Origin of the sequence: Methylotetracoccus oryzae, from assembly GCF_006175985.1 — a bacterium.
Classification (GTDB): domain Bacteria; phylum Pseudomonadota; class Gammaproteobacteria; order Methylococcales; family Methylococcaceae; genus Methylotetracoccus; species Methylotetracoccus oryzae.
The window spans coordinates 173,015-229,335 of record NZ_SRSH01000004.1 but is presented as its reverse complement, the minus strand read 5'-3'; the positions used below and the strand labels follow the sequence as shown (position 1 = coordinate 229,335).

Here is a 56,321-nt window from a genome sequence, read left to right as displayed (position 1 = left end):
CGGTTACCGACCACGATCAGTTCTTCGCCGCGGCGCGGATCGCGGAAGGCCCGCCAGTCCATCCAGATCGCGGCCAGCCTTTCCGTCAGCAATGGCGGGGTCCCGGTCCGATGGGCTGTCCCGGTGCGGATGCGGTTGCTGGCGTCCAGGAACCACGCGCTGACCGGACCGATCGGCTTCAAGGATAGGTTGCGGAATCCGGCTTCGGTGCAGGCCCGTAGCAGCGCATCGGCCGTGAACAGCACCAGATGTCGGGGGGGTTCCAGACCGCGCCAGTGCGGTCCGAAGCGGGCATGACCTTGTGCGTCCATGTTTGGCGTTGCCACCCACAGCGTTCCGCCAGGTTTCAGCAGGCGCAAACACTCCGCCAGGGCGTGCCGGGGATCGTGCACATGCTCGATCACCTGGCTAAGCGTGACCGCATCGTAAGTGCCGCCGGGCAATCCGGTATCGGGGAGACCACCTTGATGAACCGTCAGGCCCTGAGCGCAGGCCGCGGCGGTGGCTTGCGGGTCGAACTCGAGCCCCTCGGCACGATACCCGATCGCCTCGGCAATGCGGAGAAAGTTGCCGTCACCGCAGCCGATGTCCAGCAGACGCGCTTCTGCCCCGGGGGGCGGGAGATGGCGTACATCACGCTCGGCGAAGTCGCGCGCGTAGGGGAACAACGGCGCCAGCCGCCCCCCGAGTGCGGATGAGGGTTGCCGGCGTAAGTGTCGAAATCGCCGGTTCAGGTAACCATTGCGCCAACTCGGCAGACGGCGACCGAGAAAGCTGGCGTCAGACAGCCAGCGCGGCTCGGGGGTTGTCGAATGTGTGTAGTAGCTGGCGTAGGCCAGGCCAATGGTTGCCGGCGTGGGGCGGGGATCCAGATAACCACAGCCGCATCCCTGACAGCGGAACATCTGCCAACGTCCCGGCGCGCAAAAGAAGATGCCGTCGACCAGTGCCGGGTGGGCCAACTGCCGGTCTGCGGTCGCGCAGACAGGGCAGGCTGGCTGAGCCTCCAGTCCGTCCGATGGCCAGTCCGAAGCCGGTGCGCGCGGTGGCGATGTGTTCGAGTCGGGCACGTTGAGCCTCCTTGACGGATCTGCGGATGCATCCGACTGACACGTTGCACTCCGCGCTTTTTCTTTGAGGGCGCAGGCGCCATGTCCGCCCGTGCGATGGTTACTCTACCGCGTAACGCTTTAGTGGAGTAATCTTTCACCCGGTTTAGGCATCGGCGAATCTCGGATGGCCCCGCGGCTGTTCCGGGTTCGCGGACGAGAATAACAAAAATAGGGACGTCGGCAGTTATGCGGGCTCTGATACCCTGGCGGTGGACGGCTGAGCGCTGGTTGACCGATCGGCTGGGCTACCAGCGTCGTTTCAGTTCTTCGCCGCTGCATCGGGTGTTGCTGATCAGCGCGCCCAATGAACTGTGCCACACGCAGCTTTATCCATTTCTTTTTCATCGCAAGGCGCTGCGCCAGGCCCCCGGCATCGAACTCCGGGAGCTGCCACTGGCTGCTTTCCGCGCCGGAGGGCACGTGTTCGCCCGGCAACGCGTCGACGTGGTCTGCGTGCAGACCTGGTTCGACCTGTCAGACGACGAGCTGCGGCAATTGCTTGAACAGGTCCGGACGGCCTTTCCCGAGGCCAGGATCGCCTACTTCGACTGGTTCGCGCCGACCGATTTGCGGTATGCACAGGCCGTCGACGACTCCGTTGCCGTTTATCTGAAGAAGCAGGTTTTTCGGGATCGCGGTGCCTACTCACAGTCGACTCGCGGGGACACCAACCTGACCGATTACTTCTCCTGCCGCTACGGCCTCGATCTGCCGGAGACGCGTTTCAGCATTCCGGCGGGCTTCTTTCGAAAATTGGTGCTGGGCCCCAATTTCTGTTTTTCCGCGCATATGCTTCCCTATTTCCTCGGCGACTTTCCCGAGTCGCCGAAGGCGTTTGACGTGCACGCGCGCATCGCGGTCAAGGGCACGGAGTGGTATACCCGAATGCGTCAGGAAGCGCTGGATGTCGTCGAGGGCATCTCCGGCGTCCGCCTGGTCAGCCGCGGGCGCGTTCCACGCAGCGAGTACTTCAAGGAGTTGTTCGCCAGCAAGATCTGCTTCAGCCCGTTCGGTTATGGTGAGGTGTGTTGGCGCGACTATGAAGCGGCGTTCGCCGGCGCGCTGTTGATCAAGCCGAACATGGATCACATCGAGAGTCGGCCGGACATTTTTCAGGCGCACCGGACCTACGTGCCGGTGCAATGGGATCTCAGCGATCTCGAGGAGACGGTCCGGTACTACCTGGATCACGCGGACGAACGCATCGAAATTGCCCGGTGCGCATTTGATACGGTGAAGGCCTACCTCGAGCAGAATGCTTTCCTGGATGACATGAAGCCGTTCTGGGAGCGACTGCTGCCCGGCGACACGGATGCCGGCGGACAGAGCCTCCCCCGGTCATGAACAGGGGGGGCAGCTATTGCGCTCGAAAGGATGCATATCGCGTGGAAGCGCATCTGAGCTTCGCTTTTGGGGGTTGAAATGGCAACGCAATCGACACCACGCGTGTTGCTGTCGGCGTATCAATGCGGACCGGGGATGGGGTCGGTCTCGCAGCTAGGCTGGCAGTGGTATTCGCGGCTTGCCCGGCTGGTTCCGGTCACACTGCTGACTCACGTCAGGAACCGGACGGCGCTGGCCGAAGCCGGTGCCCCGCTGCCGGATAGCGAGGTGCTCTACGTCGACACCGAATGGCTCGCCGGACCCCTGTACAAAGTGATGAGCCGGCTGTTTCCGCATAGTCAGCACACGGTGTTCCTGTTTTCCTCGGTCGATTACTTCGTCTACGACCGGGCCGCGCTGCGCGCCGTCGCCGCGCGGACGGCCGCTGGCGCTTGGGACATCGTGCACGTGCCCACGCCGGTTTCGCCGATGGCGGCGACGCTGCTGTATCGGACCGGGCTGCCCCTGGTCCTGGGACCGTGGAATGGGGGTTTGACCAATCCCGAAAACTTTCCCGAGATACTCCGGGCGGAGGCCGCATGGACCTATCCGCTGCGCAACCTGGGCAAGCTGATCAATGCCGTGCGCCGGTCGACCCGGAATGCCTCCGCGATTCTGGTCGCCAACCGCAGCACGCGCGATGCGGTGCCCGCCGGCGACCGTGACCGTTGCCGCTTGATGATCGAGAATGCCGTCGACACCGATGTCTTCCGGGCTGTCGGCTATCCGGCTCCCCCGTCGCAGCGGCAACCGCTCCGTCTGGTTTTCGTAGGCCGATTGATTCCGGTCAAGGGAGTCACGATGTTGCTCGAGGCCGTGCAACGCTTCCGATCCCGCCAGAGGGTCGAACTGATGTTGGTCGGCGATGGGCCGTTGGCCAGCGAACTTCAGCGTGAGGTGGCAGAGCGGGGGCTGGACGATTGCGTGACCTTCGCCGGAGAACGGTCGCCCAAGGAGGTTGCCGAGTTGATCGGTGCTGCGCATTTGTTCGTGCTGCCTTCCGTGCGAGAGTCGGGGGGAGCGGTGTTGCTGGAGGCGATGGCGTGCGCGCGCCCCGTGGCAGCCATCGCGTATGGCGGACCGGCCGAGATCGTCGATGAGGGCGTCGGGCGCGCGATTCCGCCGGAGGGACGGACCCCGGTGGTTGATGAACTGGTCAAGGTCTTCGAGGAGGTGACGGCGAACCCGGCACAGTGGGCTGCCAAGGGACGGGTTGGCCTGGAACGCGTTAGGGCTCATTACACCTGGGATGCAAAGATCAAGCAGGCGTTGGCGCTATACGGGGAGTTGTTGCACCGATGAATGCCGCTGAATCATTGATGCATAAGCCCGAGGGTCCGACTGTCGCTTATCTGGTCAGTCAATACCCGTCTTTTTCCCACACCTTCATACTGCGTGAGATCGCCATGCTGCGCCGGCAGGGCTTCATTATCCGCGTTGCCTCGGTGAACCCACCCGACCGTCCGCTCGACAAGCTGACGAACATCGAGCGCGCCGAGGCACAGGCCACGCACTATCTGAAGCAACAGAGCGCAAAGTCGATTGCAACGGCCTTGATCTGGGCCTTCCGGACGCACCCGGCGGGTACGCTGCAGTCCTTGCTGTTTGCCTGGAAGCTGGCCCGGTGGGATTGGTACCGACTTGTCTTCAATCACTTCTACTGGCTGGAAGCCTTGCTGGTCGGCCACTGGATGCACGAGCAGGACTGCCGGCACCTCCACGTGCATTTCGCGACTCCGGCGGCCACGGTTGGCCTCCTGGCGCGGAAGGCCTTTCCGATTCGCTTTTCGATGACGGTGCATGGGCCGGACGAGTTTTACGATGTGCCCGGATACGCGCTGCGCGAAAAGGTTGCGGGTGCCGATTTCATACTCTGCATCAGTCACTTTGCGCGCAGCCAACTGATGAAGCTCTCATTGCCGTCCGACTGGGACAAGCTGCATGTCTGTCGCCTGGGGGTGGATCCGACCGAGTTCAGACCGGTTGCCAAAAATGAGCCGGACCAGCCCTTCACCATCGTTTCCGTTGGGCGACTGTCGGAAGCGAAAGGCCCGGTGATCCTGTTGCGTGCCATTCACCGGTTGAAGCAGGATGGCCGGTCGCTGCGGCTCATCTTGGTCGGCGGGGGACCGCTCGAGAACCTGCTCAAGGACTGGGTGGCGCGCCACCATCTGACTGATACGGTGCGGCTGACCGGGCCGGTCGATCAGGACCACATTCGTGACCATTACGCGTCGGCCGATTGTTTCGCGCTCGCCAGCTTTGCCGAGGGTATCCCGGTAGTCCTGATGGAGGCGATGGCCATGGCGATTCCCTGCGTCACCACGCATATCACCGGGATCCCGGAACTCATCCAGAATGAACAGGACGGGTTGCTGGTCGCTCCCGGCGATGACGTCGGACTCGCTGCGGCGATCGGGCTGCTGATGGATGATCCGGCATTGCGCGAACGGCTCGGGCGGGCCGGGCGTCAACGCATCCTGCGGGAGTATGACCTGGAGCGCAACGTCGGGACCTTGGGCGAGACCCTCCGCCGACTGCTACGGTTGTCGCTAACCCCTCCTGGCGCTTGACCGAGGTTACCGGTGTTTTTCGAAACGCTCGCCCTGCTGCTGCTCGCCGTCACGCTGCCCGGCACCGTAGAACTGGCGTTTCTGACCGCGAGCGCATGGTTCTATCGCCCGCCGGAAGGCGTGATGGCATCGCGGTCGCTTCCACGCATTGCCGTTGTGATTCCTGCCCATGACGAGAGCACGGCCATCCTTCCCTGCCTGGCCTCGCTTCGCGCCTGCGAGCAGCCAGGTGCCGACTGGGCCATGATCGTGATCGCCGACAACTGCACGGACGACACGGCCGAGGTGGCGGCCCGGGCGGGCGCGCGCGTTATCACGCGGCATGATCCCGAGCGTCGCGGCAAGGGGCATGCGCTGGACTTTGCTTTCCGACAGTTGCTCGCCGAGGGTTTCGGCGCGTTTATCGTGGTGGACGCGGACAGTCTGGTCGAGCCGAATTTCCTGAGAGCGTTCGCGGCCCGCTTCGCCGCCGGAGCGGAGGCTTTGCAGTGCGTCTATCGGGCTCCGGAAACCGAAGCGGACGCCAGGACTCGGCTTCGCGGTCTGCTCTGGTTCGCTTTCAACGTCGTCAGGCCAAGAGGCCGGGAGCACTGGGGGCTCTCCGTCGGAATCCTCGGTAATGGCTTCGGCGTGACGCGGGACGTGCTGATGCAGGTGCCCTACGAAGTCAGTTCGATCACCGAGGATCTCGATTATCACCTGCGACTGCTGAGCGCAGGGTGCCGGGTCGAGTTTCTCCCGGACACCTCGGTCTACTCTGCGTTGCCGGCCGGGGAGTCCGCCGCCGGCACCCAGCGTGCGCGTTGGGAGGGCGGGAGGATCGCCGCGATTCGCGAGTGGACGCCGTGCCTGATCCGGGCGCTCGGCCAGGGGCGCGCCTGGGCGCTGGAGCCTTTGCTCGAACTGTGGTTGCTGCCGCTGTCGTATCACGTCATGCTGCTCGTTCCGCTGCTGTTGATTCCGAGCGCTTGGGCGCAGCTCTATGGCCTCATCGCGCTCCTGATCGTCGTGGTGCATACGGTCACGGCCGTGGGGCTGGGCGGCCGGTGGCGAGACCTGCTACTCCTCGCCCAGATCCCCGTGTATCTATTGTGGAAGCTGCGGATGCTGCCGGAAGTGATCGCAAAGGCGGGAAGGAACGCCGTGTGGGTTCGTACCGAGCGGTCGTCATAGGGCAACAGCATGAACACGTGTCCCGATGTGTCTTTGGTGATCGTCTCCTTCAACACCCGCGACCTGACACGCGAGTGCCTGACAGCCGTGTTCGCCGAGTTGGACCGGGGCAGCATTGCCGGCGAAGTGATCGTCGTCGACAACGCATCCCGGGATGGCTCGGCCGACATGATCGAACGCGAATTCGCCCGGGTCAGACTGATGCGCAGCGAAGTCAATCTTGGCTTCGGCAATGCCAACAATCTCGGTTTCGGTAGCTGTTCCGGTCGCTTCGTGGTCCTGCTCAACACCGATGCGTTTCTGGCTACCGGGGCGTTGGCGCAGGCTCTGACTCACATGCACGAGACACCCCGGGCCGGCCTGGGAGGCGGGCTGCTGAAGAGTCGGGACGGCAGTGATCAACCCTCGGCTCGCTCCTTTCCGACGCCGTGGCTGGAACTGCTGTCCTTTACCGGTCTGGCGGCGCGCTACCCGCACAGCCGGGTGTTCGGTCGCCTGGACCGGACCTGGGCGGATCCCGCGGAAGCGAGTCAGGTCGACTGGGTGCCCGGCGCGTTTTCCATTATCCGGCGCGAGGTGCTCGATCAGGTCGGGCCGTTCGATCCGCGATTTTTCCTCTATTACGAAGAAGTGGACCTGTGTCGGCGCATCCGGCAAGCGGGCTGGGAGATCTGGTACTGGCCCGACATCGTCGTCACCCACATCGGCGGCGAATCGTCCAAGACCGTGACTCACCTGACGATGGCGTCCGGCGGGGCGCAACTGACGCTTTGGCGCATGCGCAGCCAGTTGCTCTACTATCGTCGGTGGCACGGCGCCTGGGTTGCCTGGTGGGCCAGCCGACAGGAAATGGTCTGGCATGGGTTGCGGGCCTGGCGCAACCGAGCGCGCAACGCCGCCAAGTGCGAGGAGTCCGAAACCACGCTGCGCCTCTGGCGGCAGGCCTGGGAGGACACGGCCGCAGGCGCTGTCTCGCCTCCCCAGCCCTGGTAATCGTTTTTGGGGCGCACGCCATGTTCGAGAATTTGCGTGAAGACTGGGATACGTATCAGCGGGACTGGACCCGGCAAGGCTTCTGGGTCATGGTTGTCTATCGTTTCGGACGCTGGCGTTATGGCATCCGCCAGCGTTGGCTCCGGCTTCCGTTCTCCTTCGTTTACAAATTATTGAAGGTCGGGTCGCAGATCCTCACCGGTATCGAACTCCCGTGCGAGGTGACCTTGGGACGGCGCTTCCTGATCGAGCATTTCGGCGACATCATCATCAGCGGAGACACGGTGATCGGCGATGACGTGATCGTGCGGAACGGGGTCACCATCGGTCTGCGCCGGACTGGCGAACGCGGAGCGCCGGTGATCGGCCATCGCGTCGACATCGGCGCCGGCGCCAAGATCCTGGGGTCCATCCGCATCGGCGACGACGTTGCAATCGGGGCAAATGCGGTCGTTATCGTCGATGTGCCTGCGAACTCGCTGGCCGTTGGCGTGCCGGCCCGGATCATTCCGCGTCGCTCGGTGAGCCGTGGTGAGGGATCCGATGTCTGACGCCGATCAGATCCCCGGGCCGCTCGGAAAAGCGCGGCACTCGGCCTGGCGTCGCAACGTCGCGCCTGTCCTTCGGGTCATTTACGCCGGTCTTCCTCGCTTTATCGATGTGTCGCTGAGCGCGGCCCTCATCCTGTTGCTGTCCCCGGTCTTTGCGGCAAGAGCTGTGCAGGCCAAGCTCAGTTGCGGGTACCTGTTCGAGCGCGAAGCGATGTTGGGACGTCACCGTGAGTCGTTTGATCGACTGCGCTTCGCCGGCCCCGCCTTTGGTCGCGAACTCCCGGTGCTGATGAATATATTCCGGGGCGACATGAGCTGGGTTGGACCGAGACCGCGGGCCGTTGACGAAGGCGAACGTGCCGCGGATGCGGAAGGCATCGTGTTTCTGCAGCGTCCGGGCCTGATCTCGGTGTTCCATCTCAGGAAGAATGTCGGCATCGCCTACGAGCCGGAGGAGGTGGTGGAACGCGACCAGTTTTTCGGAGATGGCATCCGCAGGAATCTGGGTGTCATGGCACGGTTTGCGGTCAGCTCTGCGCTCGGCGGCGACAGCGCGCTGCCTGTCCCTCCCACCATCGATTTTTTCGGGGTGCCGGTCGTCAACACGACGATGGACGAAGCGCTCGACTGGCTGTTGGCCCGGGCTGCAACGCCATCCCGCACGCTCGCCGCCTTCGTCAACCCCGATTGCCTCAACATCGCATACCGCAATGACGACTATCGCGCGGTCCTGCAGCAGGCGGAACGGGTGCTCCCGGATGGTATCGGGCTGCGCATCGGCTGCAATCTGCTCGGTGTCGCAATGCAGGCCAATGTCAACGGGACGGACCTGTTTCCGCGTATCTGCGGCCACGCAGCCGAGGCGGGCGTGCCCATCTACTTTCTGGGCGCCAAGCCCGGGATTGCCGAACTGGCCGCACAGAAGATGCAGGAGCGGTTTCCGACGCTGCGCGTGGTCGGCACGCACCACGGGTATTTCACACCCGATGAGGAAGCGGATGTCATCCGCAGGATCAACGCTTCCGGTGCCCGTATCGTGTTCGTGGCGTTCGGCGCACCGCGCCAGGAACTGTGGTTGGCCAGGCATCACTCGTCCCTGGCACCATCCGTCCGCCTTGGGGTGGGGGCCGCCTTCGACTTCTATTCCGGACAGATCCGCCGCGCGCCGCAATGGATGCGCGAAGCGGGTATCGAGTGGGCCTATCGCCTCTACCTGGAGCCGGGGCGGATGTGGCGTCGCTACGTGGTAGGTAACCCCCTGTTTCTCTACCGGGTCTGGCTGCAGTCGAGGGAATCGCGATGATCGAGTTTGCCGAGACGGAACAGGACCGCTTGAGGGCACGCGTGCTCGAACGTTATGCCGATCCTCGTCTGCGCAGCTCATTGCAGCACGGGCGGCTGGTCTTCAAGCGGATGCTGTGGCTCGGTGTGCTAAGGGGAACCTACGTCCTCAAGCGCGCCTTGGACATCGTCGTCTCGGGTGCGGGCTTGGTATTGCTCACGCCGGTTTTCATCGGCGTTGCCGCCGCGATCCGGCTGGAGTCGCCCGGGTCGGTCCTCTTTCGACAGACGCGGGTCGGACGTTGGGGACAGTTGTTTTCGATGTACAAGTTCCGGTCGATGTACATCGATGCCGAGGCACGCAAGCAGACGCTGCTCGCGGCCAATGAAATGCGCGGTGGCGTGATCTTCAAGATGAAGGAAGATCCGCGGATTACCCGCGTCGGGCGCCTGATCCGGCGCGCCTCGCTGGACGAACTGCCGCAGCTGTGGAATGTTTTCATCGGCGACATGTCCCTGGTCGGGCCGCGCCCCCCGGTACCGGCGGAAGTGGATCAATACTCGTTGGCAGATCGCCGGCGCCTCGAAGTCATCCCCGGCATCACCTGCATCTGGCAGATCTCCGGCCGTTCCGACATTCCGTTCGAGGAGCAGGTGCAGCTCGACGTGCACTATATCGAGTCGCAGTCGCTGTTCGCCGACCTGCGGATACTACTCTGGACCATCCCGGCCGTGCTGCTCGGGAAGGGAGCCTATTGATGACCCATGTAATCGTACTGGCCGATCGCTGCGGACGGGAGTTGCGTCCACTGACAGAGCGCTGTCCCGTCGCCTTGCTTCCGGTCGCGGCCAAGGCGTTGCTGGTGCATTGCATCGAAGATATCGGAATGGCCGGCCTGCGGGACCTGACGCTGGTCGTCTCCGAGCATGCCGACCTCGTCCGGGCCGAAATCGGCACCGGTGCCCGCTGGGGCTTGCGCATTGACTACCTGCCGAGTCGTGGGGAAGAGCGCCCCGATGAATTACTGGGTCGGCTGACCCTGGCGTCCGACCGCCCTCGGCTGGTGCTCCGGGGCGATGTGCTGAGGGCGCCTTGCCTCCGCAACTTCCTGGAAGCACTCCCGTCCGCCGCAAGCGAGCCCTCTCATCTGGTATTCGCCGATCGCCGCGTCGGTGCGATCTACTTGCCGGCGGGCGTAGCCGGGACGCCCGGTGTCCAGACACTGGCCTGGAATGAGATTGCCGCCGACGCCGCCCACGACATGGGTCGGCAGTGCGCATCGGATGGGTACCACTCCGCGCTCGAGGACGTTGCTGCCTATCACCGGGTGAATCTCGATGCCGCTTGCGGTCGGGTGCCCGGGCTGCTGTTGCCCGGGCGGCAAGTGGCGGTGGGCTTGACGGTCGGACGGCACAGCCGGGTGTCGCCGCGTTCGCTGCGGCAGGGTGTTGCACTGATCGGATCGAACGTCCGCATCGATAGCCGCGCGAAGCTGCACGGAGAAGTGGTCATCGCGGACGATGTCTTGGTCGATCAGGAGGCGGATATCCAGGACAGCGTCATTTTGCCGAACACCTACATCGGTCAGTTGGTCGACATCCGTAACGCAATCGTGTTCGGTGCCGAGATTCTTCGGGTCGACACGGGCGCGCACCTGCATGTGAACGACACCTTTCTGGTGGCTGATCTGGGTCGCCACGGGAATCTGGATTATCTGATGCGGCCGTTGAACCGTCTGGCCGGCTTGGTGCTGCTGGCGTTGTCGTTGCCGCTGTGGCCCGTGGCTGCCGCTCTGGTGTTGCTTCGGAATCCGACCCAGCCAATGAAATGGTTGTGCCTGCGCGGTAATCGCATCGAACTGAACGAATTCGGGATTCGTCAACGCCGAGCCTTCAGGGCCGTGGAGTGGAATTGTCGCCCTCCGGTCTTGCGTTACCTGCCGCGCCTGTTCGCGGTCGTGAGCGGCGATTTGCGTCTGGTTGGAACCTTGCCAATCACCGAGGCGCAGGCTGTTGAGCGGATCGAACCCTGGCAACGGGAAGCGGATCGGGCGCCGGCCGGACTGATCGGTCCCAGCCAATTGCTACTACCGGGTGATGCCTTGGAAGAGGAGATCGTGCTGAGCGATGCCGTCTACACCGGACGCCGCAGCTTTAGACAGAATTTGTCCTATCTGGCTCTGGCCTTGCGCACGCTCTTCACCCGCCGCGCGTGGTTAGGCTGAGGGATAAGCACCGCGGCGTTCGCCGGGTTGACAGTCTGAATCAGCGCTGTCTAGGATAGCTCAGATGCCCACTACGCCGATCGAGCCGGCTGCGAGCTCCATTCTGCGTGAGTCAGATTCCGTCCGGCGCCCGTCAGTGTCGACCCGTCATGCTCGCACCGTGGTCGGCACCGGTCAGCGAGCCAACATGCGCCGTCAGCGCCTCCCGGATGCCGGGCGAGGTGCTTCCGAAAAAAGAGGAGTATTCCGATGCGAAGAGCTGCAGCACTATTCGCGGCCTTGATGGTCGTTTCGCTTTCCGGGTGGGGAGCATCCATGAAGAGCATCGGGAAGGATGCGGTTAACGTCCGAAAGGCGCCGAAGCTCGACAGCGAGGTTTTGTACGAAACCCACATTGGTTACCCGATTGAGATCGACAAGACTCAAGGAGACTGGGTGCGTTTCAAGGATTGGCAGGGGACGGTGGGCTGGGTCCACAAGCCGCTCGTCAGTGACGTCAGGACAGCCGTGGTCGTGGGCGATGACGTAAACGTCCGCAAAGGGCCGGGTTCCGAACACGCGGTCGTGAAAAAAGTGGCCAAGGGCGAGGTCTACAAGGTCACCGGGCACAAGGGCGAATGGGTCAAGATAGCGTATTACATTGAAGGCGAAGAAATCGGGTGGGTCCGCAAGGACATGTTGTGGGGCTCACAGTAGGCGAGTGGCCAAACTTTTCAGGGCGCCGGTCGAACCGTTGAGATGGGTTGCAATCCGGGAGCTTCGGCCAGTCTCCCGGGGAAGCGTCGATCACGCGTCAGGGCGCCTCGCGCAACTGGATACGGCCATCGCGCACCCGCACGCTGAAGCAATCCAGATCCTCATAGGCCGGCGGTTTCATGACCTTTCCGGTCTTGAGGCAGAAGCGGGCGCCATGCCGGGGGCAGATGATCTGGTGCCCCTCGATCCGGCCGCTGGCGATTTCGGCATCGTCGTGCGTGCACCGGTCCTCGATCGCGTAGTAGTCGCCGTCGATCTGGAAAATCGCGACGGCAATGCCGTCGAAATCGACCACGCAGGGTAACCCCGGTTCCACGTCGCCAACGCTGGCGACATCGATCCAATCCTCCATCTCGGCAGTCCTTATTCGGTGCTGACGGTTGTTGCCTCGTCGGCCAGCGCAGCCTCCAGCGAATGCCAGGCCAGGGTCGCGCATTTGACTCGCGCCGGGTAGGCGCGCACCCCGGCCAACACGGCGAGCTTGCCAAGATCTTCCAGCTTTACGTCGTCATCCTGGCCCGTCGTTATGCGATGGAAGGTTGCGAACAACTCATGTGCCTGCTGTTCGGTCAGCCCGCGCACGACCTCCGTCATGATGGAGGCGGAGGCCGTCGATATGGCACAGCCCTGTCCCTGGAAGCTGACATCTTCAATGACCCCGTCACGGAGCTTCAGGTAGAGCGTGATGCGATCGCCGCACAAGGGGTTGAATCCGTCGATCTTCCGGGTGGCATCGTCGATGACCCGGAAGTTGCGCGGGTTGCGATTGTGATCGAACACCACTTCCTGGTAGAGATCACGGATCTGATCGAGCATTAAGCGAAAACCTCGATAACTTGTTGGATACCGTCCATCAGCGCGTCGACTTCCTGCGCGGTGTTGTAAAGCGCGAACGAAGCCCTCACCGTGGCCGGCACGCCGAAGAAATCCATGACGGGCATCGCGCAATGGTGGCCGGCACGAATGGCGATTCCGAGCTGGTCGAGCAGGGTCCCGACGTCATGCGGATGCACCCTCTCCAGCGTAAACGACAGAATCGCGCCCTTGTCGTGTGCGGTACCGATCACCGTCAGCCCCGGAATATGCATCGCCCGTTCCGTCGCATAGCTCAGCAACCGATGCTCGTGCTCGGCGACGGCTGTCATGCCGATTTCCTGCAGATAGTCGATCGCCGTGCCTAGCGCGATGGCGTCGGCAATGGCTGGCGTGCCGGCCTCGAACTTATAGGGCAGTTCGTTGTACTCGGTCTTGTCGAACGTGACCTGCCGGATCATGTCGCCGCCGCCCTGATAAGGCGGCATCGCCTTCAGCAGGGCCTCCTTGCCGTACAGGACGCCGATGCCGGACGGACCGTAGAGCTTGTGGCCGGAGAACGCAAAGAAATCGCAATCGAGCGCATGGACGTCGATGGGCATATGCGGAGCGGATTGCGCGCCGTCAACCATAACCGGGATGCCGCGGCGATGGGCTCTGTCGATGATCGTCTCGATCGGATTCACCGTGCCCAGGGCGTTTGACATATGGACCACCGACACCAGACGTGTCCGGTCGTTCAGCAAGCGCTCGAAAGCCTCCATGTCCAGTTCACCGCGTCGGTCGATCGGCACGACCTGCAGCGTGGCGCCGGTCTGCGCGCACAGCATCTGCCAAGGCACGATGTTGGAGTGGTGCTCCATGGCGGTGATCAGGATCTCGTCGCCGGCGCCGATGTTCGCGCGACCGTAGGTCTGGGCGACGAGGTTGATCGCCTCGGTCGTGCCGCGGACGAACACGATCTCGCGCGCCTTGGCGGCGTTGATGAAGCCCCGCACCTTTTCCCGCGCACCCTCGAACAAATCCGTCGAGCGCTGGCTCAGGGTGTGCACGCCGCGATGCACGTTGGAGTAGTGCCGCTGATAGACTTCGCTGATCGCATCGATCACGGCCCGTGGCTTGTGCGTCGTCGCGGCATTGTCGAGATAGACCAGCGGCTTGCCGTGTATGGTTTCCGCGAGGATCGGGAAATCCGCCCGAATGCGGGCGACGTCGAAGTGGTGCGGGTCCGCGACCGGGCGCGGACGCTGTGCGAGGGCAATGCTCATAGCCAATCCTTCCTGATTCCAGCCTCCGGGAACAGCGCCAGCAGGGCATCCTGGGCGATATCGCGAAAACCTGCCAACGATATCCCGTCAACCAGGGTGTTGGCGAACGCGAATGTCAGCATGTTGCGCGCCGATACCGGGTCGACGCCGCGCGACTCCAGATAGAAGATAGACTCCGGGTCGAGCTGCCCGACCGCGACGCCATGAGCGCACTTGACGTCGTCCGCATGGATTTCGAGCTGCGGCTTGGTGTCGATCTCGGCTTCGTCCGACAGCAGCAGGTTGCGGTTATTCATTTGCGCGTCGGTCTTCTGTGCCTGCGGTTCCACGACGATCCGACCCTGGAACACGCCACGCGAGCGGTCGGACAGCACGCCGCGGTAGTTCTCGCGGCTGGTGCCATGGGCGCCTCGATGGCGGACCCGCGTGTGGCTGTCGACGTGACGGCGGCCCTGGCCGACGAACAGGCCATCGAGCGCGCATTGGCCGCTTTCCGCGAGGTCGACGTGAATCTCGTTGCGGACGAGCAGGCCGCCCAGGCTCAGATTCGTATGGTTGAAGTGGCCGGCAGTGCCGACATCGACATAGAACCCGCCGAAGCGGAAGGCACGTTCGCTGGCGCCGTGCAGCAGGTAGCCGTCGAGCTGCGCCCTTTCGCGGATGACCGCCTCGGTGATCGATACCGCCAACGAGCCCGCGGACTCCATCGAGAGATGGGTTTCGACGAGCGCCGCCTGTGCTCCGGACTCCAGTATGACCAAGTTGCGAAGATTGGTTGCAGCTTCGGGCTCGGACGCAATATGGATGATCTGTACCGGCCGGGACAGTACCGTGTCCGCCGGCACGTGCAGCAGTACGCCGTCCGTGAAGAACGCGGTATTGAACGAGACGAAGCCGTGGTGCGACGTCTGACCCACGACGCGTCCGAATTCCGCCTCGACCGCGGCCGGCGGATTAGCGAGTGCCGCCGACATCGCCTGCACGGTGACCCCTTCCGGCACGTCATCTACGTCGGACAAGCGTGCCGAGAAATGGCCATCGACGAAGACCAGCGACCACGCGTCGTTCAGGCGGTAGCGCTTCAACCAGCCCGCATCGGCAGCAGCGTCCCCGGGGGGGATCAGCGGCTTGAACCGCTTCTTCTCGATGGCCGATACGTTCGTATATCGCCAATCCTCGTCGCGGGGCGACGGAAATCCCTGCTGGTCGAACTGGGCCAGTGCCATCCGGCGTGCGTTGTTGACCCAAGTGCTGCCGGCGCCCGGCAGCTGTTCGCCCAGGGCGTTGAAATGCTCGCAGTAATCGGGGTTCGGGCCGGGACTCATCTCAGGCCACCGCTGCCATTTCTTGTTCGATCCACCCATAACCTTTCTTCTCGAGTTCGAGCGCGAGGCTGGCGTCCCCGGATTTGACGATCCGGCCCTGGGCCAGCACATGGACAAAGTCGGGCTTGATGTAGTCGAGCAGACGCTGGTAGTGTGTCACCAGGATGAACGAGCGTTCTGCGGTGCGCAGCGCATTGACGCCATCCGCTACGACCTTAAGCGCATCGATATCGAGTCCGGAATCGGTTTCGTCGAGGATGCACAGCCTGGGTTCCAGGATCGCCATCTGCAGTATTTCGTTGCGCTTCTTTTCGCCGCCCGAGAAGCCCTCGTTGACGCCTCGGTACAGAAACTGCTCGTCGAGGTCGAGGCTGCGGATCTTCTCCTTGACCAGACGCAGGAAGTCCATTGCGTCGACTTCACTCTCGCCGCGATGTTTGCGCTGCGCGTTCAACGCCGCTTTCAGCAGATAGATGTTGCTGACTCCGGGAATCTCGACCGGATACTGGAAGGCCAGGAACACGCCTTCACGGGCGCGCTCCTCGGGTGCCATGTCGAGCAGGTTTTGTCCGCGATAGGTCACCGTGCCGCTGGTTACTTCGTACCCGCTGCGGCCGGCCAGCACATGGGACAGCGTACTCTTGCCCGAGCCGTTCGGACCCATGATGGCGTGGACCTCACCCGGACTGACCTGCAGATCGATCCCTTGCAGGATCGGCTTGTCTTCGACGCGGGCGTGTAAGTTTTCGATGTCGAGCATCATGACTATGACCTGAATGAAAAATCCTTGATGAAACCGGGCCGTGCCGTCAGCCAACGCTGCCTTCGAGGCTGATGCCCAGCAACGCCTGGGCCTCGACGGCGAACTCCATCGGGAGTTCACGAAAGACCTCCTTGCAGAAGCCGTTGACGATCATCGACACGGCATCTTCCGCGGAGAGCCCGCGCTGCTGGCAGAAAAAGAGCTGGTCATCGCTGATTTTCGAGGTCGTGGCCTCGTGCTCGAGCGTGGCGGACGGCTGCTTGACCTCGATATAGGGAAACGTGTGCGCACCGCACCGGTCACCGATGAGCAGCGAGTCGCACTGCGTGTAGTTGCGCGCGCCCTCGGCGCTCTTCAGCACCTTGACCAGCCCTCGGTAACTGTTCTGGGCGCGTCCGGCCGAAATGCCCTTAGAAACGATTGTGCTGCGCGTATTCTTCCCGATGTGGATCATCTTCGTGCCGGTGTCGGCCTGTTGGCGGTGATTGGTTACCGCGACCGAATAGAACTCGCCAACCGAATCGTCTCCGCGTAACACGCAACTCGGGTACTTCCACGTAATCGCCGAGCCGGTCTCGACCTGGGTCCACGAGATCTTCGACCGCGCTCCGCGGCACTCGCCGCGCTTGGTCACGAAGTTGTAGATGCCGCCGCGGCCTTCTTCGTCGCCGGGATACCAGTTCTGGACCGTCGAGTATTTGATTTCGGCGCCCTCCATCGCGATCAGTTCGACGACGGCGGCGTGCAGCTGATTCTCGTCGCGCATCGGTGCGGTGCAGCCCTCCAGATAGCTGACATGGCTGCCCTCGTCGGCAATGATCAGCGTGCGCTCGAACTGGCCCGTCTTCGCCGCATTGATCCGGAAGTAGGTCGATAATTCCATCGGGCAGCGGACCCCCTTGGGCACGTAGACGAAGGAGCCGTCCGAAAACACGGCCGAGTTCAGCGCCGCGAAGAAGTTGTCTCCGGCCGGCACCACAGTGCCCAGATATTGCTGAACCAGTTCGGGATGTTTTTCCAGGGCTTCCGACATCGAGCAGAAAATCACGCCGGCGTCGGCCAGCTTGTCCTTGAAAGTCGTCGCCACCGAGACGCTGTCGAACACCGCGTCGACTGCAACGCCGGCCAGCCGTTCCTGCTCGTACAGCGGAATGCCGAGCTTCTTGTAGGTTTCCAGCAGCTTCGGATCGACTTCGTCGAGACTCTTGGGGCGGTCGCCGCTCTTGGGAGCCGAGTAATAGCTGATGCCCTGGTAATCGACCGGTTCGTAGTCGACGTAGGCCCATTTCGGTTCCGTCATCGTCAACCAGTGGCGATAAGCCTCCAGCCGCCATTCGAGCATGAAACTCGGCTCGTTCTTCTTGGCCGAGATGACGCGAATCACGTCTTCGTTGAGACCCGGGGGCAGCGTGTCGGATTCAAGATCGGTGACGAAGCCCGGCTTGTATTCTTGTCGAATCAGGTGATCGAGTTTTTCAGCGGTGACGGACATGGCGGCGCTCCGCAGGTTAACGGGGGGTGTGCTGTAGGGAAGTCAGATGAATCACGGATTCTTCGACCACCGGGTGCTGCGGCTTGACCATATCGGTCAGCGTGACGGACTCCAGCGCTGTTCGCACAGCACGATTGATCACGTTCCAGTTGCCGCGGATATGGCAGGAATGTGACTGCTGGCAGGAGTCCTGTGCGACGCCGCACTCCGTGATCGCGATCGGTCCTTCGAGGGCATCGACGATACTGGCGACCGAGGTTTCTTCAGGCGGACGCGACAGCCGGTAACCTCCCTTGACGCCGCGTATGGACGAGACGATTTGGGCCCGGGTCAGGCTTTTCAGCAATTTGGACACGGTCGGCGCGGTGATCCCGGTCCGCTCGGCGACTTCGGCAGCGGCAAAGGTGCGGTTGCTCTCCCGGGCCATCAGGCTCAGGACGACAATGGCATAGTCGGTCATCTTGCTGATTCTTAGCATTGCGCTGGCTCGCTGCGAATTTAGGACTATTTTAGTCCTAGATAGATTTCCAAGTAAAGCGCTCTGAAACCGCCCTTTTTGGGTGCATGCCCGCCGTCCCGATCGGCGATTTGCGGACCCGGTATAATTGGCGGAAATAGACCTCCTCATTTAGTGCTATGACCCCGGATCCCGCGCCGACGATCAGACATCCCTCCATCGGCCCGGGCCGCAGCTTGCTCCTGCTGCTGACCCTGTCATCGGCCTATGTCCACGGGCGGGTGGGGTCACCGGCAGCAGCGCCCCCGGACACAGCGCCGATGGAAGCCCCGCTGATTCATCCCGAGGCAGTGGCGATACGTAATGTGCTCGACTCACGCGAGCATCCGCGACTCAAGTGGCCGGCCATCGCAGATGTCCGTGAAGCCCTGGATGCTTTTTACCGGTCTCGCGGCGACCAGCCGGTGTGGATAGGGGCGCAGGCTCCGCTGCCGCAGGTGCCGGCCATTCTGGCCAGCCTTGCCGACGCCGAGGCGCAGGGTCTGAATCCTGCGGACTACGATGCCGGCCCACTGGCGCAATGGTTGCCTAGAGTCGCCGAGACGGCCGATCCCGCGGAGCGGGCGCTATTCGACACCGCGCTGACGGTCTCGGTGATGCGCTATGCGAACAGCCTGCATCGCGGTCGCGTGTCGCCCGGGGCGGTCGGCTTCAGGCTGGACCCCGGTCCTGACACCTCGGTTGAGGTCCTCGCGGCGCTCCAGCAACTTGCCGCTGGGGCCGAGCCCGCCGTCGTGTTCCAGTCGCTGGAGCCCCGATCCGTCCTGTATGGCCAGCTCAAGGCCGGTTTGCGGGCGTTGCGGACGGCGCCCCAGAGCACCGTCGATCGGCGGCTGACCTTGCCTTCCAAGCTGACCCCGGGTGATCGCAACACCGAGGTGCCCAAGCTGCGGGCTGTCCTGACGGCATCCGGGGAGGCTCTCGCTGAACCGACGGCACCTGAGAACCGCGATCTCTACGACCCGGTGCTGGTCGAGGCCGTCAAGCGTTTCCAGGCGCGCCATGGCCTCGAACCCGACGGTGTTGTCGGCCGAGGGACTGTCGAGCGGCTGCACGTGACCGACGATGACCGGATCATGCAGATCCGGCTGGCCATGGAGCGCCAGCGCTGGCTGCCGGTGCAGCCGGCGGGGCGCCATCTGCTCGTCAATGTTCCGGCCTTCCAGTTGTTCGGATTCGCGGACGGTTCTGGCAGCCGGTCGCCCGATTTCGCAATGAAGGTCATTGTCGGGCAGGCGATCGATGGTCGGCAGACCCCGCTGTTCGCGGCGGAGATGACCTACCTCGTGTTCCGTCCCCACTGGAATCTCCCCTACAAGATCGCGACCAAGGAGATGTTGCCGGGGGCGATGCGCAACCCGGGTTATCTGAGCCGTCACAACATCGAAATCGTGTCGGGGTATGGCGGCAATGCAGCCGTGTACGCGCCGACGCGCCAGAATCTCCAGCGGGTGTCCAGCGGGGCGCTGAAGTTGCGCCAGAAGCCGGGACCCAGAAACGCGCTCGGCTTGGTCAAGTTTGCGTTTCCAAACGACGATTCGGTGTATTTGCACAGCACGCCGAACCCAGGCCTGTTCACACGAGCCCGCCGCGACTTCAGCCACGGCTGCATAAGGGTGGCAGACCCGGTCGCGCTCGCGGAATGGGTGCTGCGGAATGACGCCGCCTGGAACCGGGAGCGGATCGTGCAGGCGATGCACGGCGACAAACCCCGGACGGTGACGTTGTCGCCGACGCTGCCGGTGACCATTTTCTATTCCACGGTATGGGCCGACGAGAGCGGTGCGCTGATATTCTATCCGGACCTGTACGGACACGATGCCACCTTGCGGGCGCGACTGGAGGAAGGTTTTTCCCCGGTGCCCACCGGCCCTGCGCATAGCGTCGGTCAGCCCGCCTTCTCGAAGACCAACAGCTGATAGCGCAGTAGCCCGGTCCGGCTGGCTGCCTCGGCGAACAGCGTTTCCGCCACCGCCGAGAGCCGGCGCGCGCGGATCACTCCAGCTAACGTACGCAGGAAGCGATAGGTGGGCAGCGTGTTGACCGTGATGTCCTTTTCGGCTCTGACGCGGAAACCGAATTCGTCGGCCAGGCGTCGATAATCCTCCAGCGTGTAGGTGAAGTCACAATCGCCGTAGAATCCCGTCGAAGCCGGGCGGAGCGCGATCAGCGCGGTTGCCGGACGCAGCAGGGCGGTTGGGACGAAGTCGGACAAGGCCAGGCGGCCGCCGGAAGCGAGGGTGCGAAAAGCTTCCCGGAAGAAGGCACGACGGTCAGGGAAATGAAAGATGCATTCGACTGCCAGAATCCGGTCGAAGCATGCGTCCGAGTAGGGCAGCCGACACGCGTCGCCCTGGACGAAAGGAATGCGCGCTGCGGCATCCGTTTGGTTGTCGCTGGCGCGCCGCAGTTGCTGCCGGTCGATGTTGAGCCCGGTGAGTCGCATGTCGCGGTGACGCTCGCCGATCAGCCGCAGGGTGCCGCCAAAACCACAGCCCGCATCCAGAATGCGCTGGCCATCGTCGAGTTCCGCCAGCCGGCACAATTCGAGGCTCAGCGCATCGGCCGCGCGCTCGAATTCGCCGGCGCCGGTACCCGCACGTGCCGGATCGGGCCAATACCCCCAATGGACATGGCGTCCGAAGGCTGATCTGACGGCGGGCTCTTCCGCCTCCAGCAGACGCTCGAGTTCCGCGAAGTAGGGCAGGGGGCGCAGGGGGCGTCGCTGGATCATGGCTAGGTCAGGAAAACGGTACGTCGGTGGTGTCGGCGATATGGCGCGGCAGCGGGCCCGATCCGAGGTGCCTTGCGGCCGTTCGCCGGATCCCCTCGGCCGGCGCGGGCTGGAGCCCAAGGATTGAGACCATCCCCCATTGAGCATACACTGCGCGCACCTTTTCGTCCGACCCGTGGCGCGTCCCGTGCCGCATCGCAACTTCGAGGCCCCCGGCGGTGTGATGCAAACCCCCGATCGACGCCATGACTCCACAGAGCGCCATGCAGTGCGACCAGGCCGGGTCTGGGGTGGCCAGCCGTGATGCGCCTGCTGCACGCGAGTTTCGTCGGGTCTCTGCTCTGGACCGGCACGGGCGTCGCATGAAGCAATGCGATCAGGTCGCACCCGTCGATTCCCAACACCGTGCGGAAGAGCGGGTTCTCCCGGATGATGGGCGCGGGTCTTCGCCGATGGCGGGCGCAGGAGTCACACTCGGCGGTTTGGCATGGCCGTTCGTGCTGTGGGCCCTAATCTGGGGCGCGCTGTTTTGGAAACTCGACGTGTTCCGTTCCGGTTTCCACTTGATCGACGATCACCGCCTGATCGACATCCATGGTCAATTGTCCGCACGCGACGGCAATGTGGGCCAGGTGTTGGGCGAGTGGTTTCGTACGGATCTCGCCGAACGACGCTTCCGGCCGCTGTATTATGCGAGCAGGGTCGTGCGGGTGGAATGGCTGGGGTTGTACTGGCCGGCCTGGGTCGCCTACAACCTCGGCCTGGCGACGATGACCAGCGGCCTGCTGACGGTTTTCGGGCTGCTCCTGGGTTTTTCGTCGATTTCCTCGCTGACCTTCGCGGCGCTCACCGTGTTCGGCCCGCCGTCGACGGTCTGGTGGCGGCTCGGGACACCCGAGACCGAGGCCACAGCCCTGGCCGCCCTGGCTCTGTGCCTGTTTGCGTGGGCAGCCCGGAAGCCCGGGCCGGGCCGTTGGCCCGATGTGTTCGGCATCGTCGCCGCCGTGCTGGCTTCCCTCACCAAGGAAGGCATGATCCTGTTCCTTCCCGCGCTCGCAGCGATGCGCGTCTGGCTTTCGTGCCGGCTCCTCGGGCGCTCGGTGCCGGCGGCGCTGCGCGACTCCTTGCCGGTTTTCGCGGTACTTGGCATCGTAGCGAGCGCCGAATTGACCGGGTTGCTATGGCTCGTGGGGAGCCGTGGGACGGGGTACGCGGGCGTCGACGCTGAGACATTCCGCCTGGCCAGCATACTGCCGGCCGCCCTCGCGCTCGCCCGGATCGGCCAGCTCTGGGTCCCGGCCGCTGCGAGTGTCTTCGCGTTCGGTGTCGGATTCTGGCCTCGCCGTCATCGGGTTCCCGTGCCAGTGAATGGCCTCTGGCTCGGCTGGGCCGTGTTTCTGATCGGAGCCATTCCCCAGGTGTTGCTGTATGCGAAGTCGGGATGGGCCGATCACTACTGGAACCCGGTCGTGATGCTGGCCGCGTTTATCGCTGTTCTGGCGGTCGAGTCGCTCCGACCAGTTCACGTCCTGCTCTACGTGGTCGGCATGGCTCTGCTGATCCAACCGCTTAACGGGCGGTTGCGCTGGACTCGCGAGCATCTCGCGGAGTACGGCAGAGACGGAGTGGCGCTGGGCGAGTTGCTGGCTGCCGCCCGCCACTGCGCCGGCATTCAACGTCCGGTCATATTGGTCGCCAACCCCCGTGCGCATTATGAAGAGGCCATCTCGCTCCGGACCCATTTGAGACGGGACCCGGAGACCGGTTTGGTCTATCTGGCGTCGATCGGGGGCGATAATGCCGACATTCCGTCGACTGCCTTCGCAGCACAAGAACGGAAGCGCGCGTTTCTGGAACCGGCCGTGCTGGGAGGGCACTATTTCCAGGGCCTGACGTTCGGCCGTCTCACAGCCGAACAGCGGCATGCGGTCGGTGCCGTCGTGTTGCTGGAACCGCAGGAATCCCGTGCCAGTTTCCGCGATGCCACTGCGACGTGGCTGGACATGGGTGCCTGGACATCCCGCACTTTTTCAATCGCCGCTGTCCCGATGGAACTGCTGTGTGCCGGTCGTTGATATTTGCAGCCTTTGGCCTGCCTGCGACCCGGGTTCCGTTGCAGTCGATACGGTCTGCTGCAGGGACAGCCGTGGGCGGGCCCTTCACGGCACTCGTTAGTGCCCTGAGGCAAGGGTGCGGTGCATCGTTGCGCGCGTTCAGCGGCAGCCTTGATACGCTCTCAAAGGTATGGATACGGTGCGTCTGTGCCGCCGCCTGGAGCGACGTTCCACTCCCGCCGCTCGGGTTTCCCGGATAGATCGCCATGGCTGCTTTCCCGACTGAACGCGTCCCGACCCCCTGCGGCGCATCGGAAAGGGCCGCTAGCCCGAGCGGCTGGGTCTTGCCCGACTACGGCGGCGGCAGCATCGTGAATCTGATGAGTTCGCTGCGAGCCGCCTGTGGGGGCGCGGATCCGTCGGTGTTCTATCCAGGCTTGGCCGAACTCGACCCGGCCGACATCGCAAGGCACCGCACTGTCCTGTTGATGGTCTTCGACGGCATGGGGGATGCGTTCCTGCAGCGCGCCGCTCCGGGCGGCGAAATGCATTCCCGTCGCCTGCGGCGGCTCACCTCAGTGTTTCCCTCCACCACGGCGGCCGCGATCACGACCTTCCTGACCGGTGAGGCGCCACAGCAGCATGGCCTGACGGGCTGGTTCATGTACCTCCGCGAGCTCGCCGGCGTGTATTCGATCCTTCCGGCGAGGCCACGGTGTGGCGGAGCCACCTTCAGCCGGAGCGGCATCGAGCCGAAGATGATTTTCGACAGCCGTCCGTTCTTTGCCGGGATACGTCGGCGAAGCATCGTCGTAACGCCGCGACGGATCGCCCATTCCGATTACAACCTGTCGCATCTCGGGCCGGCCGATCTGCGCACCTATGATTCGCTGGACGAGTTTTTCCTGACCGTCGCCATGGCCGTGCGGGAACAGGATGACCGTCCGAAGTTCATCTATGCCTATTGGCCCGAACTCGACTCGCTGGGCCACGAAACCGGCGCCGCCAGTGTGGAGAGCGCCGCTCACCTGGCGCAGTTGGATGAGCGTTTCGCTTGTTTTTGTCGCCGCTTGGCGGGCAGTGACACCTGGGTCGCTCTAACGGCTGACCACGGGATGCTCGACTGCAACGAAAGCCGCAGCATCGAGTTGTCGGATCATCCGGCGCTCGCGGAAACCTTGATCTTGCCGTTATGCGGTGAGCGACGGGTGGCGTATTGCTACGTTAAACCGGAACGGGCCTCGCAGTTCGAGGCCTATGTGAAGGAGCAACTTCGGGATCATGCGGCAGTGGTGTCACGGACACAGTTGCTGAGCGAGGGGTATTTTGGCAGGGGGCCGGAGCATGCCCAGCTGCGAGATCGGGTCGGCGACTACACGCTGTTGATGAAGGACAACTACGTCATCAAGGACTGGCTTCCGGGCGAGGCCCGGTATTCTCATATCGGATTCCATGGCGGTCTGAGCGCCGATGAGATGTATGTGCCGCTGATAACCGCGGCGCTCTAGCGCTTCGCAGAAGCCGTCCGGTCGATTATGGCGAGCGCGCCACGCCGACCAGAGGCAGCAGCATGGTCAGCGCGACGTGTGGCGCTGAACCCGAGTTTGCCCTGGGGTCGGTCCGGTTGAATCGACGCCGGCCTGTCGCGTTCCGCCGTCCGGGGGCGAAGCACACACGCCCCATGAAGCCGCGCGGCCGGTACCCTTCCTGCGACGCGACGCGCCGTCGCAGCAGTCCGGGCTGATGTTTACCAGGAGCGCACGTCGCCGGTGTCGAGGTGGACGAAATTCGCCGACGGATAATACCCGACGCCGCCGCGCTGCAGTGCCAGGCCGACCTTCCTCAGGCTCCGGGTGTCGGTATCGGACATCCGGATGTCGATGGCCTTGCCCTCCATGTGCAGGCTGTGTTCCGCGACGCGACGACTCGTGCGGCGGAGCATCCGGTTCGTCTCGGGCGCACGGTAGCCGGAAATGACCTGGAAGGTGCCGTGGCTGCGGGTCAGCACGGAAACCGCATACAGCAAATCGATTAGCGCCGGGTCGATGTAGTGGACCTTGTTCGAGTGATGGTCCCGCATGAAATAGCTGAAGCGGCGGATGATGCGAGCGTCATATTCCGCATCGATGCAGCACGCGATCGTGAGGTCTTCTTCGGTGTTGGGATTGTAGAAGTTCAGGATTCGTTCGCGGCTCAGGCTGCGGGTGAAGGCCTCCGCGGAAGGTACGAGCAGCGTTGCGGCGGCTGCAGCGCCCGCTCGCATCAGAAATGATCGTCGGGAAACGCCAGCCTGTTTGGTTTGATAAACGGCGGGCAAAATGCGGCCATTGGTCATGAACCCTCCCATATGGTCGTCTGCGATTTAGGGCAGGGTGCTGAAAAAAATCCCCCGAGGCTGACCGCCATGGGTTCAGCCGGGCCTTCAAGCCGGGGTCTTTTTCGGCGTCCTGTCGTACTGGCCAGGCAGGGACGCATACTACGTCTCAATGTCTGGCCAAGACTTATTCTGCTGAAAGAAGTCGGTTAAATCAAGCTCATGGCCGGGAAACAGGCCTGGCACCATCTTGACGGTGCTGCTTCAAACCACGGATTTGCCAGCATAAACACATGCTCCGACGCAAGGGATTTCGAAACCGAAGAGGCTGCGGGTCGACCGATTCGCCAGCGCGGCGCTCCCCTGCGGGCTGTGCCGGCGGTCAGCAACAGACGGCGTCGAAATCCGCCGCTTGCGGGTGCCGACTGGGCGGCAGAGCGCCATCGCGAACCAGTTTCAGCGTGCCGAAACCGGCGGCGCGGGCCGCGTCGAGTTCTCCCTCGACATCTGACAGAAAGAGGATCTCGCCGGCCGGGAGCCCGATCGAGGCAGCGATTTTGCGATAGGACTCACTGTCCTGCTTGGCGCCGATCCGCGTGTCGAAGTAGCCCGAAAACAAGGGGGTCAGATCCCCGAATTGCGTATGCGCGAACAGCAGCTTCTGTGCGTAGATCGAACCGGACGAGTAGACGTACAGGCGGAGTCCTCTGGCCTTGAAGCCCCGCAGACACCGGACTGCGTCCTCATAAACATGGCCGTGGAAGTCGCCGTGCTGGTAGCCGTGTTCCCAGATCAGTCCTTGCAGCGTCTTGAGCGGCGTGGACTTGCGGTCTTCGTCGATCCACTCACGCAGTCGCCCTATCACCTCCTGCTCCGACAGGGCGGCGCCTTCCAGGGCGCGTACCTCATCGAGGATCTTCCTCACATCGGTGTCGTCGCGCCGGAGCTTGACGAACTCTGCGAGGTGCTCACGGGAATACGGAAACAACACGTCCTTCACGAATGAAATGGACGACGTCGTGCCCTCGATGTCGGTCAATACTGCCTTGATCATGCGTAACGGGTCCGGTGGTCGTCCAGCGTCGGGAACCGGCTGGCAATCGGATCGCCCGTGAACTCCGCGACCCAGCCCTCGGGGCTCGTGAACAGTCGTATGCACTTGAGGTGCGGGCTTTCGCCCATGTCGAACCAATGACGGACCTGGGCCGGCACGCTGATCAGGTCGCCGCGCTCGCAGCGCACGACAAATACCCGCTCGTCGGGATGCAGGTAGAACAGTCCCTGCCCATCGACGAAGAAGCGGACCTCGAAATCGCTATGGGTGTGTTCGTTGAGGAATTTGGCTCGCAATTCCGATTTCTGCGGGTGATCGGAGCCCACGCTGATGACGTCCGCCGACTGAAAGCCGTGTGCCGCCTTGAGTCGCTCGACGGGGCCGCGGTAGGCTTCCAATATCGTGGCTTGGTCGGCATCGGCAGGCAGGTCCCGGTCAGCCGTCCAGCGTTCGAAGGTGACGCCGATCGCCGCCAGGGTTTCTGCGATGGCGTCCGGTTCACGTATGCACTCGGCCTCTTCCGGCCGCTCCTCGGGATGGATGGTCAGCAGGCTCATGCGCGTTTCACTCCGTGCCAGCGAATTTCGAGATCGAACAGGAACTCCAGCGCCTCGACATGGCGCAGCGCGTCCTGCATCGTGGTGCCCCAGGTGTAAAACCCGTGGTCGGCGATGATGTAGGCCTTGATGTCGGGATGCTGGTCGACATAGGCATCGACGCGCGCCGCCAGCAGCGGGATATTCTGGTCGTTCGCAAAGATCGGGATCGTGACCCTCGATGCATGCGTCGTGATGCCCTCCAGCGCCTTCAGCAACTCGCAGTTTTCGATCACGATCGCGTCGCCGAACAAGCGGGAGGCAAGGGACGCATTCAGCGAATGGGGGTGCAGGATCGCGGCGACATTCGGAAAAGCGCGGTAGATCGACGTATGTAGCAGCGTTTCCGCCGAGGGTTTGCGATGGTCCAGCGCCCGGCCGTCGGCGTCGACCAGCATGATATCCTCTGGTGTCAGGCGCCCCTTGTGCTTGCCGGAAACCGTGATGGCGATGCGGTCATCGGGTAGCCGGATCGAGAAATTCCCGCTGGTTGCAGGAACCCAGCCACGGGCATGCAGCTGACGGCCGGCGTCGGCGAGTTCGTGCGCGGCCTGTTGGAGGTGGGAGTCGGTCACAGTGAGTGCGTCAGGTGCGTTGGGAGGCTGATTGTAGTCTTACCCATGCGACCGCTCAATGACATAGAGGCCCGCTGGCGGCGGGCATAAGTACAAGACCGGGAGTTGTTCGCATGTCATCCCTGCCGATAGCGTGGTATCGCATCAACCTGTCTCGCGAGCAGTTTGATTCGGGCGAAACCGAGATCGTTCGCGCGGCCTTTCGCGGTGCCTACATCGCCTGCAACGGACCTCGCGGGGCAGTTCTCTACGGGGGCTGGGGTGACGACCGCGCGACCTACCGCCTGTACTTCACGCCGCCGGCGCTGCGCTGCGCCCGGGCCTTGCTGAAGGCCTACTCGGGTGAAGTTTGCGATCCGCCCGACACCCGCCGACTCGAATGGCTGTACGGCGATACTGATCCGCAGGCGGGTTTCAGGCTCGCGTTCTGATGCGGCAGCGGGGCAGGCCCCGCTGCTCATCACGGCGATCGGCTCAACCGGTGTTTCGCATCCCCGCGGCAATGGCGTTGATGGACCGCAACAACGGACCGAGCCAGGGGCTTTCCCCGTATGCGTCATCGGGCGCGGCGCGCAGCCGCCGCAGTAGCGATACCTGGATATAGTTGAGCGGATCGAGGTAGGGGTTGCGGCGATATAGGGACACGGCCAGTGCGGGTGAGTCCTCCAGCAGCACATTGATGTGACTCACGTTCAGGATCTGGAACGTGGCACGTCGGTACTCTTCGGCGATCATGGCGTAGACCTGACTGCCGACCTCCGGTCGCTCGCAGAGGGCGGCGTAGTCCGCGGCAATCGCCATGTCGGACTTCGACAGCGCCATCTGTGCGTTGCTCAGCAGTGTGCGGAAGAACGGCCACTCGCGATACATGCGCTGCAGTTTCGCCAGACGTGCGGGATCGTTCTGGCGCCACGCTTCGATGGCGGTGCCGATCCCGTACCAGGCCGGCAGGGTCTGGCGCGATTGCGCCCAGGCAAAGACCCACCCGATGGCCCTTACCGATGCTTTGGAACGGTCCTTTTTGTTCCGGTGCGAGGGCCTTGAGCCGATGTTCAGCAGCGAGATCTCGCGGACCGGTGTGCCCTCGTAGAAATAGTCGAGGAACGCCTCCGTCCTTTCCGTCAGGTCGCGGTAGGCCTTCTCGCCGATCTCGGCAATCTCGTCCATGATCCCGAGATAATCGTTGCGATCCTGCTCCGCCGGACGAATCAGGCTCATGCTCGCCTTCAGGAGCCCGGTGACGCCGAGGGTCATCTCATAGGTGGCGGTCTCGAGGTTGTTGTACTTGTAGAACAGCACCTCCCCCTGCTCGGTGAACTTTATCTGACCGTGTACGGTGCCCGGCGGCTGGGCCAGGATGGCCTCGTGGGTCGGGCCGCCGCCACGGCCAACGGTGCCGCCCCGACCGTGGAACAGCCGGCACGGGATGCCATGCGCTTCCGACAATGCAACGATCTTCTTCTGCGCGTCATACAGATTCCAGGCGGCAGCCAGGATGCCGCCGTCCTTGCAGGAATCCGAGTAGCCCAGCATGATCTCCTGCTCCTCGTTCGAGGCCTGCAACAGCATGCGATAGACGGGCAACTGATACAGCGTCGACAGCACGCCCTCGACCCGTTCCAGGTCAGGGATGGTCTCGAACAGGGGACTGATGCCGATGTGGCAGAACCAGTTGCCTGCCAGGCGTCCGGCGAGACCGGTCTGCGCAGCCAGGAACATGACCTCCATGACGTTGCTGGCGGAGTGCGTCATCGAGATCACGTACTTGCCGAAGCACGCGGCACCCAGGGTGCGGCGCATGTAAGCGATGACCTGGAACGAGCGCAGGGTCTCCTGGGTGCGCTCGGAAAGCCGGGCCACGTCGTAGAGCAAGGCGACCGGATTGCTGATCGCGTCGCTCAGCATGGCCAGGCGTTCCTGCTCGTCCAGCGCCTCGTAGTCGGCGCCGAGGGCGGACTTCAGGATATCCGCAACGGCCTCGGTATGGCGGGTCGATTCCTGCCGCACGTCAAGTTCCAGCAGGTGAAAGCCGAAGGTCTCGACGAGCCAGATCAGGTCCAGGATCTCGCCGCGCGCGATTTCGGCGTCGCCGTGATGGATCAGCGAATCCCGCATCAACTGCAGGTCCGCCAGGAAAGCCTGGGCGCTGGCATAGCCCGGCTCCTCGTGGCCGATGTCGATGCCCTCGATGGCGCGATCGACCAGCAACAGGTTGCGCCGCAGCCGATGTCGGATGAATTCGATCTTGCTGCGGTAGGGTTCCTGGCGGAACCGGTCCGCGCGCTCCCCGAATACGGTCTTTGAGTAGCGCTGCTCGTCGGCGTCGAGACTTTCCTGGAAGGCTGGCGAGGGGGTGCAGAGCGAGGACGAATAGCAGAGCTGGTTGGCGAGCTGGTCCATCCGGCGCAGATACTCCTCGAGCACCGTGCGCGCCTGCAGCCGCCATGCCATCGCCGTGGTTTCCGGCGTCACGAAGGGGTTGCCGTCGCGATCGCCGCCGATCCAGGAGCCGAAGCGCAGGAAGGTCGGTACCTTCAACCGTTCTGCGACCTCCTCGCCGTAGACGTCGCGCAGCGACCGCGCGAAGTTGCGGTACACCGTAGTCGTCGCACGGAACAGCGAGATCGGGAAATAAAACAGGCCGGCGCGGACTTCATCCCGCACGTCGGGCTTATACGCGCGGACCTCGTCGGTTTTCCACAACACCTGTATGCGGTCGCGCAGATTTTCGATGGCCTCATCGCGAAACCGGCCCTGAACCCTGGGATCGTCCAGCGACTCCAGGCTCAGGAAGATATTGCGGAGCGCGCTCTTTACGGTTCGCCGTTTGGCTTCCGTCGGGTGGGCCGTGATCACGGGCATGTAACAGAGTCGATCCAGAAGTCGCTGCAACTCATCCGGTTCGACGCCTTGCGCCTTGAAAGTCAACAGCGTGTCGTGAAACGAGCCGCGCCACAGATGGCTCTGGGGGTTGGTATCGCGCCGCCGCTCCTGCAGCGCGAAGACTTCCTCGGCCACATGCAGCAGGCTGAAATAGATATTGAACGCGCGGATGATCTGGCTCAGATCGTCCGGGCTGAGGCTTTCGATCGTCGCCATCAACTGGCGCCGCTTGACCGGATCGTCGTGAGCACGCAGCGCGATGAAACCCTGCCGGAGTTCCCGGATGGCCTCGTAGACGGACCGGTCGAGCTGCCGCTTCAGGATGCGGCTCAACAGGAGAGTTATCAGCCGAATTCGGTCGCGAAGTGCTTTTTCTTGGGGCAGGGTCAGCATTGAATCTCCAGGTCGAGAAGCTCTGGGCTACGGGGTTTATCCTCCCGTAATCTACCGGCCACGAAACAAACATGCCACTCGACTCTGACGATACAGTGTTTCCCGCATTGCACATCTGCCGCTGGCACGCCTTCCTTGTGCGCGTGAGCGTCCGTTACCTCAACGCTCACGCGCGGCGTCGCGCGGAGTCTGGGCTCGGGCGATCAAAAGGGGCAGTGCGGCACCGCAGATCAGTACCAGCGCACAACCCAGCAGCGGCAACGTGTCCGGGCGCTGGCCAAATAGCAGCACACTCCAGCCGAGACTGAACACGGGCCCCGTGTAGCCGACGGCACCGAGCAACGCCGCCGGTGCGTGTTGATAGGCGCGCGTCATCAGCAGCTGCGCGCCAGTGGCCGCGAGGCCTGAACCGCCGATCCAGAGCCACGTTGTGAGCCCGCGAGGCCAGTGCGGCGCAATCCAGGCGAAGCAGGCCAGATGAAGCAGGATGCCTACGAAACAGAAGTAGAACACGATGGTCGATGGGGTGTTGCTCAGACCGGAACGCGCCACCATCAGATAGGCGAGGGCGGCGAGCCAGCCGGAGGACAGTGCCATCGTCGGGCCGAGCCAGTGGCCGTATTCCCATCGGGGGCTCAGCAACAGTGCCAGGCCGGCCAGCGACCCGAAGATTGCCAGCCAGCTCCACCGGCTCGTGTGTTGCCCCAGAACCCACGGGCTAAGGAGTGCCAGGAATATCCCGCTGCTGGAGTGGAGGAAAGCGGCTTCTCCCACTCCGATGCGCGCGATCGCGGCGAACGACAACATCAGTGCCGTTGCTCCGAAGATTCCGCGCCACCACAAAGAGGGACGCAGATCACCCAGCAGCGGACGGAGCCGTCCCACCGCCAAAGCCGGCACCAACAGGCAGGCCAGATTGATGACCACCCGGATGAAACTGACGACAGTCGAAGGCAAAGCCGGGTCGGCGCGGGTGGCGCCGAACACGCAGGCGTTCATGATCGAAAACAGCAGGCTGGCCGTCAGCATGCAGGAGACGCCATGCATGATGTCGGAACGTCGTGCTGGCGACCGCCGAATGTCGGGTAAAGGGGATGCCTTGCTCGGCTCTGCGGCTCCGGACCGAGACCGCTGCCTTAACATGCGCGCCGCTTTTCGGCGAATCCGTTCGCGGCCGCGCTCAGGCCGCGACATCGTTGCACCGAGCCCACGTGACTCTGCCGGTACGCTCGATCGTCTCGGCGTCTGCTAGCATACGGTCAGCGCCGTCGGTCGAGTCGCCGAGCGGCGGGTGAGAGTGGCGCTGGAACGCTTCCGCGCCGCGTTGGAAAGCCATGGCGTGACTGTACCACGTCACGACTTTCCGGGCGGGCCCCCGCGCAGCGCGGCGCGAGCCCGCCGGCGCTTGTCCTGGCCAGCCGCTGGGTTCCTGCCGGCAGCGCCGTCATCGTGTGGTTCGACACGGGTGGTCGTTTGCAGCGCTAACCGGAGTTCATTCCCAGACATGAAGGAAAAACCCGTCCTCACGGCTCTGAAGCAGCAGGCCGTAGACTCGTTTCAACGCTTTCTTTCCGGAGGAGATTTCCCGGCCTACCCGCTGGAGATCTTTCTCGAGGTCAGCAACGTCTGCAACATGAAGTGCGCCATGTGCAGCGTGTTCTCGGAGTTGAATCCGAAGCGCCTCCTCGTGTTGAAGTCCAGTGACAGGGGCTTCATGCCCGACGATCATCTCGCTGCGCTGGATTCCCTGTTGTCGCATGCCCTGCTGGTGCATTGCTTCGGTTACGGTGAGCCGACGATACACCCCCGCTTCGCGGAGTTGCTGGACTTCCTGCTGGACAAGGAAGTGCTGGTCGATTTTTTCACGAACGGGATGAATCTGACCCCCGAGCTGTGCAGGTTTCTGGTCGACCGGAGTGTCTTCCGGATTACCGTGAGCTTCTCCGGTGCCACGAAGGATGACTACGAAAACATGTACCTCGACGGTCGCTATGAGACCGTCCTCGAGGGCATCGAGCGCATCGCGCAGTTGAAGGCGGCCCACGGGAGCCGCTACCCGTTGATCGAGATCAACTCCATTGCCTTCCAGCACCATGTCGATCGACTCCCGACCTTCGTCGAGCAGATGGCGGCCCGCGGCGTCGATACGATCTACCTGAAGCCGCTGCACATGTCCGAGGTCCTGCCGGAACTCCACAGCCACGCCGCAGTCATGCGTCCCTGGCACGAAGGAAAGCTGATTGCCGAAGCGGAGCGGGTGGCCGCCGAACATCGCGTTCACTTCGTTGACGAGTTCAGCAACGTGACACGGGTCGGCGCGCCGGAGCAGGAAGCGGCGGTGCGCAGGCAACTCCTGTGGGGGGATAAGGTCGCGGAAGTGGCAGTGCCACTGGCCGAGTTCAAGTCGCTGGCCAGGGCCGTCCAGCCGATTCGCCCGCCCAAGGGGAATGAGGTCGGGACACGGCGGGTGACCGCGATGGACCAAACCCCGGAAACCATACGCCCGTTTCTGAAACTCAGGGCCCTGGACACGCCGCCGGCGTCAATGTGCTACGAGCCCTTCAAGACCCTTTACGTGAATCAGCAGGGGGCGATACGGCCCTGTTGCTTTGGCTTCACCGAAGCCCACCTCGGGCATCTCGACGCGCATCCTGCCGGCGCGATCTGGAATGGCATCGGCTTCAATACCGTGCGAAAGGCCATCAGCAACGGCCGCTATCCGATGCAGATCTGCAAAGCCTGTCTGCAGCAAAAAAGCTATCCGAAGCACCTCAATTTCCGGGGCATGGTGGATGCCTACGCGAGCTGGCTCAGGGCCGTATCCGGGCAAACCTTCATCAGCGATGCGAGCTTTTCGGCGCAGCTTTTCGTGGATACGGGATCCGCCTTCAACGAAGCCGAGTCGGTGATTCAGCCGATCGTGCCGGACCGCGATCAGGTGGTGGAATTCGACGTGTCCTGCTTTGCTGAGATCAAGAGCCTGCGTTTCGATCCGTTCAACGCGCCCGCTCGCGTGGCTGTCCGTGCGGCCACCGCGATCGGTGAGCGGGGCGAGCAGTTCCCATTGGCGTTGTCACCGTTGAATGGGACGATGACCGCCGCGGGGGAGATGCAGTTCGACACCGACGACCCGCAGGTTCATGTCGAGGGTTTCCCCGCTTCCGGCTGTCGCAAGCTGATCGTCTCGCTGCGGTGCTACCTCGAGCGCCCGGGCCAGGATGACGCAGCGAGCGGCTCGGACATGGCTGTATCGTCCAACTGAGGCCGTCCCCTTCCGCACAGGGCATCAGCTCGGCGGATGCTCGCCACGGCGACGAGCTCGACTCGCCTAGTTGTCATGCCGGAGCGTCGACAGGGCTGCGGTCAGGTAGCGGAGAGGCCAGTTCGATCAGCATCGGTGCCGACCGGAGGAAGAAGTCGGTTCCCAGCAGACGCGCGCGAAACCCGTGGACGCAGCCGTCGAAGAGTTCCTCGGGAATCTCGAACGCAAATCCACACCGGCCGTCGTGTTTTCCGGCCTGCTGTAGATCGCGCCTGAAATGGTCTGCCGTGACGATGCCGATCTCGGTCTCGAAATCGTAAAGCACCACGTTGAAACGTTTGCGCGGGAAGAGCGGTGACCAGACCCAGCCGAAAATCTGCCGGCCGCTGATGCCGTCGAGGTGGCCCTGCACCACGTCTTCCAGTGTGTGGCCCTGCTGATTCAGTTCGGTGATGCGCTCGGCGATTCGTTTCACGGCCCAGGGATGGCGCAATGGATGCTCGGGCGCAGTTTGCACCGGGGTCGCCGCTGCCGCGCGACGTTCCGGGTGTTGCCGCAGAAAGCGCTCGGCGATGTCGCGGTTGTCGCCGAGTGCCCTCAGCCGCGCCACCGGGCTCGGCATCAGCGGCTCGCCGAAATTCTCGCGATACCAGGCCAGGTAAGCGTCGATCTTGTTTTCGGCGCTATGCCGGCGTGGCCCGATCTTGTGCCTCAGGCAGTAGGTGCAAGCGGCCTCGGGGTATTCGTTGTTCAGGATGCCCGTGCGCAGAGCCTCGTAACGCGGCCCGCGCCAGATTTCGGCGCCGCTGCTGCGTGTCGTCAGGCCCAGCGCCGGTGCGCGGTCATTCGCAAAACAGCAGGGTTTGACGAAGCCGTTGCGACGGACGTAAACCGTCTTGAACGGTTCCATGCAGTGGAACGGGTCGGTCGCCGATGCCGCAGGCTTGATACCCAGATACTCGCGGACGCGCCCGGCTGGAATCTCATGATAGACATCGGTCTCTTCGACCGCGCTGCCTTCCGGAGGTCGCGGCGGCCTGGACTCCCGGCTGAGGCGCTTGAAATCGCTGATAGGGATGACGGTTGCGCTGGCCGATGAAGTGGGCAGCCCCTGCTGAGCTTTGGCCTCCTGCCACTCGACGTCCGTCTTGACCTCGGTCATCTGAAACTGCGCGGCCGACAGCACGATGCCGCGTGCCTTGGCCCGGCGGTGGGCGCGGTCGAGGATCGTTCCCTCGATCCACGGACGCAGCGCTGCCTCGTGCCCCTTGAGCTGCGGGATCGTGAACTGGGTCTGCAGCCGCTTGAGATGGATCACGTTGACGCCGTGATCGGCCATGAAGTCGACGAACCGATCGAGCTGCTGCACATGGTGCTCGAACGACAACGAGTTGATCTCGATCAATGGGTAGGCGCTGCGCTGTCGCGCCTTCTCGGCGGCGAGGGACTCGATGCCTCGCAGCACGGTCTCGTAAACGCCCCCGAGATAGACGTTCTCGTACTCCTCCTTGGTCACGCCGGAGAAGCTCACGGTCACTCGTTCCACACGGCTGTCGACCAGGAAAGCACACAGCTCGTGCGTCAGGTACATTCCGTTCGTGAAGAAGTCGATCATGACCCGGTAGCGGGAGATGTAGGTCAGGAAGTTGCGGAAATCGGGATGAACCGTGGGTTCGCCGTAGCCGAAGCAATGTACGTTCAAGGCATGCTGCAGCAGGGTATCGAGACCCGACTGCACGTTCCGTAGATCGATGAAACCGCGGTCCGCCATCTTCAGCTCGGTGTAGCGGTGCGGATTCAGCGCGGAGAACGTGGAACACATCGCGCACTTCAGGTTGCAGACGTTGCTGATCTCCAGAAAGAGTTCGAGCGGCCAGGCCGGGATCTCCCGACCCTCGGCGAAGCGCAGGAAGGACTCGATGGTGTCTCGCTTGCGCGCAGCCAGATCGGGTTCGAAAACCGTGGTCACAGGTTTCTCGCTGTTCATCCTTCGCGTTCTCCAGGGTCAATTGCACCGCGTCTCCGGGTGGATACGATGCCGCGCGGGGCAGAGCCGGCCGCCGACGACCATTCGCTGTGGTCCGGTGCGTCCAAGGCCGGCAGGGTCATGGCGAAGGCACGATCGATGCTTGCCGCTCTGCCGCGATCTGCTCGTCGACCGCGGCTTTGGGAAAACCCAACAGCAACAAGGCCTCAGCCGACATCACGAGGCTCGATTCGAGCATCTCGGGTACCACGTGGTTGGCGCCCGCCGCCAGCAGATCGGCGTAGTTGCCCTCGTGTTCGGTACGGACCATGATCGGGCATTTGTAGCCCCGGCTACGGATTTCCGAGACGACGCGCTTCGCATCCTCCAGTGACTTGAACGTCAGGATCGCCAATCGAGCCCGTTCCATGTGACACCTTTTCAACAGGTCGAGGCGGTGACAGCTTCCGTAAATGACGGATGCGCCGGTGGATCGGGCGCGTTTGACCAGATGCGGATCGGTATCCATGGCGATGAACGGGATGCCGTTCGCGGTCAGCAGCTTGCCGATCATCTGTCCCACGCGGCCGTAGCCGGCCAGAATGACATGATCGGTGAGGTTGGGTGGGATGCGGCTGAATTCCCGTTCGCGCGGGGACTGTGAACCGGGAATCAGCCGCACGAACAACTGGCTGATCTCGAAGCTGTACCGCACCATGAACGGGGCCACGATCAGGCTGCCCAGCGCAATCAACAGAATGCGGGAGGCGAGATCCGGTGTGATCACGCCCAGTTCGCGTGCCAGGATCAGCAGTGCGAAGCCGAATTCGCTCGCCTGCGCGAGGATGATGCCGGTCTTCAGCGAAGTCGTGATCGGCTCGCCTAGCAGCATCGATGCGAGAGTCGTCACCGTTGCCTTGAGCACGATCAGCAGCACCACGCCCAAGAGCACCGTGTAGGCCGTCGGGTTGCCGAGCAGGCTGAAGTCGATCTGCATGCCGACCGATACGAAGAACAGCCCCATCAGGATGTCCTTGAATGGCCGGATGTCGAGTTCGACCTGATGGCGGTACTCGTTCTCACCGAGCATGACGCCGGTCAGAAAGGCACCGAGCGCCATCGACAGGCCGAAGGTGCTGGTCAGCCATGCCGACAACAGGATGATGACGACGACGCTCAGCACGAACACTTCCTCGGACTGGGTGCGCGTGACTTCACGAAAGATGTGCGGGAGAACCCATTTCCCGGCACTCAGCAGTATCGCCACCAGTACCACACCCTTCTCGACGGTTTCGAGGATCTGGTCGGCCAGCGGCAGCGCGTTTTCGGTGCCGAAGGCCTGGACCAGGATCAGCCCGATGATTGCGGCCAGATCCTGGAAGATCAGCACGCTGATCGCCAGCTGCGCATGATGGCGATGGGTCAGATTGCCGTGGCGCAACTCGCGGACCACCAGCGCCGTGGAGGACAGCGAAAGTGCACCTGCAATCACCAGCGCGCTGTGCCAGGACAGCCCGGCCTGCCAGTAGGCGATGGCGCCTAAGACCGCCAAGGTCCCGCCGACCTGCAGCGACCCGAGGCCGAATACTGACCGGCCAATGCTCATAAGTCGTGGCAGGGAGAATTCCAGCCCCAGTTCGAACAACAGGAAGACCAGACCGAGTTCGGACAGGAACTTGATGTCGCTGCTGTCAGCCACCCAGCCCAGTCCGAAGGGTCCGATCATGCCGCCGGCGAACAAGTAGGCGAGGGTATCGGGCAGCCGCAGCCGCTGGAATACGACGACGCTGACGAGCGATGCTACGAAAACGACGAGCAGTTCGGAGAAAAGGGCGGGGTACTGGTGTTCCATCGAGTATTGCAGTGCCAGTCTTCAGAGATCAGCGATGGGTCGAACTCGCGCTGCCCGTTCGGAGGCGCGCCCGCCTTGCGCCTTGGCCCGGCCATCGCGGGGCGCTGCGCCGTGCTCGTCCTGCGCGAATGCGCAGGCTACACCGGGACCTTTGGCCGGTAGGTGCCAAGGCGCTTCGCGCGGCGCGCGAGCAGCGCATCGATCACGGCCCGGGTGTCGTCCGGCAACTCCCAATCTCCGGCGGCCGCGGTTTGCTCGATCTGCTGCGGATCTCGCGCGCCGACAATGGTCGCGGTGACGCCCGGCCGCTGCAGTACCCAGGCCAGTGCGAGGTGGGACAGCGGCCGGCCCTGCTGTGTGGCGAGTGGCTTCAGTCCCTCGACGAATTCCAGGTTCGCGCTCAGCTCGGGTTCGCGGAAACGGCCGCCCTGGCGGCGCCAGTCGTCTGCCGGCAGCGCCGCGAGCGCCGCTTGCGAGAATTTCCCGGTCAGCAGCCCGTACGCCATCGCACCGTAGGCGACGACCCCGATGTCCTGGTCGACGCAGTACGGCAGCAACGCCGACTCGGCTGCGCGGTCGAGCAGACTCAAGGGCGGCTGCAAGGATGCGACCGGCGCGATGGCCCGCACGCGATCGAGCTGGGCTGTCGAAAAATTCGAAACGCCGGCATGACGCACCTTCCCGGACCGGACCAGGCTGTCGATGGCCCGCCAGGCCTCCTCGATCTGCTCATCGGGCACGGGCCAGTGGATCTGATACAGGTCGATGGTCTCGACGCCGAGGCGTCGCAGGCTGGCCTCGGCCTCGGCGATGACGCTGTCGGCGGTCAGTCGGTGGTCGACGGTCCGGGTACTCGGGTCATCCCAGACCAGGCCGCACTTGGTCGCGATGATCACGCGCTCGCTGCGGCCGGCGATGGCCTGACCGACGATGGTCTCGGCGTGGCCGAGGCCGTAGGCGGGCGCAGTGTCGATCCAGTTGATCCCGAGATCGAGGGCGCGTCGGATGGTGGCGAGCGAGTCGCTGTCGGACTGCGGGCCCCAGCCGAACGCCCACGGCCCGCCGATGGCCCAGGTGCCGAGTCCTACCGTCGTCAGTTCAAGGTCGGTTGCGCCGAGGCGCCGCGTGCGCATGTCGTTTTCCCCCACGTGAGATTGTCTGGATTCAACTGTACTGGAGCCATGAGCATGGCACAAACCCATCCGCGGAAATGCCTTGGTCCGTGGTCGGCGTAGGCGTTGCCACTACGCCGGTTAGAATGGCCTCCCCTTCAGAAGAAATAGGCCGTTCGACCGATGCGCAACTGCTTTGAAATCGTCCGGACGGAGGCCCAGCCGCTCGACGCACCGCTGCAGGCGCCATTCACGATCGCATCCTCGCGTGTCGACTCCGTCAGGAATGTCGCCATCGCGGTGCATCTTGCGGGTGGTGCGGTAGGCTGGGGCGAGGCGCCCACACTGCCACCGGTGACAACCGAGGACCAGCCGATGGCCCTGTCCGCCGCCCGTAGCGTGGCTGAATGGCTGACCGGGCGCGATGCGGCCGCCTGGCGATCGATCTCCGAGGAACTGAACGAGCGGCTGCCGAACCGGGCCTCGGTGCGCGCCGGTATCGAAATGGCGCTGCTCGATGCACTGGCGCGGCAGGCCGGCATGCCCCTCTACCAGTGGTTTGGCGGGCGCGACCGCGAACTCGTCACCGACATTACGATCCCGATCTGTCCGAACGACGAGGCCGAGCGGCTGGCCGCCGAGTACCGCGCCCGCGGTTTCTCGACGATCAAGGTCAAGATCGGCCTGGACACCGGCGAGGACATCGCCCGACTGACCGCGATCCGCCGCGGCCACCCCGGCTGCCGTCTGGTCATGGACGCCAACGAGGGCTACACCGCCGATCAGGCGCTGGCCGTGCTGGCCGAGTTGCGGCGCGCCGGAATCGAGCCGGCCCTGCTGGAACAGCCGGTTCCACGGGAGGATTGGGACGGATTGGGCCGCCTCGCGCGCGAGGCCGGTGTTCCGGTCGCGGCCGATGAAGCCTGCCGCTGCCCGGCCGACGCGCTGCGCATTTTGCGGGGCTCGATGGCCCAGGTGATCAACATCAAGATGGCGAAATGCGGCGTAGTGCAGGCGCTCGAAATCGCCGCGCTGGCCCGGACCGCCGGCATCGGCCTGATGATCGGCGGCATGGTCGAAACCCGCCTCGCAATGGGCTTCAGCGCGCATTTCGCGGCCGGCCTCGGCGGTTTCGAATGGATCGACCTCGACACCCCCTTGCTGCTGGCCGCCGATCCCATTGTCCGCGGGCCGAAGATTGAAGGCGCGAGGTATCGGCTGGACCCGGAGGTTCCGGGGCACGGCGGTAGGCTCCCCGATTGAATCGCTCGTTGACCCGCTGACTGTCACACTCGCGAGCCCATCACGGACCGGTCCGCAAGGGATACGGTCAGGCATCCGAAGACAAGATGCTCAGTGTTGGTCTACATTGCCCATACCCACGACAGCGGACTGGAGCCTACCGATGTCACAAACCGACGCACGTTCAAAAAAGGCGACCAACGCCGCCCTGTCCACGGATGTGCTGGCCGAGGCCAAGGCACTCGGCATCAACATCTCGCAGGCCTGTGACGACAACCGGCGCGAATTGGTTCGATGCGAGCAGGAGCGGCGCTGGCAGTTGGACCACGCCGCTTTCATCGCCGCGTACAACGGAACCGTCGAATGGGACGGTCTGCCCCTGGATGAGTGGCGCAGTTTCTGACGATGGCGCGCTTTGATGTCTATCGGAATACCGGAAGGCAGGCGTCCGATATTCCCTATCTGCTCGATGTGCAGAGCGACCTGTTGGACGGGTTGGACACCCGTGTCGTCGTGCCGCTGCGGCGGCGTGACCGATTCCCGGCCTGTCTGATTCCGGCCTGTCTCACCCCCGTCTTCATCGTCGAGGACATGGAGTGCCTGATGGAGACGCCTAAGCTGGCCGCTGTTCCGGTTCGTATGCTCACCGCGCCCGTGCTTTCGCTGGCGGACGCTCAAGCAGCGGTGACCGGCGCACTGGATTTCCTGTTTCGAGGCTACTGAGTCGCGCCTTAGCGGCGCGCGCTCGGCGTGAGCTTGCCCGACCGGGCGGAATGCGCAATGCCAGCCGCAAGACGCTGAATCAAGGAGGGGCGGGGGATGAGCAACCGGGCAGCCGACTGGTGGGCACAGGCGCAGCGGGACCTGGAACAGGCGGCGGACTCCCGCACCTCCGGGCGCCACGAATGGGCCTGCTTCGCCGCGCAACAGGCCGCCGAAAAGGCGTCAAGGCACTACATCTATCGCTGGGCCAGGAAGCCTGGGGACACGTGATCGCCCGCTTGCTGAAGGAATTGCCGTTCGAGTGCCCGCCGGATCTGATCGAAAAGGGCCGTGTGCTCGACAACTTCTCCGTCGCGACCCGTTACGCGAACGGCCATGCCGAGGGGCCTCCATTCGAACACTACGGCCCTTTGCAAAGCGGAGATGCGCTGCGCCATGCCGGTGAGATCCTCGACTTCGTCCGTCATCAAATGGCCTGACCGGGCCGCGGTCGACGCCGCCGCGCGTCGCTGGGTCGCGGCTCAGCGCGAGCGCCATCCGGAACTGCTGCGCGCCGGCTATTTCGGGTCGTATGCGCGCGGCGACTGGGGCGTCGGCAGCGATCTGGACCTGATCGTCATCGTCGAGCAAACCCCGCGTATTTTCGCCGAACGGCCGCTGGATTGGGATACGCTGGAGCTGCCGGTCCCGGTCGATCTCCTGGTCTATACGCGGGAGGAATGGGAAAGGCTGCTGGCCGAAGGAACTCATTTTGCCGTAACAGTGCAGGGGGAGGCGCTGTGGATTTTCGATCGCTTGCTTTAGTTCACGGGCTTACCAACTCGCAAAGCGGGGCAAGGATAGCCCGTAGGGATGATTGAACTCGAGCTGAAGATCTTCCTGTCATCGCCTGGCGATGTGCCGGACGAGCGGTTCCGGTTTGCGCTGGAGCATCTGGAACGGGGACTGGCGATCGACCCGGAGAATCTGGCGGCGCTTCGGGAGATGGGGATGTGCCTGCAACGGTTGGCAATGGCCGGGGAACCCGGGCATTCGCTGGAGCGGGCCCGCGAACACTACGGAGCGGTGCTGGAGAAGCATCCGCAGGACGCCGAGACGGGGGCGCTGCTGGCGCGGGTTGACAAGGATGCCTGGACGGTTGCGTGGCATAGGACCGGCTCGACGGCTGAGCAAATGCGGGAGGACGCGGCGTACGAAGATGCGCTGCTGCGCGCGGCAATCGACAGCTACGCCAAGGCTTACCGCGTCAGCCCCAGCCATTACTACTCGGGTACCAATGCGCTGAGCCTGATGCATCTGCACCAGCATCTGACCGGCGACACGCGGTACGACCGCGACATGGCGATCATGCCCGGCGCGGTGCAATTCGCCACCGAATGCGAGACAGATCCGGGCGAACTATTCTGGGCCAAGGCGACGCTGGGCGACCTGGAGGTGCTGGCCGGTACCCCGGCCAGCGTCAAGGCGGCGTACAAGGAAGCGATTGCGCGGAGCGACAAGGACTGGTTCGCGCTGAACTCCTGCCGGGCGCAGTTGCTGCTGCTACAGGATCCTGGCTTTCGCCCGGAGACCGTCGCGGCCGGCGTTGCGGTGTTCGATCGCGCGCTCAAGCAGTTGAAACGCCCCGACGAACAATGGCAGCCGCGTCAGGTGCTGCTATTCAGCGGGCATATGCTCGATGCGCCGGCTCGCAAGGAACCGCGCTTCCCGGCCGACAAAGAACCGATCGCCGCCTGCCTGGCCGCCGGCATGGACACGGCGACCCTGGGCGATGCGAAGCTGCGCGCACTGTTGATGGTGGTGCTGCGGAACCACACCACCGACTCGCCCTGGCCGGTCAGCAACAACCCGCTGGCGAAGTACAACCAGCTCGACCGCAAGGACTGCAACCTCCATCTGCCGCTGTGGCAAGTCGTGCGCGCGAGCACTGCGGCGCCGACCTTCTTCCCGCCCGAGGTCGTGACCTTCGCGCCGGACACGCCCGAAGAGTACAGCTTCGTCTTCGTCGACGGTGGCGTGACGACCTTCAACAACCCGGCATTCCTGGCCTTCCAGATGGCCACCGCGGCACCGTACAACCTAGGCTGGAAAAGCGGTGTCGACGAGCTGCTGGTCGTCTCGGTGGGGACCGGCAGCGCGGCCAAGGCGCGGCCGAAGCTGGACGAAGACGACTTGTGGTTGATCGATCATGCCAAGAACATTCCGGGCGCGCTGATGAACGCGGCCTCGGCCGGCTGGGACATGGCCTGCCGCATGCTCCGCGAATGCCGTTTCGGGCTGCCCATCGACCGGGAGATCGGCGACATGGTGCTGGCGCCTGGCGCCTCGGCCGGCGCGTCGAACTGGACCGGGGCCAAGCAGTTTGCCTATGTGCGCTACGCGCCGGACGTGACATCGACCGGCCTCGCGGGGCTGGGACTGGCCGACATCGACCCGGCCACGGTGCAAGTGATGGATTCGGTGAAACATGTAGACGACATTCAGAGGGTCGGAGCAGCCTTCGCGGCCCGTCACGTCGATCTGAAACACCTCACCGGGTTCTGCTGAGCCGCGGTCGAGCGGCGCTTGGCGATTGGGGGCTCGCGGTGCCTGGATTTGGCTTAGAATCGTGCTCACCGGAGCGCGGTGCGCCCGGAGTGCGTTTCCGTCGAGGGCCCACGGAGGATGCGGATGTCCCAGTCACACCTGACCAATCCCGAAATCGGCAAGATCACGATGCAGGACGGCCGGCTGCAGGTTCCGGACCGGCCGATCATTCCGTTCATCCGTGGCGACGGCACCGGACCGGACATCTGGGCGGCCGCGCAGCGGGTGTTCGATGCGGCGGTCAAGAAGGCCTACGGCGATGCGCGCTCGGTCGCCTGGTTCGAGGTCTTTGCCGGAGAGGCCGCGTATCAGCAGACCGGCGACTCGCTGCCCGAGGCGACTGTCGAGGCCTTCCGCGAGTACCTCGTCGGCATCAAGGGCCCGCTGACGACGCCGGTCGGCGGCGGCATCCGCTCCCTGAACGTCGCGCTGCGGCAATTGCTGGATTTGTACGTGTGCCTGCGCCCGGTACAGTACTTCAAGGGCGTGCCGTCGCCGGTCAAGCATCCGGAAAAGGTCGACATGGTGATCTTCCGCGAGAACACCGAGGACATCTACGCCGGCATCGAATACCCGGGCGGTTCGCCGGATGCCCAGGCGCTGCTGGACTTTCTGGCCCAGCGCTTCCCGAAGGAATTCGGCAAGATCCGCTTTGGAACCTTCGATCAGGCACAGGCGTTTTCGGCCGGCGCCCGGTGGGACGAGCGAAATGACGTGTGCGTCGGCATCGGCATCAAGCCGGTCAGTCGGCTTGGCAGCCGGCGGCTGGTCCGCGCGGCGATCGAATACGCGATCCGGCACCGACGGCGCAGCGTCACCCTGGTGCACAAGGGGAACATCATGAAGTTCACCGAGGGCGCCTTTCGCGACTGGGGCTACGCGCTGGCCAAGGAGGAATTCGGAGCGGCCGAGATCGAGGGCGGACCGTGGTGCGCGATCCCGGACGGGAAGCCGGGCGCCGGGCTGGTGATCAAGGACGCGATCGCCGACATCACCTTGCAGCAGGTGCTGACCCGTCCCGAGGATTTCGATGTGATCGCGACGCTGAATCTGAACGGGGATTACCTGTCGGATGCGCTCGCGGCCCAAGTCGGGGGCATCGGCATCGCGCCCGGCGGCAACATCAACTATGTCACCGGCCACGCGATCTTCGAGGCGACGCACGGGACTGCGCCGAAATACGCCAATCAGGACCGCGTGAATCCCGGCAGCGTGGTGCTGAGCGGCGAGATGATGTTCCGCTACCTCGGTTGGACCGAGGCGGCAGATCTGATCGTCAAGGGTCTGAATGGCGCGATTGCCACGCGGTGCGTGACCTACGACTTCGCGCGTCTGCTGCCACGGTCGACCGAGGTCAAGTGCTCGGAGTTCGCAAACAATCTGATCGTGCACATGGATTGAGCGCCTCCCGTCGGGGGCGTTCCGGGATGGGCTGGTTTGGTGCAGTCTGTCGGGGTGCTAGCGCGCTTCGGACACTCCGATCGTCGTGCTTGGCTGAACCGCGGGCATGGCGTGAGCTTTGCATTCCGACCTCGCAAGGGGGGAGGCACCGGTGCACGCGCTGGAGCGGACCTTGCTGCTGCATGGACCCTTCCCCCAAACCCCGGCTTCCACTTTTTCTTCCATTAATCATCAACACCGAGGTGAACTGCAGTGCCGAGTAGGGAAGATTTCGGGGCAGCGGTTGCCGCGCACGATGCGGACCTCCGAAGACTCGGCGTGGACCTTTGGGTCGGGAGCGAACCCACCTTTACCGATCGCTGGTCGACTGCACCGGAATGGACCAACGAAGCGCTGGGCGAAGACAAGGTGCAGCGCGCGTTGGCGCTCGTGCGATCGGTCCATCGCGCGACGCCAGGGGCGGTCATCCTGCGCACGATCGGTCGCCAGTACCCTGGCGAAGAGCGGGCGCGCTGGAGCTATGGCCTTTATCGGCGGCGCGATGGACGGGCGATCTGGCAGGGGCCGCCTGATCCGTTGACATTGAGCGACCCCATTCCACGGGAACCGTGTCTGAAGGCCTTGCGCGCTGCGTTGCGGTCGGCGCTGGCGGAGGCCAGCCTTGGGGGCTGGGACGTACCGGGCACGAGCGAGCGCGAATGGCGTCTGGTCGTCCAATTGGGTGGTGACGCCGAGCCCGAACTGGACGACCCGCGCCTGTTGCGGCCGTCCATCCATGCGGTGCCTGTTCCCGCGAGCGGGTTACTCGACGAGTTGGCGCGCGAGGGATTGTTCCTGCTGATCATCACGATGGAGGTCGTCGAGACGGGGACGGCTGCCCGAATCGAGCTGCCCGGTATCGGTGACGTGCCGACTTTCCTGCGGCTGTTGGCTGCCATTGGGCGCGCGGCCGCGGGACTCCGCCTGCCCGGTTTGATCCTGGCCGGTTTTCCGCCACCCAGTGATGCCTCGGTCGAGTGGATGACCGTCACCCCGGATCCTGCGGTCATCGAGATCAATTCGGCTCCGGACCGTTCCGCTGCGGCTTTTCTGGAACGCAGTCGCGCGATCTATGCCGCGGCGCGGGAGCAGCAGCTCACGCCTTACCGGCTCTACTTCAATGGCACGGTAGGCGATTCGGGAGGCGGGGGGCAGATCACACTCGGCGGTCCGTCTCCCGGTGCCAGCCCGTTCTTTGTCGACTACGCGCTGCTGCCGCGGTTGATTCGCTACGTTCAGCGCCATCCCTCCCTGTCGTATCTGTTCGCGCATGATTTCGTAGGCGGCTCGGGCCAGTCCGTTCGGGTCGATGAACGGGGTGACGATGCGTTTCGCGAGTTGCGTCTGGGACTGGCTCTGTTGGCGCGCGACGCGGAGCCGACCCCGGAAATCCTGTGGCGCAGTCTCGCGCCGTTTCTGACCGATGGGGTCGGCAACTCCCATCGCGCGGAGCTCAACATCGAGAAGCTCTGGAATCCCTTCCTGCCGGGACGGGGCCAACTCGGCCTGGTCGAGTTTCGGGCGTTCAGGATGCAGCATACGCCGGAGCGTGCGACCGCTCTGGTCTGTTTGCTCCGCGCTGTGATGGCGATGCTGATGAACTCCGACCCGGCGGTCGAGCTCCGGTTCTGGGGCGACGCGCTGCACGACCGCTATGCGCTGCCGTTCTGTCTCGAGGACGATCTGCTCGTGGTTCTCCGGGATCTGGCGGCGGCCGGACTCGCGGTCGGTGAGTCGATCGTTGCGGCCTTGTTTCAGGATGAGTTTCGCGAGCAGGCCGAATTGAGCTTTCAGGGCGTCAGCTTGCGCTTGCGCCGCGCGTTGGAGTTCTGGCCGCTGCTCGGCGACGCCGGCAGCCAGGAAGCGGGCACCAGCCGGCTGGTCGATTCGAGCACGCAGCGACTCGAAGTGATGCTGCAGCCGGAGAGCGAGACGGAACTTTCGTTCTCCGCGTGGGGGCTGCAGGTCGAGGGGATCGAATTGCCGTTTCAGGTCACCGAACGGGAGGGGAGGCCGGTCAAGGTGTTCGGTGTGCGCTACCGCAGCTTCGTGCCCTGGCAGGGACTTCATCCGACACTGGGCGCGCGTGACAAACTCCGGCTGGTGCTGCATCACGCCGCCTGCGAGGAAGTGTGCGAGGTCACCTGGCATGAGTGGCGGCCGGTCCAGGGGCCTTATCCGGGCCTGCCGGAGGATCTGGACGAGGCGCGTGCGCGACGCGCGGAGCGGCTTGTGAGTCTCCCAAGTCCCCGCGTCGCATTGAGGCCGGCGGAGGCCGCCCCCGAGGGCAGTTTGACGCCTTGGTGCCTTGATCTTCGCTGGCTGGCGGGATGACCCGCGGACCTTGCGCTGCTGTTCAAGGGTCTGGACCCGTGGCATGATAGGAGCCCTTAGGGATGGCTCTGGGAGTGCGCTTGCTCTGATCGCGAAGAGCTTGGGGAATATCTGATGAATCAACCGACCGCGGCAGCGCGGCGGGTACCGGGAGCGAATCGCGCATGTACACCATCATCGACTCACTGCACGCTGACCACATCAATTTCAGCCGCTTGCTGAATCTGCTGGAGCGTCAGGTCGTGACCTTGAAGGACGGCGGAATGCCGGACCTCGAGATCATGCTGGATACCATCGATTACCTGCAGAACTACGCCGACCTCTACCACCACCCCCGGGAAGACCTGATCTTTCGCTATCACCTGGAACGCAGTGATGTGGCCCGGGCGGAAGTCGACGAGTTGCGACGACAGCATCGGGCATTATGGGAGAGTACCAATCGGGTGCGCCTCGCCATCGATGGCATCCTGCACGGGGACATCGTCCAGCGCGATGTGTTCATCGAGCAGATCTCGGCCTATGTGACGCAGCAGATGGATCATCTGAATGCCGAAGAAGGCTATATCCTGCCGCTGTTGCGGCAGTTATTCGAAGTGCAGGACTGGGAGCAGCTGAACCGCTCGCTTCCCTACCGGGCCGACCCCTTGTTCGGGCCCACTGTCGACCAACAGTACCGGGCCCTGTATACGCGCATCCTCAACGTACCCGATGCGGTGGCCGAGTCGGGACTCGGTGCTTGATGTCTTGACGACCGACCGGACCGTCGGCGGGCGCAAGCTGTCTGCATGGCGCCCGCGATAGAATTCACCCGCCGCTTTCGCGCGAGACACGAAGCTCGCGCAATTTCATCAGCGCATACACGGCTTCCAGATGAGGGATCGGGACGCGCAGGCCCTGACCGATGCGGACCGCGTTACCCAGAATAGCCTCCGTTTCGAGTGGCCGGCCCGCCTCGAAATCCAGCAACATGCTCGTCTTGTAGGGCGGCATCTTGTAGGTGCTGTCGACGTTGCGGTCGACGCTATCCGCCGGCAGCGGATGCCCTGAGGCTTCCGCGACCGCACAGATTTCCTCCATCAGGGCACGCACCAGCGGCTCCTGGCTGGACAGGATGTCATTGGTCGAAAGGCCGCCCGAGAGCACCGACAGCGGATTGAAGGGAGCATTCCAGACGCACTTCTGCCAGCGCGCCGTCGTAATATCCTCGGTCAGGATGCAACTGATGCCGCTTTCGGTGAACATCGCCCCGAGCGCTCGCGCCTTCTCCGACGCGCCGCCCGGGTAGTTGCCCAGCGCCAGCCGTCCATAGGCCTGATGCCAGATGCTGCCGGGTGCGGTGCGCGTGACGCAGATGAACGCCAGGCCGCTGATCAGTTCATGCATGGGGTAGGCATCAGCGATTTCCTGTTCCACCCCGATGCCGTTCGAGATCAGCACGATCGCGCTGTCCGGCCCCAGCGCCCCGCGCAGCAAGGCCGGACGGTCCACCTGTTCGACGACCTTGATGCACAGCAGTACGTAGTCCGGCTTCTCGGTCAGTTCCGCAGCGTCCCGGACGACCTGCTTCGGCAGGAAATGGTAGTTGCCGAGTTTGCTCTGGAGGTGGATACCGTGGCGCCGGATGTACTCGAAATCGGTACGCGCGACGACGGAGACATCGACTCCGGCCTTTGCCAGCATGGAGCCGTAAAAGCTCCCGATCGCTCCGGTTCCAATGACGAGTACATTCATGCCAATTCTTCCAGCAGAGCCTTGATGAAGGGAATGGTGAGCCGGCGCTTGGCGGCCAGTGTGGCTCGATCCAGGCGTTCCAGCAGATGCCGCAGCGAGGTGAAGTCGCGCCGGCAGTGAGCCAGCAGGAATCGGCTCACTTGCGGAGACAGCTCCAGTCCGAGCTGCCGCGCATAAAGGGCGATGGCCGCCAGCGTATCGTTCTCGTCCAGCGGCACCAGGCGCAGGACCAGACCCCAGCTCAACCGGCTCCGCAAATCCGGGAGACCGATGTCCAACTGCTGTGGTGGACCGGCTGCGGACACGACCAGGGTCGCATTGCCGTCGCGGAGACGGTTGTAAAGCCCAAACAGGCCCTGTTCGAACTCCGACTGTCCCGCGATGGCATCCAGGTCGTCGATACAAACCAGAGCATGGTCGTCGAGCCCTTCGAAGATCTCCGCGCCAAGCGGGCGCAGCAGCCGCAGCGGCAGGTAGGCGGCCGAGTCGCCGCGGCGGTGCGCGCTGCGGCAAGTGGCCTGCAACAAATGCGACTTGCCGGAACCCTCGTCACCCCATAGCAGAATGAACCGCTCTCCGTCGCCGTCCGCAATCGCCTCCAGATGTCGAACAGGCTCGGCGTTGGCACCAGGCCAGTATTCATCGAACGTGGCGCGGGGCTGGAAGCCCAGAGCGAGAGGAATCTGCTCGGCCATGTCAGTGGGGCTGCTGACAGCGTGATGGAAACCTGCAACTCATGTGGCGCGCGACCTCTAGGAGGATTCGGACGCTTTGAGCGCCTGGGCAACGTGCGCCAGCCGTCGGCCAAAGGCGCGGCAGAGGCGGCGCTCCTCCTCGCTGAATTCGTTGTCGCTGCCGGTCAGCCGGCTCGGACCATACGGGGTTCCTCCCGTCCTGGTCTCCAGCAGGGCCGATTCGGTGCTGGGAAGCCCGACGAGGATCATCCCGTGGTGCAGCAACGGCAGCAGCATCGTGATCAACGTCGTTTCCTGACCCCCATGCATGCTTGATGTGGCGGTAAACACGCCGGCCGGTTTGCCGGCCAGGGCCCCCGAGAACCACAGGCCGCTGGTGGAATCGAGAAAATGTTTCAGCGGCGCTGCCATATTGCCGAAATGTGTCGGACTTCCGAGTGCCAGCGCATCGCAGTGTTTAAGGTCATCCAGCGTTGCGTACGGCGGACCGGCGGCCGGGATCGCACTCGCTGTTTGTTCGCTTACCGGGGATACCTCCGGCACGCTGCGGATCTTTGCGACAGCGCCGGCGCGTTCCTCGACGCCGCGGGCGATCAGATCGGCCATCGCAGCGGTTGATCCATAGCGGCTGTAATACAGTACGAGCACTTCGACCGACGGCATCGACACGAGCGGCAACCAGCCCTGGTCTACAGAACGGTCAGCACGTTTTCCGGCGGGCGCCCCAGGACGGCTTTGCCGTTGGCGAGAGCAATCGGGCGTTCGATCAGCACCGGGTGCTCTGCCATCGCGCGAATCAGTTCGGTATCACCGAGTTCCGGCGCGTCCAGGCCCAATTCCTTGTACAGCGCTTCGCCGCGACGCATCAACTGCCGCGGCGTGAAGCCGAGCAGCCTCAAGCATTCGCCGATTTCCTGCTCGGTCGGCGGGGACTTCAGGTACTCGATCACCTGCAGTGCAACGCCGCGCTCGGTCAGCAGCGCCAGGGCTTGCCGGGATTTGCTGCAACGCGGATTGTGGTAAAGGGTTACTTTCATGGAACCAGGGAAGTCTGGGCCGGCTCAGCGTACAGCGGGGCGCATCTTTTCTTCGAGCGCCTGCTCGCGGGCGCTGACCCGCGCCAATTCATTCAGTTCGACCGCCAGTAGTTCGAGCATGTCCTCGACCGACAGGATGCCGACCAGATGACCTTGGTGATCAACCACGGGCATCCGTCGCGTGCCATGGGTCCGCATGCGCTGCAGAGTATCCCAAAGGCTGTCGGTCTCGCGCGCAGTGACGAGTTCGCGGGCGACGAGGTCACCGATGGTCACGGTATCGGGGTCGAGTTCCGCCGCCATGACCTCGAGCACGAGGTCGCGGTCGGTGACGATGCCGACCGGGGTCGGGGCGCCATCGGCATCGTCGACGACGATTACCGATCCGACGTGGTTCTCCCGCATGATCTTCGCGGTTTCGACCACGGAGTTTCCACGGCGGGCGACGACAGTAGTGCGATTGCAGAGGGTTCCTACGGACATGGCGGCTCTCCCAGGGCGGCGAGGCGTGTTCCGGTATTGTAACCCCTCAGCCCCGCTCTGGGGACTGAACGGACGACTCGGTGCTGCAACCCTCTGAACGGAAGCGCGCGGAGTGAGTGATGGGCGCCCGGCACAACTCGGGGCTGGCCGTCAGCCTCCGGGGCGCCCGTCGTCGCTGTCGTCCGGCTCGGGTAAGCGGGTGGCACCCGTGTCGACAAGCTCGCGCAGGACACTGGTCGCGTAGCTGCCGGAAGGCAGAATGAAGCTCAGGGTCAGGCTGCGATCGTTGTCGAACTGCCATTCCAGGTCGATGGGGCGAACGCGCAGCGGGCGCATCGCAGAGCGGACCTCCGCCTGCTCAAGGCCCTGCATCAAGGCCAAACCGTCGGCCAAAGCCCGGTCCTCGGCGGCCAGGGCCTGCGCAGTGGTCAGGCGTTCGCCGATCCCCCACAGCGTTCCGGCCGGATGGATCTCGCCACGTTCAATGCGTTCGACGATATCGGGGCGGGCAACGTCGTCCCGGAACAGGCTGTGTCCGCTGGAGAACATGAGCACGTCTCCGGGGATTGCACGATTCCAGCTGCCGGCGGCGACGCGTTCGGCCAGGATGCGGTTGAACAGGTAAGCGCGCGCCGCCGACAGATAAAGGCTGCGCCGATGCCGTGGCACGCGGCGGAGATCGTTGTGCTCGAACATCTGCAGGGCAGCACCGATATTGGCGCCGTCGTGTCCGAAGCGCTGCGGGCCGAAGTAGTTCGGAACCCCATCCGTCGCAACCTGGGACAGCCGCTCGGCCAACACTGCGGTATCCGCGCTCAGGTCGCGCACGGTGATGTGGAAACGGTTGCCGCTGATCGCCCCGCGCCGCAGCTTTCGCTGATTCCGCGTGATCTCGAGGATGCGAACGGTTGGCGTTTCGAAGGCGCGCCAATCGGGTTCGGGGCGCCCGGGAAGGCTGATGCAGAACCACTGCGACGTGCGGCCATGCCGGTCCTTGAGGCCGGCATAGGTGACGGCCGAGGCAGGCACCGCGGCAAAGCGTGCCAGTTGGCGCGCGATGTAGTCGGTGTTCTCCCCGAGCTTTTCAATTCGCAGCAGAACATGTTCGCCGGCCCCGTTCGGTGCGAAGCTCAGGATCTCGTCGACGCAGAAATCCTCGGGGCTGGCTTTGAGTGTCCCCGTGTGCGGCGGGTGACCGTGCGCGTAGGGGAGGGGCGTCGCGGCCCCGGCGTGCCTGGGAGGGGCTTCCGCCGGCCCCAGGGAAGGATCCCGGTCCGGGCTCATGCCTGATCGAGGAGTGCGACGGCCTGGGCCGCGATACCCTCGCCGCGGCCTTCGAAGCCCAGTCCTTCGGTCGTGGTGGCTTTGACGTTGGCGCGATCGGGCGGGATGCCGAGATCCTCGGCGACGCGTTGACGCATGGTCTCGATGTGCGGGGCCAGCTTGGGCGCCTGCGCGATCACGGTCACGTCGACGTTGACGATGGTGAAACCCAACTGTGTCAGCTTGCCGACGACATCGCGCAGCAACAGGCGGCTGTCGATCCCCTTGAAGGCGACATCGGAATCGGGAAAATGGCGGCCGATATCCCCCAGGCCGGCGGCGCCCAGCAGGGCGTCGCACAGGGCATGCAGGGCAACGTCCCCGTCGGAGTGTGCCGCCAGGCTGCGCGGGTAATCGATGGCGACGCCGGCCAGGACGAGCTGTCCGCCGTCCTGGAAACGATGGGCGTCATAGCCCTGGCCTATTCGCAGCATTGTGCCTCCAAGTAGAACGCGGCCAGTGGAAGGTCCTCGGGGCGCGTGATTTTGATGTTGTCGGGGCGTCCCTCGACCACCAGCGGAAAACTGCCCTGCAGTTCGAGCGCGCTGGCTTCGTCGGTGACGGTGAGCCCTTGCCGGGCGGCGGCGTCCAGCGCCTCCCGCAGTGCGCCCAGTCGGAACATCTGCGGGGTCAGCGCACGCCAGACCCGGTTGCGGTCCAGTGTTTCGGTAATAGTGCGGTCCTGCACGCTCTTCAGTGTGTCGCTGCTCGGCAGAGCCAGGATGCCGCCGGTCGGGTGATGGCGAACGGCATCGATCAACCGGTCGACGTCACTGACCGTGATGCAGAGTCGGGCAGCGTCGTGCACCAGGACCCAGTCGTCCGGCGCTGCTTCCCGCGACAGGAACGTCAGGGCGGCCAGCACGGAGTCGGCGCGTTCGCGGCCCCCGTCGCAGGTGCGAACCCTGGGGTCCGAGGCGCAATCGAGCTCGGCCCAGAAAGGATCTTCGCTGCCGAGGGCGACCACGAGCCCCTGGAGCCTGGGAACGGCCAGAAGCCGCTCGACGGTGTGTTGCAGGACGGGTTTGCCCCGTACCTTGAGATACTGTTTGGGAGTGTCTGCTCCCATGCGCCGGCCTACGCCAGCGGCGGGGACGATGCCCCAGAACCTGGACGCCTCGCTCATGCGGCCCACCTCGGGTCAGCGAGGTGCCACGGGACGACGCCGCGGTTTGGGCGGAGTCGCTGGGGATACTTCAGTGGCGGGCGGTTTTTCCTCGGGGCGGTCCTCGACCATCTGCACGAACACTTCGCCCTGCTTGATCATCCCGAGATTCTGCCGTGCGCTTTCCTCAATCGCTTCCGTTCCTTGCTTCAGGTCGGTGACCTCGGCGTCGAGCGCGGCATTCCGCTGCTGGCGTCGCTCCCCCTCGCGCTGCAATTCGACGATTCGGTCCTTCATTCGGCGCAGTTCGAGGACGTTCCCGTCCCCGAACCACAGCCGGTATTGAAGTAGGCCGATCAGCACCAGCAAAAGAAGGATGATCCGCTGCACGGAGCTTCGGGCCTTTGCGCCGGGATTCGTTCGATTACTTCAGACGCTTGAACGCCGAATGACCGGCGTAACGCGCGCGGCTACCCAGCTCTTCTTCGATCTTCAGCAGGCGGTTGTACTTCGCGATGCGGTCCGATCGGCTCAGGGAACCGGTCTTGATCTGGCCCGTGCCGGCCGCGACGGCGAGGTCGGCGATCGTCGTGTCCTCGGTTTCGCCGGAGCGGTGCGAAGCAACGGAGGTGTAGCCGGCGGCATGGGCCATCGCGATCGCATCGAGGGTTTCGGTCAGCGTGCCGATCTGGTTGACCTTGATGAGGATGGAGTTCGCGATGCTCTTCTCGATGCCTTCCTTGAGGATCTTCGGGTTGGTCACGAACAGGTCGTCGCCGACGAGCTGGATCCGGTTGCCGAGGCTCTTGGTCATCACGCCCCAGCCATGCCAGTCATTCTCGGCCATGCCGTCCTCGATCGTGATGATCGGGTAGCGGTTGACCCAGTCTTCCATGTAGGCGGAGAACTCTTCCGACGTGAACTTCTTGCCTTCGGATTCCAGCAGGTAGTGGCCATCCTTGTAGAACTCCGAGCTGGCGACGTCGAGGCCAAGGAAGATGTCTTCACCGGCCTTGTAACCAGCCTTTTCGATGGCGGTCAGGATCACGCTAATCGCGGCTTCGTTCGACGGCAGGTTCGGCGCGAAGCCACCCTCGTCGCCGACCGAAGTGACCATGCCCTGATCGGACAACACCTTCTTGAGCGCATGGAACACTTCGGCGCCGTAACGCAGGGCCTCGCGGAAGCTCGGGGCGCCCACGGGCAGGATCATGAACTCTTGCATGTCGACGCTGTTGTCGGCATGCGCGCCGCCGTTGATGATGTTCATCATCGGCACCGGCAGGATGAAGTCGCCGCCCGTGTGCAGCGAGGCGTACAGCGGCTTCTTGTTCTCGATGGCGGCCGCGTGGGCATTCGCCAGCGATACCGCGAGTAATGCATTGGCTCCGAGACGGCCTTTGTTGTCGGTGCCGTCGAGGCCGATCATCTTGGCGTCGAGTGCCTTCTGGTCATCGGCATTCATGCCCAGCACGGCCGAACGGATTTCGGTGCGGACGTTTTCGACCGCCTTCAGCACGCCCTTGCCGAGGTAGCGGGCCTTGTCGCCATCGCGCAATTCGATGGCTTCGCGCGTACCGGTCGAGGCGCCGGAGGGCACCATCGCGCTGCCGACCACGCCCGATTCGAGCACGACCTCGGCCTGAACGGTCGGATTGCCTCGGGAATCGAGGACTTCGCGGGCCAGAACTTCGACGATTTTGCTCATTGAGTCACCAGTCTTGACGGGTTGTGGGAAAAAGATCGGGTATGACCGCGGGCGATGGCGCCGCGGGGCATGCGAGCAGCCCCGGCCAAAGGCCGCCGCGGGCGCGTCATAAATGGGGCCTGGACTTGACCAGACGGTCGAGTTCGAGGAGGACTTCCAGCAGTTCCTCCATACGGTGCAGCGGCCAGGAGTTCGGCCCGTCGCTGAGGGCTTCTTCCGGCCTCGGATGGGTTTCCATGAACAGGCCGCTGATGCCGACGGCCACCGCTGCCTTGGCCAGCGTCGGCACGAATTCGCGTTGTCCGCCCGACACATTACCCTGACCACCCGGCAGTTGTACCGAGTGCGTGGCATCGAATACGACCGGGCAGCCGGTCTCGCGCATGATCACGAGCGAGCGCATGTCGGAGACCAGGTTGTTGTAGCCGAACGAGACGCCGCGTTCGCACACCATGATATGCGGATTGCCGGTCGCTTTCGCCTTGTCGGAGACGTTCTTCATGTCCCAGGGGGCGAGAAACTGACCCTTCTTGACGTTGACCGGCTTGCCGAGGGCGGCGACGCTCTGGATGAAATTGGTCTGACGGCACAGAAACGCCGGGGTTTGCAGGATGTCGACGACGCTGGCGACTTCGCCCAGCGGAGTGTCTTCATGCACGTCGGTCAGCACCGGCACCACGAAGGTTTCGCGCACGCTTTCCAGGATTTCCAGGCCGGCTTCGAGCCCCAGACCGCGAAAGCTGGTCAACGAGGACCGGTTGGCCTTGTCGAAGGACGCCTTGAAAACGTAGGGGATGCCGAGTTTGCCGGTGATCTCCTGCATTCGGCCTGCGACGTCGTGGCACAGGTCCCGGCTTTCGACCACGCAGGGGCCGGCGATCAGGAACAGGGGCC

Annotated in this window: 52 protein-coding genes and 1 pseudogene (2 of these 53 running past the window's edge); 24 read left to right on the top strand and 29 right to left on the bottom strand. The window is 63.9% G+C overall.

What is annotated here, in order from left to right:
- On the bottom strand, positions 1-1,070 hold the 5' portion of the coding sequence (locus BWR02_RS06230) for a class I SAM-dependent methyltransferase (RefSeq protein ID WP_139556875.1). 13 nt of this gene lie to the left of the window's left edge; only the first 1,070 of its 1,083 coding nucleotides appear in the window; its start codon is at positions 1,068-1,070; its stop codon lies beyond the left edge, outside the window.
- A gap of 228 nt (positions 1,071-1,298) precedes the next feature.
- Between BWR02_RS06230 and BWR02_RS06225 the strand changes: the two genes are divergently transcribed.
- The 10 genes from BWR02_RS06225 (at position 1,299) to BWR02_RS06180 (ending at position 11,987) form a co-directional block, all read left to right on the top strand.
- A complete protein-coding gene (locus BWR02_RS06225; RefSeq protein ID WP_139556874.1) occupies positions 1,299-2,456 on the top strand; it encodes a glycosyltransferase in 1,158 nt (385 codons plus the stop codon).
- A gap of 78 nt (positions 2,457-2,534) precedes the next feature.
- Positions 2,535-3,797, top strand: coding sequence for a glycosyltransferase family 4 protein (locus BWR02_RS06220; RefSeq protein ID WP_139556873.1), 1,263 nt, complete (start codon positions 2,535-2,537; stop codon positions 3,795-3,797).
- Positions 3,794-5,068: a glycosyltransferase gene (locus BWR02_RS06215; protein WP_236101977.1), complete on the top strand. Its 1,275-nt coding sequence runs from the start codon at positions 3,794-3,796 to the stop codon at positions 5,066-5,068. The genes BWR02_RS06220 and BWR02_RS06215 overlap by 4 nt, the downstream gene beginning before the upstream one ends.
- A gap of 12 nt (positions 5,069-5,080) precedes the next feature.
- Entirely contained in the window at positions 5,081-6,241 is a 1,161-nt protein-coding gene (locus BWR02_RS06210) for a glycosyltransferase family 2 protein (protein ID WP_139556872.1), read from the top strand.
- Between the two features lie 9 nt (positions 6,242-6,250).
- Positions 6,251-7,234, top strand: a complete 984-nt coding sequence (locus BWR02_RS06205; protein ID WP_139556871.1) for a glycosyltransferase family 2 protein — start codon at positions 6,251-6,253, stop codon at positions 7,232-7,234.
- 20 nt (positions 7,235-7,254) lie between these two features.
- Positions 7,255-7,785 (top strand): serine O-acetyltransferase, encoded by a 531-nt coding sequence (locus BWR02_RS06200; RefSeq protein ID WP_139556870.1) that lies wholly within the window; start codon positions 7,255-7,257, stop codon positions 7,783-7,785.
- Positions 7,778-9,088, top strand: a complete 1,311-nt coding sequence (locus tag BWR02_RS06195) for a WecB/TagA/CpsF family glycosyltransferase (protein ID WP_139556869.1) — start codon at positions 7,778-7,780, stop codon at positions 9,086-9,088. The genes BWR02_RS06200 and BWR02_RS06195 overlap by 8 nt, the downstream gene beginning before the upstream one ends.
- Complete coding sequence (locus BWR02_RS06190; protein ID WP_139556868.1) at positions 9,085-9,825, top strand: sugar transferase; 741 nt, start codon at positions 9,085-9,087, stop codon at positions 9,823-9,825. Before BWR02_RS06195 ends, BWR02_RS06190 begins: the two co-directional genes overlap by 4 nt.
- On the top strand, positions 9,825-11,291 hold the full coding sequence (locus BWR02_RS06185; protein WP_139556867.1) for a sugar phosphate nucleotidyltransferase: 1,467 nt from the start codon (positions 9,825-9,827) through the stop codon (positions 11,289-11,291). Before BWR02_RS06190 ends, BWR02_RS06185 begins: the two co-directional genes overlap by 1 nt.
- Positions 11,292-11,540: 249 nt before the next feature.
- A complete protein-coding gene (locus BWR02_RS06180; protein WP_129884781.1) occupies positions 11,541-11,987 on the top strand; it encodes an SH3 domain-containing protein in 447 nt (148 codons plus the stop codon).
- A 97-nt stretch (positions 11,988-12,084) separates the two neighbouring features.
- Here the strand turns inward: BWR02_RS06180 and BWR02_RS06175 are convergent, their stop codons facing one another.
- From BWR02_RS06175 to BWR02_RS06145, 7 genes are read right to left on the bottom strand one after another with little or no spacing between them, the layout of a single operon-like run.
- A complete protein-coding gene (locus tag BWR02_RS06175; RefSeq protein WP_129884780.1) occupies positions 12,085-12,399 on the bottom strand; it encodes a non-heme iron oxygenase ferredoxin subunit in 315 nt (104 codons plus the stop codon).
- An 11-nt stretch (positions 12,400-12,410) separates the two neighbouring features.
- Positions 12,411-12,863 (bottom strand): Fe-S cluster assembly sulfur transfer protein SufU, encoded by a 453-nt coding sequence (sufU, locus tag BWR02_RS06170; RefSeq protein WP_129884779.1) that lies wholly within the window; start codon positions 12,861-12,863, stop codon positions 12,411-12,413.
- Positions 12,863-14,128: a SufS family cysteine desulfurase gene (locus tag BWR02_RS06165; RefSeq protein WP_139556866.1), complete on the bottom strand. Its 1,266-nt coding sequence runs from the start codon at positions 14,126-14,128 to the stop codon at positions 12,863-12,865. Before BWR02_RS06165 ends, sufU begins: the two co-directional genes overlap by 1 nt.
- A complete protein-coding gene (sufD, locus tag BWR02_RS06160; protein ID WP_139556865.1) occupies positions 14,125-15,453 on the bottom strand; it encodes a Fe-S cluster assembly protein SufD in 1,329 nt (442 codons plus the stop codon). The genes BWR02_RS06165 and sufD overlap by 4 nt, the downstream gene beginning before the upstream one ends.
- A 1-nt stretch (position 15,454) precedes the next feature.
- Positions 15,455-16,213 carry a Fe-S cluster assembly ATPase SufC gene (gene sufC / locus BWR02_RS06155; RefSeq protein ID WP_139556925.1) on the bottom strand — a complete coding sequence of 253 codons (759 nt, stop codon included), beginning with the start codon at positions 16,211-16,213 and terminating at the stop codon, positions 15,455-15,457.
- 49 nt (positions 16,214-16,262) lie between these two features.
- Positions 16,263-17,708, bottom strand: a complete 1,446-nt coding sequence (sufB, locus tag BWR02_RS06150) for a Fe-S cluster assembly protein SufB (protein ID WP_139556864.1) — start codon at positions 17,706-17,708, stop codon at positions 16,263-16,265.
- A 16-nt stretch (positions 17,709-17,724) separates the two neighbouring features.
- Entirely contained in the window at positions 17,725-18,186 is a 462-nt protein-coding gene (locus tag BWR02_RS06145) for an SUF system Fe-S cluster assembly regulator (RefSeq protein ID WP_139556863.1), read from the bottom strand.
- 158 nt (positions 18,187-18,344) lie between these two features.
- On the opposite strand from BWR02_RS06145, the gene BWR02_RS06140 reads away from it, so the two are divergent.
- Positions 18,345-20,144: a L,D-transpeptidase family protein gene (locus BWR02_RS06140; RefSeq protein ID WP_139556862.1), complete on the top strand. Its 1,800-nt coding sequence runs from the start codon at positions 18,345-18,347 to the stop codon at positions 20,142-20,144.
- On the opposite strand, the gene BWR02_RS06135 is transcribed toward BWR02_RS06140, so the two are convergent.
- Positions 20,114-20,959: a class I SAM-dependent methyltransferase gene (locus BWR02_RS06135; RefSeq protein WP_139556861.1), complete on the bottom strand. Its 846-nt coding sequence runs from the start codon at positions 20,957-20,959 to the stop codon at positions 20,114-20,116. The two genes, BWR02_RS06140 and BWR02_RS06135, sit on opposite strands and share 31 nt — an antisense overlap.
- Before the next feature lie 245 nt (positions 20,960-21,204).
- On the opposite strand from BWR02_RS06135, the gene BWR02_RS06130 reads away from it, so the two are divergent.
- Positions 21,205-23,034, top strand: coding sequence for a hypothetical protein (locus tag BWR02_RS06130; protein WP_139556860.1), 1,830 nt, complete (start codon positions 21,205-21,207; stop codon positions 23,032-23,034).
- Between the two features lie 245 nt (positions 23,035-23,279).
- On the top strand, positions 23,280-24,521 hold the full coding sequence (locus tag BWR02_RS06125) for an alkaline phosphatase family protein (protein ID WP_139556859.1): 1,242 nt from the start codon (positions 23,280-23,282) through the stop codon (positions 24,519-24,521).
- Between the two features lie 239 nt (positions 24,522-24,760).
- On the opposite strand, the gene BWR02_RS06120 is transcribed toward BWR02_RS06125, so the two are convergent.
- The 4 genes from BWR02_RS06120 to BWR02_RS06105 all read right to left on the bottom strand — a co-directional run bounded on the left by BWR02_RS06120 (position 24,761) and on the right by BWR02_RS06105 (position 27,552).
- On the bottom strand, positions 24,761-25,276 hold the full coding sequence (locus BWR02_RS06120; protein WP_236101975.1) for a YcbK family protein: 516 nt from the start codon (positions 25,274-25,276) through the stop codon (positions 24,761-24,763).
- Positions 25,277-25,709: 433 nt separating this feature from the next.
- The gene (gene mtnC, locus BWR02_RS06115) at positions 25,710-26,381 is read right to left on the bottom strand and encodes an acireductone synthase (RefSeq protein WP_139556857.1); all 672 of its coding nucleotides are present in this window, start codon (positions 26,379-26,381) and stop codon (positions 25,710-25,712) included.
- Positions 26,378-26,938 carry a 1,2-dihydroxy-3-keto-5-methylthiopentene dioxygenase gene (locus tag BWR02_RS06110; protein WP_129884768.1) on the bottom strand — a complete coding sequence of 187 codons (561 nt, stop codon included), beginning with the start codon at positions 26,936-26,938 and terminating at the stop codon, positions 26,378-26,380. The genes mtnC and BWR02_RS06110 overlap by 4 nt, the downstream gene beginning before the upstream one ends.
- The gene (locus BWR02_RS06105) at positions 26,935-27,552 is read right to left on the bottom strand and encodes a methylthioribulose 1-phosphate dehydratase (protein WP_139556856.1); all 618 of its coding nucleotides are present in this window, start codon (positions 27,550-27,552) and stop codon (positions 26,935-26,937) included. The genes BWR02_RS06110 and BWR02_RS06105 overlap by 4 nt, the downstream gene beginning before the upstream one ends.
- Positions 27,553-27,665: 113 nt before the next feature.
- Here BWR02_RS06105 and BWR02_RS06100 point away from each other — a divergent pair, with 113 nt between their 5' ends.
- Complete coding sequence (locus tag BWR02_RS06100) at positions 27,666-27,983, top strand: hypothetical protein (protein ID WP_129884766.1); 318 nt, start codon at positions 27,666-27,668, stop codon at positions 27,981-27,983.
- A 43-nt stretch (positions 27,984-28,026) separates the two neighbouring features.
- Here BWR02_RS06100 and ppc read toward each other — a convergent pair whose 3' ends face one another.
- A complete protein-coding gene (ppc, locus tag BWR02_RS06095) occupies positions 28,027-30,828 on the bottom strand; it encodes a phosphoenolpyruvate carboxylase (protein WP_139556855.1) in 2,802 nt (933 codons plus the stop codon).
- A gap of 159 nt (positions 30,829-30,987) precedes the next feature.
- Positions 30,988-31,875 carry a DMT family transporter gene (locus tag BWR02_RS06090; protein WP_236101973.1) on the bottom strand — a complete coding sequence of 296 codons (888 nt, stop codon included), beginning with the start codon at positions 31,873-31,875 and terminating at the stop codon, positions 30,988-30,990.
- Positions 31,876-32,332: 457 nt separating this feature from the next.
- On the opposite strand from BWR02_RS06090, the gene BWR02_RS06085 reads away from it, so the two are divergent.
- Positions 32,333-34,090, top strand: a complete 1,758-nt coding sequence (locus tag BWR02_RS06085; protein ID WP_139556854.1) for a radical SAM/SPASM domain-containing protein — start codon at positions 32,333-32,335, stop codon at positions 34,088-34,090.
- A 73-nt stretch (positions 34,091-34,163) separates the two neighbouring features.
- Here the strand turns inward: BWR02_RS06085 and BWR02_RS06080 are convergent, their stop codons facing one another.
- The 3 genes from BWR02_RS06080 to BWR02_RS06070 form a co-directional block, all read right to left on the bottom strand.
- Positions 34,164-36,077, bottom strand: coding sequence for a radical SAM protein (locus BWR02_RS06080; RefSeq protein WP_139556853.1), 1,914 nt, complete (start codon positions 36,075-36,077; stop codon positions 34,164-34,166).
- 118 nt (positions 36,078-36,195) lie between these two features.
- The gene (locus BWR02_RS06075; protein WP_139556852.1) at positions 36,196-37,908 is read right to left on the bottom strand and encodes a cation:proton antiporter; all 1,713 of its coding nucleotides are present in this window, start codon (positions 37,906-37,908) and stop codon (positions 36,196-36,198) included.
- A gap of 137 nt (positions 37,909-38,045) precedes the next feature.
- Complete coding sequence (locus tag BWR02_RS06070) at positions 38,046-39,041, bottom strand: aldo/keto reductase (RefSeq protein ID WP_139556851.1); 996 nt, start codon at positions 39,039-39,041, stop codon at positions 38,046-38,048.
- A gap of 162 nt (positions 39,042-39,203) precedes the next feature.
- On the opposite strand from BWR02_RS06070, the gene BWR02_RS06065 reads away from it, so the two are divergent.
- From BWR02_RS06065 to BWR02_RS06025, 9 genes and pseudogenes are all read left to right on the top strand, one after another.
- The gene (locus tag BWR02_RS06065; RefSeq protein ID WP_139556850.1) at positions 39,204-40,283 is read left to right on the top strand and encodes a dipeptide epimerase; all 1,080 of its coding nucleotides are present in this window, start codon (positions 39,204-39,206) and stop codon (positions 40,281-40,283) included.
- 142 nt (positions 40,284-40,425) lie between these two features.
- Complete coding sequence (locus tag BWR02_RS06060) at positions 40,426-40,665, top strand: type II toxin-antitoxin system CcdA family antitoxin (RefSeq protein ID WP_139556849.1); 240 nt, start codon at positions 40,426-40,428, stop codon at positions 40,663-40,665.
- 2 nt (positions 40,666-40,667) lie between these two features.
- Entirely contained in the window at positions 40,668-40,985 is a 318-nt protein-coding gene (locus BWR02_RS06055; protein WP_139556848.1) for a CcdB family protein, read from the top strand.
- 96 nt (positions 40,986-41,081) lie between these two features.
- Positions 41,082-41,464 (top strand): annotated as a pseudogene (locus BWR02_RS21620) (HEPN domain-containing protein).
- The gene (locus tag BWR02_RS06045; RefSeq protein ID WP_139556847.1) at positions 41,421-41,789 is read left to right on the top strand and encodes a nucleotidyltransferase domain-containing protein; all 369 of its coding nucleotides are present in this window, start codon (positions 41,421-41,423) and stop codon (positions 41,787-41,789) included. Before BWR02_RS21620 ends, BWR02_RS06045 begins: the two are co-directional and overlap by 44 nt.
- A gap of 48 nt (positions 41,790-41,837) precedes the next feature.
- On the top strand, positions 41,838-43,532 hold the full coding sequence (locus BWR02_RS21230; protein WP_236101967.1) for a tetratricopeptide repeat-containing protein: 1,695 nt from the start codon (positions 41,838-41,840) through the stop codon (positions 43,530-43,532).
- 123 nt (positions 43,533-43,655) lie between these two features.
- Positions 43,656-44,972 (top strand): NADP-dependent isocitrate dehydrogenase, encoded by a 1,317-nt coding sequence (icd, locus tag BWR02_RS06035; protein WP_139556846.1) that lies wholly within the window; start codon positions 43,656-43,658, stop codon positions 44,970-44,972.
- Positions 44,973-45,224: 252 nt separating this feature from the next.
- A complete protein-coding gene (locus tag BWR02_RS06030; protein ID WP_139556845.1) occupies positions 45,225-47,345 on the top strand; it encodes a transglutaminase family protein in 2,121 nt (706 codons plus the stop codon).
- 164 nt (positions 47,346-47,509) lie between these two features.
- Positions 47,510-48,085: a hemerythrin domain-containing protein gene (locus tag BWR02_RS06025; protein WP_129884756.1), complete on the top strand. Its 576-nt coding sequence runs from the start codon at positions 47,510-47,512 to the stop codon at positions 48,083-48,085.
- Positions 48,086-48,149: 64 nt separating this feature from the next.
- Here BWR02_RS06025 and BWR02_RS06020 read toward each other — a convergent pair whose 3' ends face one another.
- From BWR02_RS06020 to kdsA, 11 genes are all read right to left on the bottom strand, one after another.
- Positions 48,150-49,076, bottom strand: coding sequence for a ketopantoate reductase family protein (locus BWR02_RS06020; RefSeq protein WP_139556844.1), 927 nt, complete (start codon positions 49,074-49,076; stop codon positions 48,150-48,152).
- The gene (hda, locus tag BWR02_RS06015) at positions 49,073-49,771 is read right to left on the bottom strand and encodes a DnaA regulatory inactivator Hda (RefSeq protein ID WP_139556843.1); all 699 of its coding nucleotides are present in this window, start codon (positions 49,769-49,771) and stop codon (positions 49,073-49,075) included. The genes BWR02_RS06020 and hda overlap by 4 nt, the downstream gene beginning before the upstream one ends.
- A gap of 57 nt (positions 49,772-49,828) precedes the next feature.
- On the bottom strand, positions 49,829-50,434 hold the full coding sequence (gene wrbA, locus BWR02_RS06010; RefSeq protein ID WP_139556922.1) for an NAD(P)H:quinone oxidoreductase: 606 nt from the start codon (positions 50,432-50,434) through the stop codon (positions 49,829-49,831).
- Positions 50,435-50,460: 26 nt separating this feature from the next.
- Positions 50,461-50,808: an arsenate reductase (glutaredoxin) gene (gene arsC / locus BWR02_RS06005; RefSeq protein ID WP_139556842.1), complete on the bottom strand. Its 348-nt coding sequence runs from the start codon at positions 50,806-50,808 to the stop codon at positions 50,461-50,463.
- Between the two features lie 24 nt (positions 50,809-50,832).
- Positions 50,833-51,291, bottom strand: coding sequence for a CBS domain-containing protein (locus BWR02_RS06000; protein WP_139556841.1), 459 nt, complete (start codon positions 51,289-51,291; stop codon positions 50,833-50,835).
- Between the two features lie 150 nt (positions 51,292-51,441).
- Positions 51,442-52,575, bottom strand: coding sequence for a tRNA pseudouridine(13) synthase TruD (truD, locus tag BWR02_RS05995; RefSeq protein WP_139556840.1), 1,134 nt, complete (start codon positions 52,573-52,575; stop codon positions 51,442-51,444).
- Positions 52,572-53,048 (bottom strand): 2-C-methyl-D-erythritol 2,4-cyclodiphosphate synthase, encoded by a 477-nt coding sequence (gene ispF, locus BWR02_RS05990; protein WP_139556839.1) that lies wholly within the window; start codon positions 53,046-53,048, stop codon positions 52,572-52,574. Before ispF ends, truD begins: the two co-directional genes overlap by 4 nt.
- Positions 53,036-53,740 carry a 2-C-methyl-D-erythritol 4-phosphate cytidylyltransferase gene (gene ispD, locus BWR02_RS05985; RefSeq protein ID WP_139556838.1) on the bottom strand — a complete coding sequence of 235 codons (705 nt, stop codon included), beginning with the start codon at positions 53,738-53,740 and terminating at the stop codon, positions 53,036-53,038. The genes ispF and ispD overlap by 13 nt, the downstream gene beginning before the upstream one ends.
- A gap of 15 nt (positions 53,741-53,755) precedes the next feature.
- Positions 53,756-54,109, bottom strand: a complete 354-nt coding sequence (ftsB, locus tag BWR02_RS05980; protein WP_201276177.1) for a cell division protein FtsB — start codon at positions 54,107-54,109, stop codon at positions 53,756-53,758.
- Between the two features lie 34 nt (positions 54,110-54,143).
- Entirely contained in the window at positions 54,144-55,427 is a 1,284-nt protein-coding gene (gene eno, locus BWR02_RS05975) for a phosphopyruvate hydratase (RefSeq protein WP_129884748.1), read from the bottom strand.
- Between the two features lie 106 nt (positions 55,428-55,533).
- On the bottom strand, positions 55,534-56,321 hold the 3' portion of the coding sequence (kdsA, locus tag BWR02_RS05970) for a 3-deoxy-8-phosphooctulonate synthase (protein WP_129884747.1). 34 nt of this gene lie beyond the right edge of the window; 788 of the gene's 822 nt are visible here — the last part of the coding sequence; its start codon lies beyond the right edge, outside the window; its stop codon occupies positions 55,534-55,536.

What these genes read in the sequence shown, in the direction of transcription:
- BWR02_RS06020 (WP_139556844.1), bottom strand. Translation starts at nt 49,076, where the DNA reads ATGAATGTACTCGTCATTGGAACCGGAGCGATCGGGAGCTTTTACGGC.
- eno (WP_129884748.1), bottom strand. Translation starts at nt 55,427, where the DNA reads ATGAGCAAAATCGTCGAAGTTCTGGCCCGCGAAGTCCTCGATTCCCGA.
- BWR02_RS06110 (WP_129884768.1), bottom strand. Translation starts at nt 26,938, where the DNA reads ATGAGCCTGCTGACCATCCATCCCGAGGAGCGGCCGGAAGAGGCCGAG.
- ispF (WP_139556839.1), bottom strand. Translation starts at nt 53,048, where the DNA reads ATGCTGCGAATAGGCCAGGGCTATGACGCCCATCGTTTCCAGGACGGC.
- BWR02_RS06075 (WP_139556852.1), bottom strand. Translation starts at nt 37,908, where the DNA reads ATGGAACACCAGTACCCCGCCCTTTTCTCCGAACTGCTCGTCGTTTTC.
- BWR02_RS06060 (WP_139556849.1), top strand. Translation starts at nt 40,426, where the DNA reads ATGTCACAAACCGACGCACGTTCAAAAAAGGCGACCAACGCCGCCCTG.
- BWR02_RS06055 (WP_139556848.1), top strand. Translation starts at nt 40,668, where the DNA reads ATGGCGCGCTTTGATGTCTATCGGAATACCGGAAGGCAGGCGTCCGAT.
- BWR02_RS06220 (WP_139556873.1), top strand. Translation starts at nt 2,535, where the DNA reads ATGGCAACGCAATCGACACCACGCGTGTTGCTGTCGGCGTATCAATGC.
- arsC (WP_139556842.1), bottom strand. Translation starts at nt 50,808, where the DNA reads ATGAAAGTAACCCTTTACCACAATCCGCGTTGCAGCAAATCCCGGCAA.
- BWR02_RS06175 (WP_129884780.1), bottom strand. Translation starts at nt 12,399, where the DNA reads ATGGAGGATTGGATCGATGTCGCCAGCGTTGGCGACGTGGAACCGGGG.
- BWR02_RS06130 (WP_139556860.1), top strand. Translation starts at nt 21,205, where the DNA reads ATGACTCCACAGAGCGCCATGCAGTGCGACCAGGCCGGGTCTGGGGTG.
- BWR02_RS06205 (WP_139556871.1), top strand. Translation starts at nt 6,251, where the DNA reads ATGAACACGTGTCCCGATGTGTCTTTGGTGATCGTCTCCTTCAACACC.
- BWR02_RS06000 (WP_139556841.1), bottom strand. Translation starts at nt 51,291, where the DNA reads ATGTCCGTAGGAACCCTCTGCAATCGCACTACTGTCGTCGCCCGCCGT.
- BWR02_RS06140 (WP_139556862.1), top strand. Translation starts at nt 18,345, where the DNA reads ATGACCCCGGATCCCGCGCCGACGATCAGACATCCCTCCATCGGCCCG.
- BWR02_RS06125 (WP_139556859.1), top strand. Translation starts at nt 23,280, where the DNA reads ATGGCTGCTTTCCCGACTGAACGCGTCCCGACCCCCTGCGGCGCATCG.
- sufC (WP_139556925.1), bottom strand. Translation starts at nt 16,213, where the DNA reads ATGCTCGACATCGAAAACTTACACGCCCGCGTCGAAGACAAGCCGATC.
- BWR02_RS21230 (WP_236101967.1), top strand. Translation starts at nt 41,838, where the DNA reads ATGATTGAACTCGAGCTGAAGATCTTCCTGTCATCGCCTGGCGATGTG.
- mtnC (WP_139556857.1), bottom strand. Translation starts at nt 26,381, where the DNA reads ATGATCAAGGCAGTATTGACCGACATCGAGGGCACGACGTCGTCCATT.
- BWR02_RS06080 (WP_139556853.1), bottom strand. Translation starts at nt 36,077, where the DNA reads ATGAACAGCGAGAAACCTGTGACCACGGTTTTCGAACCCGATCTGGCT.
- BWR02_RS06120 (WP_236101975.1), bottom strand. Translation starts at nt 25,276, where the DNA reads ATGCGAGCGGGCGCTGCAGCCGCCGCAACGCTGCTCGTACCTTCCGCG.
- hda (WP_139556843.1), bottom strand. Translation starts at nt 49,771, where the DNA reads ATGGCCGAGCAGATTCCTCTCGCTCTGGGCTTCCAGCCCCGCGCCACG.
- BWR02_RS06190 (WP_139556868.1), top strand. Translation starts at nt 9,085, where the DNA reads ATGATCGAGTTTGCCGAGACGGAACAGGACCGCTTGAGGGCACGCGTG.
- BWR02_RS06225 (WP_139556874.1), top strand. Translation starts at nt 1,299, where the DNA reads ATGCGGGCTCTGATACCCTGGCGGTGGACGGCTGAGCGCTGGTTGACC.
- BWR02_RS06180 (WP_129884781.1), top strand. Translation starts at nt 11,541, where the DNA reads ATGCGAAGAGCTGCAGCACTATTCGCGGCCTTGATGGTCGTTTCGCTT.
- truD (WP_139556840.1), bottom strand. Translation starts at nt 52,575, where the DNA reads ATGAGCCCGGACCGGGATCCTTCCCTGGGGCCGGCGGAAGCCCCTCCC.
- sufB (WP_139556864.1), bottom strand. Translation starts at nt 17,708, where the DNA reads ATGTCCGTCACCGCTGAAAAACTCGATCACCTGATTCGACAAGAATAC.
- BWR02_RS06065 (WP_139556850.1), top strand. Translation starts at nt 39,204, where the DNA reads ATGCGCAACTGCTTTGAAATCGTCCGGACGGAGGCCCAGCCGCTCGAC.
- BWR02_RS06215 (WP_236101977.1), top strand. Translation starts at nt 3,794, where the DNA reads ATGAATGCCGCTGAATCATTGATGCATAAGCCCGAGGGTCCGACTGTC.
- ispD (WP_139556838.1), bottom strand. Translation starts at nt 53,740, where the DNA reads ATGAGCGAGGCGTCCAGGTTCTGGGGCATCGTCCCCGCCGCTGGCGTA.
- BWR02_RS06085 (WP_139556854.1), top strand. Translation starts at nt 32,333, where the DNA reads ATGAAGGAAAAACCCGTCCTCACGGCTCTGAAGCAGCAGGCCGTAGAC.
- wrbA (WP_139556922.1), bottom strand. Translation starts at nt 50,434, where the DNA reads ATGCCGTCGGTCGAAGTGCTCGTACTGTATTACAGCCGCTATGGATCA.
- BWR02_RS06185 (WP_139556867.1), top strand. Translation starts at nt 9,825, where the DNA reads ATGACCCATGTAATCGTACTGGCCGATCGCTGCGGACGGGAGTTGCGT.
- BWR02_RS06070 (WP_139556851.1), bottom strand. Translation starts at nt 39,041, where the DNA reads ATGCGCACGCGGCGCCTCGGCGCAACCGACCTTGAACTGACGACGGTA.
- ppc (WP_139556855.1), bottom strand. Translation starts at nt 30,828, where the DNA reads ATGCTGACCCTGCCCCAAGAAAAAGCACTTCGCGACCGAATTCGGCTG.
- icd (WP_139556846.1), top strand. Translation starts at nt 43,656, where the DNA reads ATGTCCCAGTCACACCTGACCAATCCCGAAATCGGCAAGATCACGATG.
- BWR02_RS06165 (WP_139556866.1), bottom strand. Translation starts at nt 14,128, where the DNA reads ATGAGCATTGCCCTCGCACAGCGTCCGCGCCCGGTCGCGGACCCGCAC.
- BWR02_RS06135 (WP_139556861.1), bottom strand. Translation starts at nt 20,959, where the DNA reads ATGATCCAGCGACGCCCCCTGCGCCCCCTGCCCTACTTCGCGGAACTC.
- BWR02_RS06045 (WP_139556847.1), top strand. Translation starts at nt 41,421, where the DNA reads ATGCCGGTGAGATCCTCGACTTCGTCCGTCATCAAATGGCCTGACCGG.
- BWR02_RS06100 (WP_129884766.1), top strand. Translation starts at nt 27,666, where the DNA reads ATGTCATCCCTGCCGATAGCGTGGTATCGCATCAACCTGTCTCGCGAG.
- sufU (WP_129884779.1), bottom strand. Translation starts at nt 12,863, where the DNA reads ATGCTCGATCAGATCCGTGATCTCTACCAGGAAGTGGTGTTCGATCAC.
- BWR02_RS06145 (WP_139556863.1), bottom strand. Translation starts at nt 18,186, where the DNA reads ATGCTAAGAATCAGCAAGATGACCGACTATGCCATTGTCGTCCTGAGC.
- BWR02_RS06200 (WP_139556870.1), top strand. Translation starts at nt 7,255, where the DNA reads ATGTTCGAGAATTTGCGTGAAGACTGGGATACGTATCAGCGGGACTGG.
- BWR02_RS06090 (WP_236101973.1), bottom strand. Translation starts at nt 31,875, where the DNA reads ATGCATGGCGTCTCCTGCATGCTGACGGCCAGCCTGCTGTTTTCGATC.
- BWR02_RS06025 (WP_129884756.1), top strand. Translation starts at nt 47,510, where the DNA reads ATGTACACCATCATCGACTCACTGCACGCTGACCACATCAATTTCAGC.
- sufD (WP_139556865.1), bottom strand. Translation starts at nt 15,453, where the DNA reads ATGAGTCCCGGCCCGAACCCCGATTACTGCGAGCATTTCAACGCCCTG.
- BWR02_RS06195 (WP_139556869.1), top strand. Translation starts at nt 7,778, where the DNA reads ATGTCTGACGCCGATCAGATCCCCGGGCCGCTCGGAAAAGCGCGGCAC.